This window comes from Pseudomonas sp. TH34 (assembly GCF_016650865.1).
GTDB lineage: Bacteria > Pseudomonadota > Gammaproteobacteria > Pseudomonadales > Pseudomonadaceae > Aquipseudomonas > Aquipseudomonas yamanorum.
Map to the genome: position 1 here is coordinate 339,883 of NZ_JAEKFB010000020.1, position 54,648 is coordinate 394,530.

57 protein-coding genes and 1 tRNA gene (2 of these 58 cut by a window edge) are annotated in these 54,648 nt (G+C 60.3%); 25 read left to right on the forward strand and 33 right to left on the reverse strand.

Going from position 1 to position 54,648, the window contains the following annotated elements:
• From JFU58_RS14990 to JFU58_RS15015, 6 genes are all read left to right on the forward strand, one after another.
• Window positions 1-351 carry the end of an SDR family NAD(P)-dependent oxidoreductase gene (locus JFU58_RS14990; protein WP_201141036.1) on the forward strand. It extends 411 nt beyond the left edge of the window, so the window shows 351 of its 762 coding nt (coding positions 412-762); its start codon lies beyond the left edge, outside the window; it ends in the stop codon at window positions 349-351.
• 161 nt (window positions 352-512) lie between these two features.
• Window positions 513-1,262 (forward strand): SDR family NAD(P)-dependent oxidoreductase, encoded by a 750-nt coding sequence (locus JFU58_RS14995; RefSeq protein WP_008438505.1) that lies wholly within the window; start codon window positions 513-515, stop codon window positions 1,260-1,262.
• A 13-nt stretch (window positions 1,263-1,275) separates the two neighbouring features.
• Window positions 1,276-1,575, forward strand: coding sequence for a hypothetical protein (locus JFU58_RS15000; RefSeq protein WP_201141038.1), 300 nt, complete (start codon window positions 1,276-1,278; stop codon window positions 1,573-1,575).
• On the forward strand, window positions 1,572-2,546 hold the full coding sequence (locus JFU58_RS15005; protein WP_201141040.1) for a CobW family GTP-binding protein: 975 nt from the start codon (window positions 1,572-1,574) through the stop codon (window positions 2,544-2,546). Before JFU58_RS15000 ends, JFU58_RS15005 begins: the two co-directional genes overlap by 4 nt.
• Window positions 2,543-3,715, forward strand: coding sequence for an ABC transporter substrate-binding protein (locus JFU58_RS15010; protein ID WP_201141042.1), 1,173 nt, complete (start codon window positions 2,543-2,545; stop codon window positions 3,713-3,715). Before JFU58_RS15005 ends, JFU58_RS15010 begins: the two co-directional genes overlap by 4 nt.
• A 203-nt stretch (window positions 3,716-3,918) precedes the next feature.
• On the forward strand, window positions 3,919-6,255 hold the full coding sequence (locus JFU58_RS15015) for a putative bifunctional diguanylate cyclase/phosphodiesterase (RefSeq protein WP_201141043.1): 2,337 nt from the start codon (window positions 3,919-3,921) through the stop codon (window positions 6,253-6,255).
• 61 nt (window positions 6,256-6,316) lie between these two features.
• Here JFU58_RS15015 and JFU58_RS15020 read toward each other — a convergent pair whose 3' ends face one another.
• The gene (locus JFU58_RS15020) at window positions 6,317-8,734 is read right to left on the reverse strand and encodes a glucose/quinate/shikimate family membrane-bound PQQ-dependent dehydrogenase (RefSeq protein WP_201141044.1); all 2,418 of its coding nucleotides are present in this window, start codon (window positions 8,732-8,734) and stop codon (window positions 6,317-6,319) included.
• Between the two features lie 101 nt (window positions 8,735-8,835).
• The gene (locus tag JFU58_RS15025) at window positions 8,836-10,173 is read right to left on the reverse strand and encodes a carbohydrate porin (protein ID WP_177070791.1); all 1,338 of its coding nucleotides are present in this window, start codon (window positions 10,171-10,173) and stop codon (window positions 8,836-8,838) included.
• A gap of 551 nt (window positions 10,174-10,724) precedes the next feature.
• Here JFU58_RS15025 and JFU58_RS15030 point away from each other — a divergent pair.
• A complete protein-coding gene (locus JFU58_RS15030; protein ID WP_201141045.1) occupies window positions 10,725-11,108 on the forward strand; it encodes a DUF1640 domain-containing protein in 384 nt (127 codons plus the stop codon).
• Between the two features lie 44 nt (window positions 11,109-11,152).
• On the opposite strand, the gene JFU58_RS15035 is transcribed toward JFU58_RS15030, so the two are convergent.
• Entirely contained in the window at window positions 11,153-12,403 is a 1,251-nt protein-coding gene (locus JFU58_RS15035; RefSeq protein ID WP_201141046.1) for a 2-aminoadipate transaminase, read from the reverse strand.
• 89 nt (window positions 12,404-12,492) lie between these two features.
• Window positions 12,493-13,359, reverse strand: a complete 867-nt coding sequence (locus JFU58_RS15040) for a LysR substrate-binding domain-containing protein (protein WP_207198318.1) — start codon at window positions 13,357-13,359, stop codon at window positions 12,493-12,495.
• A gap of 194 nt (window positions 13,360-13,553) precedes the next feature.
• On the opposite strand from JFU58_RS15040, the gene JFU58_RS15045 reads away from it, so the two are divergent.
• Window positions 13,554-14,582, forward strand: a complete 1,029-nt coding sequence (locus JFU58_RS15045; RefSeq protein ID WP_201141047.1) for an amino acid ABC transporter substrate-binding protein — start codon at window positions 13,554-13,556, stop codon at window positions 14,580-14,582.
• 5 nt (window positions 14,583-14,587) lie between these two features.
• Here the strand turns inward: JFU58_RS15045 and JFU58_RS15050 are convergent, their stop codons facing one another.
• The 5 genes from JFU58_RS15050 to JFU58_RS15070 form a co-directional block, all read right to left on the reverse strand.
• Window positions 14,588-15,601 (reverse strand): sensor domain-containing diguanylate cyclase, encoded by a 1,014-nt coding sequence (locus JFU58_RS15050; protein WP_201141049.1) that lies wholly within the window; start codon window positions 15,599-15,601, stop codon window positions 14,588-14,590.
• 139 nt (window positions 15,602-15,740) lie between these two features.
• On the reverse strand, window positions 15,741-17,660 hold the full coding sequence (locus JFU58_RS15055; RefSeq protein WP_201141050.1) for an alkaline phosphatase D family protein: 1,920 nt from the start codon (window positions 17,658-17,660) through the stop codon (window positions 15,741-15,743).
• Between the two features lie 113 nt (window positions 17,661-17,773).
• Window positions 17,774-17,980, reverse strand: coding sequence for a hypothetical protein (locus tag JFU58_RS15060; RefSeq protein WP_177025463.1), 207 nt, complete (start codon window positions 17,978-17,980; stop codon window positions 17,774-17,776).
• 112 nt (window positions 17,981-18,092) lie between these two features.
• A complete protein-coding gene (locus tag JFU58_RS15065; RefSeq protein WP_201141051.1) occupies window positions 18,093-18,371 on the reverse strand; it encodes a hypothetical protein in 279 nt (92 codons plus the stop codon).
• Window positions 18,361-19,149 carry an MlaA family lipoprotein gene (locus JFU58_RS15070; RefSeq protein ID WP_201141053.1) on the reverse strand — a complete coding sequence of 263 codons (789 nt, stop codon included), beginning with the start codon at window positions 19,147-19,149 and terminating at the stop codon, window positions 18,361-18,363. Before JFU58_RS15070 ends, JFU58_RS15065 begins: the two co-directional genes overlap by 11 nt.
• Before the next feature lie 164 nt (window positions 19,150-19,313).
• On the opposite strand from JFU58_RS15070, the gene JFU58_RS15075 reads away from it, so the two are divergent.
• Complete coding sequence (locus JFU58_RS15075) at window positions 19,314-20,024, forward strand: response regulator (RefSeq protein WP_201141055.1); 711 nt, start codon at window positions 19,314-19,316, stop codon at window positions 20,022-20,024.
• Window positions 20,021-21,340, forward strand: coding sequence for a sensor histidine kinase (locus JFU58_RS15080; protein WP_063033025.1), 1,320 nt, complete (start codon window positions 20,021-20,023; stop codon window positions 21,338-21,340). Before JFU58_RS15075 ends, JFU58_RS15080 begins: the two co-directional genes overlap by 4 nt.
• A 358-nt stretch (window positions 21,341-21,698) precedes the next feature.
• On the opposite strand, the gene JFU58_RS15085 is transcribed toward JFU58_RS15080, so the two are convergent.
• The 4 genes from JFU58_RS15085 to JFU58_RS15100 all read right to left on the reverse strand — a co-directional run bounded on the left by JFU58_RS15085 (window position 21,699) and on the right by JFU58_RS15100 (window position 25,879).
• Window positions 21,699-23,927: an ATP-binding protein gene (locus JFU58_RS15085; RefSeq protein ID WP_201141057.1), complete on the reverse strand. Its 2,229-nt coding sequence runs from the start codon at window positions 23,925-23,927 to the stop codon at window positions 21,699-21,701.
• Entirely contained in the window at window positions 23,924-24,538 is a 615-nt protein-coding gene (locus JFU58_RS15090; protein ID WP_201141059.1) for a biliverdin-producing heme oxygenase, read from the reverse strand. Before JFU58_RS15090 ends, JFU58_RS15085 begins: the two co-directional genes overlap by 4 nt.
• Window positions 24,539-24,639: 101 nt before the next feature.
• Entirely contained in the window at window positions 24,640-25,017 is a 378-nt protein-coding gene (locus JFU58_RS15095; RefSeq protein ID WP_063033022.1) for a response regulator, read from the reverse strand.
• Between the two features lie 142 nt (window positions 25,018-25,159).
• Window positions 25,160-25,879 carry an SDR family NAD(P)-dependent oxidoreductase gene (locus JFU58_RS15100; protein ID WP_063033021.1) on the reverse strand — a complete coding sequence of 240 codons (720 nt, stop codon included), beginning with the start codon at window positions 25,877-25,879 and terminating at the stop codon, window positions 25,160-25,162.
• Window positions 25,880-26,003: 124 nt separating this feature from the next.
• On the opposite strand from JFU58_RS15100, the gene JFU58_RS15105 reads away from it, so the two are divergent.
• The 3 genes from JFU58_RS15105 to JFU58_RS15115 are packed head-to-tail and all read left to right on the forward strand — an operon-like array spanning window position 26,004 to window position 27,413.
• Complete coding sequence (locus tag JFU58_RS15105; RefSeq protein ID WP_201141061.1) at window positions 26,004-26,525, forward strand: GNAT family N-acetyltransferase; 522 nt, start codon at window positions 26,004-26,006, stop codon at window positions 26,523-26,525.
• Window positions 26,526-26,552: 27 nt separating this feature from the next.
• The gene (locus JFU58_RS15110) at window positions 26,553-26,936 is read left to right on the forward strand and encodes a c-type cytochrome (RefSeq protein ID WP_003210355.1); all 384 of its coding nucleotides are present in this window, start codon (window positions 26,553-26,555) and stop codon (window positions 26,934-26,936) included.
• Between the two features lie 30 nt (window positions 26,937-26,966).
• A complete protein-coding gene (locus JFU58_RS15115; RefSeq protein ID WP_063033019.1) occupies window positions 26,967-27,413 on the forward strand; it encodes an NUDIX hydrolase in 447 nt (148 codons plus the stop codon).
• On the opposite strand, the gene JFU58_RS15120 is transcribed toward JFU58_RS15115, so the two are convergent.
• Window positions 27,377-28,321, reverse strand: a complete 945-nt coding sequence (locus JFU58_RS15120) for an AraC family transcriptional regulator (protein WP_201141064.1) — start codon at window positions 28,319-28,321, stop codon at window positions 27,377-27,379. The two genes, JFU58_RS15115 and JFU58_RS15120, sit on opposite strands and share 37 nt — an antisense overlap.
• A gap of 97 nt (window positions 28,322-28,418) precedes the next feature.
• Here JFU58_RS15120 and JFU58_RS15125 point away from each other — a divergent pair, with 97 nt between their 5' ends.
• Window positions 28,419-29,384, forward strand: a complete 966-nt coding sequence (locus tag JFU58_RS15125; RefSeq protein WP_063033017.1) for an oxidoreductase — start codon at window positions 28,419-28,421, stop codon at window positions 29,382-29,384.
• Between the two features lie 39 nt (window positions 29,385-29,423).
• Here the strand turns inward: JFU58_RS15125 and phnX are convergent, their stop codons facing one another.
• The 11 genes from phnX to JFU58_RS15180 all read right to left on the reverse strand — a co-directional run bounded on the left by phnX (window position 29,424) and on the right by JFU58_RS15180 (window position 39,859).
• Complete coding sequence (gene phnX, locus JFU58_RS15130) at window positions 29,424-30,251, reverse strand: phosphonoacetaldehyde hydrolase (RefSeq protein ID WP_063033016.1); 828 nt, start codon at window positions 30,249-30,251, stop codon at window positions 29,424-29,426.
• A gap of 88 nt (window positions 30,252-30,339) precedes the next feature.
• On the reverse strand, window positions 30,340-31,212 hold the full coding sequence (locus JFU58_RS15135; protein ID WP_201141066.1) for a LysR substrate-binding domain-containing protein: 873 nt from the start codon (window positions 31,210-31,212) through the stop codon (window positions 30,340-30,342).
• Between the two features lie 36 nt (window positions 31,213-31,248).
• A complete protein-coding gene (locus JFU58_RS15140; RefSeq protein ID WP_201141068.1) occupies window positions 31,249-32,544 on the reverse strand; it encodes an MFS transporter in 1,296 nt (431 codons plus the stop codon).
• A gap of 93 nt (window positions 32,545-32,637) precedes the next feature.
• On the reverse strand, window positions 32,638-33,729 hold the full coding sequence (gene psrA, locus JFU58_RS15145; RefSeq protein ID WP_201141070.1) for an iron-containing alcohol dehydrogenase PsrA: 1,092 nt from the start codon (window positions 33,727-33,729) through the stop codon (window positions 32,638-32,640).
• Window positions 33,730-33,865: 136 nt separating this feature from the next.
• On the reverse strand, window positions 33,866-34,360 hold the full coding sequence (locus JFU58_RS15150; protein ID WP_063033013.1) for a hypothetical protein: 495 nt from the start codon (window positions 34,358-34,360) through the stop codon (window positions 33,866-33,868).
• A gap of 25 nt (window positions 34,361-34,385) precedes the next feature.
• Window positions 34,386-34,862: an ImmA/IrrE family metallo-endopeptidase gene (locus JFU58_RS15155; RefSeq protein ID WP_063033012.1), complete on the reverse strand. Its 477-nt coding sequence runs from the start codon at window positions 34,860-34,862 to the stop codon at window positions 34,386-34,388.
• A 276-nt stretch (window positions 34,863-35,138) separates the two neighbouring features.
• Window positions 35,139-37,157, reverse strand: coding sequence for an LTA synthase family protein (locus JFU58_RS15160; protein ID WP_201141071.1), 2,019 nt, complete (start codon window positions 37,155-37,157; stop codon window positions 35,139-35,141).
• The gene (locus JFU58_RS15165; protein WP_201141072.1) at window positions 37,157-37,756 is read right to left on the reverse strand and encodes a hypothetical protein; all 600 of its coding nucleotides are present in this window, start codon (window positions 37,754-37,756) and stop codon (window positions 37,157-37,159) included. The genes JFU58_RS15160 and JFU58_RS15165 overlap by 1 nt, the downstream gene beginning before the upstream one ends.
• Window positions 37,756-39,024 (reverse strand): sialidase family protein, encoded by a 1,269-nt coding sequence (locus JFU58_RS15170; RefSeq protein ID WP_201141073.1) that lies wholly within the window; start codon window positions 39,022-39,024, stop codon window positions 37,756-37,758. The genes JFU58_RS15165 and JFU58_RS15170 overlap by 1 nt, the downstream gene beginning before the upstream one ends.
• 23 nt (window positions 39,025-39,047) lie before the next feature.
• Window positions 39,048-39,593 carry a cytochrome b/b6 domain-containing protein gene (locus JFU58_RS15175; RefSeq protein WP_201141074.1) on the reverse strand — a complete coding sequence of 182 codons (546 nt, stop codon included), beginning with the start codon at window positions 39,591-39,593 and terminating at the stop codon, window positions 39,048-39,050.
• Window positions 39,593-39,859 carry a PepSY domain-containing protein gene (locus JFU58_RS15180; protein WP_017476120.1) on the reverse strand — a complete coding sequence of 89 codons (267 nt, stop codon included), beginning with the start codon at window positions 39,857-39,859 and terminating at the stop codon, window positions 39,593-39,595. The genes JFU58_RS15175 and JFU58_RS15180 overlap by 1 nt, the downstream gene beginning before the upstream one ends.
• Before the next feature lie 147 nt (window positions 39,860-40,006).
• On the opposite strand from JFU58_RS15180, the gene JFU58_RS15185 reads away from it, so the two are divergent.
• Entirely contained in the window at window positions 40,007-40,669 is a 663-nt protein-coding gene (locus JFU58_RS15185) for a response regulator (protein ID WP_201141075.1), read from the forward strand.
• Window positions 40,666-42,039 (forward strand): ATP-binding protein, encoded by a 1,374-nt coding sequence (locus JFU58_RS15190; protein ID WP_201141076.1) that lies wholly within the window; start codon window positions 40,666-40,668, stop codon window positions 42,037-42,039. Before JFU58_RS15185 ends, JFU58_RS15190 begins: the two co-directional genes overlap by 4 nt.
• 38 nt (window positions 42,040-42,077) lie before the next feature.
• Here JFU58_RS15190 and JFU58_RS15195 read toward each other — a convergent pair whose 3' ends face one another.
• From JFU58_RS15195 to JFU58_RS15215, 5 genes are all read right to left on the reverse strand, one after another.
• The gene (locus JFU58_RS15195; RefSeq protein ID WP_063033005.1) at window positions 42,078-42,701 is read right to left on the reverse strand and encodes a DUF3916 domain-containing protein; all 624 of its coding nucleotides are present in this window, start codon (window positions 42,699-42,701) and stop codon (window positions 42,078-42,080) included.
• Window positions 42,702-42,756: 55 nt separating this feature from the next.
• Complete coding sequence (locus JFU58_RS15200; RefSeq protein ID WP_063033004.1) at window positions 42,757-43,011, reverse strand: colicin E3-like toxin immunity protein; 255 nt, start codon at window positions 43,009-43,011, stop codon at window positions 42,757-42,759.
• A 6-nt stretch (window positions 43,012-43,017) separates the two neighbouring features.
• Window positions 43,018-44,172: a colicin E3/pyocin S6 family cytotoxin gene (locus JFU58_RS15205; RefSeq protein WP_201141077.1), complete on the reverse strand. Its 1,155-nt coding sequence runs from the start codon at window positions 44,170-44,172 to the stop codon at window positions 43,018-43,020.
• Between the two features lie 125 nt (window positions 44,173-44,297).
• Complete coding sequence (locus JFU58_RS15210; RefSeq protein WP_063033002.1) at window positions 44,298-44,618, reverse strand: DUF6966 domain-containing protein; 321 nt, start codon at window positions 44,616-44,618, stop codon at window positions 44,298-44,300.
• A gap of 37 nt (window positions 44,619-44,655) precedes the next feature.
• Window positions 44,656-45,024, reverse strand: coding sequence for a PH domain-containing protein (locus JFU58_RS15215; protein WP_093201401.1), 369 nt, complete (start codon window positions 45,022-45,024; stop codon window positions 44,656-44,658).
• 158 nt (window positions 45,025-45,182) lie between these two features.
• On the opposite strand from JFU58_RS15215, the gene JFU58_RS15220 reads away from it, so the two are divergent.
• Entirely contained in the window at window positions 45,183-45,818 is a 636-nt protein-coding gene (locus JFU58_RS15220) for a LysE family translocator (protein ID WP_017476127.1), read from the forward strand.
• An 8-nt stretch (window positions 45,819-45,826) separates the two neighbouring features.
• On the opposite strand, the gene JFU58_RS15225 is transcribed toward JFU58_RS15220, so the two are convergent.
• Together JFU58_RS15225 and JFU58_RS15230 are read right to left on the reverse strand one after the other, a co-directional pair.
• Complete coding sequence (locus JFU58_RS15225) at window positions 45,827-46,156, reverse strand: hypothetical protein (protein WP_201141079.1); 330 nt, start codon at window positions 46,154-46,156, stop codon at window positions 45,827-45,829.
• Window positions 46,157-46,250: 94 nt separating this feature from the next.
• A tRNA-Leu gene (locus JFU58_RS15230) sits at window positions 46,251-46,335 on the reverse strand.
• 108 nt (window positions 46,336-46,443) lie between these two features.
• Here JFU58_RS15230 and queA point away from each other — a divergent pair.
• From queA to JFU58_RS15260, 6 genes are all read left to right on the forward strand, one after another.
• Window positions 46,444-47,493, forward strand: coding sequence for a tRNA preQ1(34) S-adenosylmethionine ribosyltransferase-isomerase QueA (gene queA, locus JFU58_RS15235; RefSeq protein WP_201141080.1), 1,050 nt, complete (start codon window positions 46,444-46,446; stop codon window positions 47,491-47,493).
• A gap of 5 nt (window positions 47,494-47,498) precedes the next feature.
• Window positions 47,499-48,614 carry a tRNA guanosine(34) transglycosylase Tgt gene (gene tgt / locus JFU58_RS15240; RefSeq protein ID WP_003210314.1) on the forward strand — a complete coding sequence of 372 codons (1,116 nt, stop codon included), beginning with the start codon at window positions 47,499-47,501 and terminating at the stop codon, window positions 48,612-48,614.
• Window positions 48,615-48,657: 43 nt separating this feature from the next.
• Complete coding sequence (gene yajC, locus JFU58_RS15245) at window positions 48,658-48,996, forward strand: preprotein translocase subunit YajC (RefSeq protein WP_003175975.1); 339 nt, start codon at window positions 48,658-48,660, stop codon at window positions 48,994-48,996.
• Between the two features lie 62 nt (window positions 48,997-49,058).
• A complete protein-coding gene (gene secD / locus JFU58_RS15250) occupies window positions 49,059-50,927 on the forward strand; it encodes a protein translocase subunit SecD (protein WP_093201382.1) in 1,869 nt (622 codons plus the stop codon).
• Between the two features lie 9 nt (window positions 50,928-50,936).
• Complete coding sequence (gene secF / locus JFU58_RS15255) at window positions 50,937-51,851, forward strand: protein translocase subunit SecF (protein ID WP_003210311.1); 915 nt, start codon at window positions 50,937-50,939, stop codon at window positions 51,849-51,851.
• A 123-nt stretch (window positions 51,852-51,974) separates the two neighbouring features.
• Window positions 51,975-52,523, forward strand: a complete 549-nt coding sequence (locus tag JFU58_RS15260; RefSeq protein WP_003210309.1) for a glycine zipper 2TM domain-containing protein — start codon at window positions 51,975-51,977, stop codon at window positions 52,521-52,523.
• A gap of 51 nt (window positions 52,524-52,574) precedes the next feature.
• Here JFU58_RS15260 and suhB read toward each other — a convergent pair whose 3' ends face one another.
• Window positions 52,575-53,390, reverse strand: a complete 816-nt coding sequence (gene suhB, locus JFU58_RS15265) for a type III secretion system regulator SuhB (RefSeq protein ID WP_003175971.1) — start codon at window positions 53,388-53,390, stop codon at window positions 52,575-52,577.
• Window positions 53,391-53,535: 145 nt separating this feature from the next.
• On the opposite strand from suhB, the gene trmJ reads away from it, so the two are divergent.
• Together trmJ and cysE are read left to right on the forward strand one after the other, a co-directional pair.
• A complete protein-coding gene (trmJ, locus tag JFU58_RS15270) occupies window positions 53,536-54,306 on the forward strand; it encodes a tRNA (cytosine(32)/uridine(32)-2'-O)-methyltransferase TrmJ (RefSeq protein ID WP_003210307.1) in 771 nt (256 codons plus the stop codon).
• 2 nt (window positions 54,307-54,308) lie between these two features.
• Window positions 54,309-54,648 carry the beginning of a serine O-acetyltransferase gene (gene cysE / locus JFU58_RS15275; protein ID WP_201141081.1) on the forward strand. 446 nt of this gene lie beyond the right edge of the window, so 340 of the gene's 786 nt are visible here — the first part of the coding sequence; it begins with the start codon at window positions 54,309-54,311; the stop codon falls past the right edge of the window.

Genomic DNA, 54,648 nt, shown 5'->3' on the forward strand with positions numbered 1-54,648 from the left:
TCGTCGATTGCCGGTGGTGTGTATGGCTGGCAGGAGCACGCGCACTATGCGGCGGCCAAGGCAGGTGTGCCGGGGTTGTGTCGGTCGCTGGCGGTGGAATTGGCGTCGTTGGGGATTCGTTGCAATGCGGTGATTCCGGGGTTGATCGAGACGCCGCAGTCGCTGGACGCGAAGAACTCCCTCGGGCCGGAAGGGCTGGCGAAAGCGGCGCGGGCGATTCCGCTGGGCCGGGTAGGGCGTGCGGATGAAGTCGCGTCTCTGGTGCGGTTTTTGACCAGTGAAGAATCGAGCTACCTGACCGGGCAGAGCATCGTGATTGATGGTGGCTTGACCGTGCGCTGGCCGGACTAACCCCCAGTTTTAAGCCGGACTCGCTCCAAATGTGGGAGCGGGCTTGCTCGCGAAAGCGGAGTGCCAGCCAATACATGTGGAACTGATCCACCGCATTCGCGAGCAAGCCCGCCCCCACATTTTTGACCGTGTTCGCCGTTTGATTATTTCAGGAGTTCACCATGCCCCAACTCGCTAACCGCCGCGCCGTGATCACCGGTGCCGGCAGCGGCATCGGCGCCGCCATCGCCCGCGCCTACGCCGTCGAAGGTGCGCGCCTGCTACTGGCCGACCGCGACGCCGCCACCCTCGCCGAAACCGCCATCACTTGCCGTAACCTCGGCGCCGAAGTCCTCGAATGCGTGGCCGACGTCGGCACCGTCGACGGCGCCCAGGCCAGCGTCGATGCCTGCGTCACCCACTACGGTGGCATCGATATCCTGGTCAACAACGCCGGCATGCTGACCCAGGCCCGGTGCGTCGACCTCACCCTCGACATGTGGAACGACATGCTGCGGGTCGACCTCACCAGCGTGTTCGTCGCCAGCCAGCGCGCCTTGCCCCACATGATCGCCCAGCGCTGGGGCCGGATCATCAATGTCGCCTCGCAACTGGGGATCAAGGGCGGTGCCGAGTTGACGCACTATGCAGCGGCAAAGGCCGGCGTGATCGGCTTCACTAAATCCCTGGCCCTGGAAGTGGCCAAGGACAACGTCCTGGTCAACGCTATCGCGCCCGGGCCGATTGAGACGCCGTTGGTAGGCGGCATCAGCGACACCTGGAAACGCGCCAAGGCCGCCGAGCTGCCGCTGGGCCGTTTCGGCTTGGCGGACGAAGTGGCGCCCACCGCTGTGTTATTGGCCAGCGAGCCGGGCGGCAATCTGTTCGTCGGCCAGACCCTGGGCCCGAACTCCGGCGATGTCATGCCATGAGCGGGCACTAAGCATGTGTGGACTTTGCGGCCTGCTGGGCGAAGACCTGCACTGGAGCGATCCCCTGGGCGATGAGTTGCCGCGCCGCCGCGAACGCCTGCACCGCATCGCGGCGATCAACCAGGTGCTGGCGGTGTTCCGGCTCAAGGTCGAAGACTTCCAGGGCGCGTCCTATCTGCTGCTGGGCGCCACCGGCAAACAGGAGCTGGCCAGCGGCCTGGATCAGCTGTGGCGGGCGGCAGAGACCATGCTCGGTCGGCCGTTGGACCCGTTGGACCCGCGACTGCTGGATCATCTGGAGCAACAGCCATGAGCATCGCCCTCAACGTCATCACCGGCTTCCTCGGCAGCGGCAAGACCACCTTGCTCAAGCGCCTGCTGCAAGGTGAAAGCCTCGGCGACACGGCGTTGCTGATCAATGAATTCGGCGACGTCGGCATTGACCATCTGCTGGTGGAAGAAGTGGCCCCGGACACGGTGCTGCTGCCCAGCGGCTGCGTCTGCTGTTCGATTCGCGGCGAGTTGAAAGACGCCTTGCTCGGCCTGTTGCAGCGTCGTGAGCGGGGCGAGATTCCGGCCTTCAAACGGGTGATCCTGGAAACCACCGGCCTGGCCGACCCGGCGCCGATTCTCGCCACCTTGAATAACGACGTGCAACTGCGCGGGCGCTTTCATATCGGGCTGGTGGTGACGCTGGTGGACGCCAGCCACGCCGCCTTGCAAGAGCGCCTGCACCCGGAATGGCTGGCGCAAGTGGCCGCCGCCGATCGCCTGCTGTTGAGCAAGACCGACCTCATCGAAGACTGCAGCCCGTTGCGCGCGCACTTGCAGGCACTGAACGCCGGTACGCCGATCCTCAATACCTGTGACATCGACAGCGGCGATCAACTGCTGCTGGGCGAAGGCCTGCGCAGCGCCGAACCCGCTGCCGAAGTCAGCCGCTGGAAACTCCATCAAACCACCGCCGCCAATCACGGCGCCGCACAAGTCTGCTGCCTGACCTTCGATCAGCCGCTGGATTGGGTCGGTTTCGGGGTCTGGTTATCGATGCTGTTAAGATGCCACGGCGAACGTATTCTTCGCGTCAAAGGACTGCTCAACGTGAACGCCAGTAACGCTCCCATCGTCATTCATGGCGTGCAGCATTGCCTGCATGCCCCGGTTCACCTGCCTGCCTGGCCGGGGACCGATCGGCAATCACGCCTGGTGTTTATCCTGCGCGGTCTCGACCCGGCATTGCTGCGTCGCTCCTTTGAAGTGTTCTCCAGAAGGTTCGCCGCATGATCACGCTTCGCGTCCTCGGTACCTCGGTGACCTTGCTCGAATGCCTGCGTGTGCGAGCTGAAAAAGAGCTGGGCATTCGCCTGGTGTACCAGGTACACGATGTGGAGCAGGCCCAGCGCATCGCGGTGATGCAGCCGGACAGCTACGACCTCTACGACCAGTGGTTTCACAACGTCGATTTCGTGTGGCCGGCCCGGGCGATCCAGCCGATCGACACCCGGCGCATTGCGCTGTGGCACGAGATCAACGACCTGCCCAAGCGCGGACGTTTGTCCGCCAACGACCGCCTGGGCAGCGGCAGTGTGCCCAGCGAGCGCCTCTTCGTGCAGCACGATGGCAGCCTCGGCAGCACCGTGACCGAACGCATCAGCATGTTGCCCCTGACCCACAACGCCGACAGTTTCGCCTACCGCCCCGAGCGCTTGCCCGAAGGGTTCAACCGCGCCAATGAGAGCTGGGGCTGGCTGCTCGACCCGGCCTGGGGCGCACGCACCGCGCTGCAGAGTGATGCCGCCATCGGTGCCCTCGACGCGGCGCTGGCCGTGCAAGGCGCGGGGCTCGCGAGCTTCAAGGACATCGGCAACATGAGCATCGAAGAGATCGATGTGCTGGCGGATATCCTTGTACGCAAGCAGAAGGAAGGGCACTTCGCGGCGTTCTGGTCGGATGACGAAGAGGCGGCGCAATTGATGCTCAGCCCGAGCATCGACATCCAGAGTTTGTGGTCACCGACCCTGATGCGCCTGCACCGGGCCGGGGTCAAATACCGCTTGGCGGTACCCCGTGAAGGTTATCGCGCCTGGTTCGGCGGGTTGTCGTTGTCGCGCCATGCCAAGGGCCGGGTGCTGGATGCGGCCTATGCTTACCTCAACTGGTGGCTGTCCGGCTGGCCAGGTGCGGTGATGGCGCGCCAGGGTTATTACATCGGCAACCCGGCCCGCAGCCGTGATCACCTGAGCAGCGCCGAGTGGGATTACTGGTACGCCGGCCTGCCCGCGCGGGAAGAGCTGTTGGGCAGCGATGGCTTGCCGTTGATTGATGTGGGCGAAGTGCGCGACGGGGGCTCCTATGAGCAGCGCATGGGGCACATCGCGGTGTGGAACTCGGTGATGGACGAGCACAACTACCTGGTGCGGCGCTGGGGGGATTTCATGCGGGCGCGTGGCTGAGGCAGAGGCTTGTCGCCAATTTAATGACACCCAAGTTCCCGTATTTATTGGATGCACTTCTTCCTTTGCGCAGCTAGTCTGGATAGTTCGAATGTCCTTTTAAAAAGGACGTTTATTTGACGCCGGTTCAGCTGTCGCGAGGGACGCGTATGACGAAGGGACATTTCGGCTGGAGGGGACAGGCGCTGCCAGAGGGCAACAAAATGAGGTGGCGCCATACATTTCAAACCCGGATCGCCGGGGTGCTGGCGCTGCTGTTACTGGTGGTGGTGGCTGCGGTGTACTTCGCCGTGAAGACCGCGACCAATAGCGCCGTGGAAAACCAGGCCCAGGTGCAATTGGAAACGGGCAGCCAGGTGTTCGAGCGCTTGCTCGACCTGCGTGGCCGGCGTCTGCAATACGGTTTGAACTGGCTCACGGCAGACCTGCCCTTCCGCCAGTCTGTCGCCGAGGGCGAGCCCGCCGAGATTCTCGCTGCCCTGCGCCGGCATGGCACCGGCCTGACGTCCAGTGAAGTGTTTGTGCTGGGCCTCGACGGCAGGGTGATGGTCAGCACGTTACAGGCGTTGACCCCCGGGCAGGCCTTTCCCTACAACGACGCCTTGCGCCAGGCCCGGCGCAGCGGCCTGCAAATGTTGATCGTGGCCCTGGATGGCCGGCCTTTTCTGCTGGTGCAGCAGGAAGTCGTCGACCCCACACCGATTGCCCTTGTTGTCATGGGCTTGCCTATGGACGAAATCTTTGCCAGTGAATTGCGCTCCATGAGCAACCTGGAAGTGTCGTTCCTCAGTGTGCAGCACGGCCAGCCTGGCGAATTGTTCAGCACTCAGCCCGAGGCATTCCAGACATCAATTACCAGCGACTTGCAGGCTCCGTACATCAATCCTGAGGCGCAACTGAACCTGTTTCACGGCCAGCGTTATCTCAGCCAGGTGTTGCCTTTGGGCAACACCGCAGAGGGCGGTGAGGTGCGGGTGCTGCTGCAAAGTCCTCTGGACCACGCCCTTGAATCCTTCGCGCCGCTGGATCGGCAATTTCTCGCGATCGCCCTGGTGGTGCTGCTGGTGTCGTTGGCGGGCGCTTTGTTTTTGGCGCGGAGAGTTTCGCGTCCACTCAATGCGCTGGTGCAGGCGGCCGAGCGTATCGGTGCCGGCGACTACCGGACGCCGGTGCGGGTGCGCAGCCATGATGAGTTCGGCCTGTTGGCCGAGGCCTTCAACGCCATGCAAACCGGGATCGCGGTGCGCGAGCGGCAACTGGCCCACAACGCGCTGCACGACCCGCTTACCGGCCTGCCCAACCGGGCGCTGGCCATGGAACGCCTCGGCAGTGCCATCAGCGCCGGTCGGCCCGTGGTGTTGCTGTATCTGGGGATTGAGAACTACCGCGTGATTAACGAAGGCTACGGCCCGGAAGGCGTGGAAGAAATGCTCCGCGAAGCCAGCCGCTGCCTGCTGTCGAGCCTCTCGGCCAGTGACACCGCTGCGCGCATCACCGGCAGCGAGTTTTTGCTGTTGCTGGAAAACACCGAGATTGACCGCGTCGTGGCCCTGGCTGACCGCTTGTATGGGCTGCTGACCGAGCCCCAGCGCATTGGCGGTGATGAACTGCGCCATGAAGTGAGCATCGGCATCGCCGCGTACCCGGCCGACGGCCAGCAGGTTGAAGAGCTGATCAGCCGCGCCGCCATTGCCCGTCACGATGCGGCAGCGTTCCCGGGTTATTTACAGATTTACCAACAGGACCGCGACCTCGCTCACCAACGGCAGATCAGCCTGATCCGTGACCTGCGCCGGGCGCCGGCGGAGGGCGAGTTGTACCTGTGTTATCAGCCTAAGCTCGACTTGCACCATGGGCATGTGAGCCAGGCCGAAGCACTGTTGCGCTGGCAACATCCGACCCTCGGGCTGGTATCGCCCGCCGAGTTCATTCCCTTGGCCGAGCGCACCGGCAGCATGGGCAACCTTACCCACTGGGTGATCGAAGAAGCCATTCGTCAATTGGCCGAGTGGGAGGTGCGCGGGTTGCAGGTGCAGTTGTCGGTCAACATCTCGGTGGATGACCTGGCCGATGACAGCCTGGCCCTGCGGGTGACCGAGCTGTTGGCGCACTACGGCGTATCGGCCCGACGATTGATCTTCGAAATCACCGAAAGCGCGATCATGCACAACCCGGTTCAGGCCCTCAGCGTGCTGGAGCAACTGCGCGGTTGTGGCATCAGCCTGTCGGTGGACGACTTCGGCACCGGCTATTCATCCCTGGCGCAACTGCAACGCCTGCCGGTGCAGGAGCTGAAGATCGATCAGTCATTCATACGCAATCTCGACAGTACCTCCGGCGACGGCGTGATCGTGCGCTCGACCATCGAAATGAGTCACAACCTGGGGCTCAAGGTGGTGGCTGAAGGCGTGGAGTTCGAGCCCAGCCTCAAGCTGCTCAAGCTCTGGAAATGCGACACGGCCCAAGGCTATTTGATCAGCCGGCCATTGAACGCCATGGCTTTCGAAATGTGGATGCGCCGCGAACGTGTGCCGGTGTGAAACGCACAAAAAAAGGCGGCTACCCATAAGGTAGCCGCCTTGTTATTACCACCGGTGTTACTTAATCCGGCAGTTTAAACGCCATCACATAGTCGCCCTGCTTGGTGCCCAGGGAACCATGACCGCCGGCCATGACCAGCACGTACTGCTTGCCGTCCTTGCCGGTGTAGGTCATCGGTGTGGTTTGCGCGCCTGCTGGCAGGCGGCCTTCCCACAGTTGCTTGCCGTTTTTCACGTCATAGGCACGCAGGTACTGGTCAAGGGTACCGCTGAGGAAGGACACGCCACCGGCAGTGGTGAAGGTCCCGCCCAGGCTTGGTACGCCCATGGTCAGTGGAATCGGGACCGGCGAGCTGTCACGCACGGTGCCGTTCTTGTGCATCCAGATGGTCTGGTGGTTGGTCAGGTCGACCGCGGCCACATAACCCCACGCCGGCGCCTGGCACGGCAGGCCCAGTGGCGACAGCATGGCTTCGAGGATCACGCCGTACGGCGCGCCTTTGTTCGGCTGCACGCCTTCGGTTTCGCTGACCCGTGGGCCTTGCTTGGCGATGTCGGCGGCCGGGATCAGTTTCGATTTGAACGCCATGTAGCTCGGGTTCACGAAGGCAATCTGGCGCACCGGGTCGACGGAAATGCCGCCCCAGTCGAACACGCCAAAGTTACCCGGGTAAACGATCGAGCCTTGCAGCGATGGCGGGGTGAACGGACCGTCGTAGCGCATGGATTTGAAGTCAATCCGGCACAGCATCTGGTCGAACGGCGTCACGCCCCACATGTCACGCTCCTTGAGGGGCGGTGGCATGAAGTTCAGGTCGGATTTCGGTTGGGTCGGTGCGGTGTGATCGCCGGCCACTGCGCCTTGCGGTACAGGGATTTCATTGATCGGCACCACGGGCTGACCGTTGGTGCGGTCCAGGGTGTAGATGCTGCCTTGCTTGGTCGACGCCATTACCGCTTTTTTCACGCCGTCAGCGGTCTTGATGTCGATCAGCGAAGGCTGGCCGCCCACGTCCATGTCCCACAGATCATGGTGAGTGAACTGGAAGGTCCATTTCACGTGGCCGCTATCGATGTCCAGGGCAGTCAGGCCGGCGCTGTACTTCTCGGAATCCGGAGTCCGGTCGCCGCCGTACTGGTCGGGCATCTGGTTACCCATCGGCAGGTAGAGCATGCCGAGTTTTTCGTCCACCGCGAACATCGACCACATGTTTGGCGAGTTGCGGGTGTAGGTCTTGCCCTCGGCCAACGGGGTAGTGTCGTCCGGGTTGCCGCTGTCCCAGTTCCACACCAGCTTGCCGGTGTGCACGTCGAACGCGCGGATCACGCCGCTAGGCTCGTCGGTGGAGACGTTGTCGGTCACGTGACCGCCGATCACTACCAGGTTCTTGGTAACAGCCGGTGGCGAGGTGGAGTAGTAACCGCCTGGGGCGAAGGTGCCGATGTTGGCACGCAGGTCGACCTGGCCCTTGTCACCGAAGTCTTCGCACATCTTGCCGGTGTCGGCGTTCAGGGCGATCAGACGGGTGTCGGCGGTAGGTACGAAGATGCGTTTCGGGCAAGCATTCGGCGCGGCGGCCGGGCTGGCGCTGCCAGTCGGGCTCTGCTCGGAGGCATACACGGCATCATCGTGATACGACACGCCACGGCAGGTCATGTGCGCCCAACCTTTGAAGTTTGCAGCGCCTTCGGTGCTGATCTTCGGGTCGAAACGCCAGATTTCCTTGCCGGTGTCTGGATCCAGGGCAATGACCTGGCTGTGAGGCGTGCACACGTAGAGCATGCCGTTGACTTTCAGCGGGGTGTTTTCCGCGGTGGTTTCACCGGGATCGCCTGGGCCAGGGATGTCGCCAGTACGGAACGTCCAGGCTGGCACCAGCTTGTGGGCGTTTTCCGGGGTGATCTGCGCGAGTGGCGAGTAACGATCACCGAAGGCCGAGCGGCCATAGGAGTTCCAGTCACCATCGGCCTGAGCTGGCGCGGCGCTGGCCATGCCTGGCACCGCATCGCGGTCCAGTTGGCCTTTCTTGACCATGGCACCCGGGTCGGTGAATTGGCTGGCCAAGGCGGCGGCACCGGCCAGTACGACGGCGACGCTCAGGGCGCCAGTGCCTAGCGGCGAGGCTTGGCCACGCAGCAATGGACGGCGGAACCACGGGAGCAGCATGACGATGCCGAGGGCGAACAGCAGGGCCAGGCGCGGCACCAACTGCCACCAGTCCAGGCCGACTTCCCACAGCGCCCAGACGGTGCTGGCAAACAGCACCAGTGCGTACAAGCCCAGCGCTGCGCGGCGTGTTGCCAGCAGCAACAGACCGGTGACGGTGATGCCGAGACCGGCCAGCAGGTAATACAGCGACCCGCCGAGCATGCTCAGCTTGATCCCCCCGGCCAACAAGGCCAGGCCCATTATCAGCAGCAAGATCCCCAGCAGCCTGGGCAGCAGGCGACTTGGACTTGAAGCACCATCAGTGCTCATAGTGTGGTTCTCCGTTACGTTTTGAATTGGTTGCGCACAGTTCACTGTAGATGACGTTCCGGCGCAGGCATGGTTCAGGGCAAATTAGGTTTATTCAGAAATCAGAAGGAACTTTGCAGCTTGATCCCGCCAATCAGCGCGTCATCCACCTGGGCAACGGCCCCGGGGTGACGGATGTATTGCAGGTTCGGGCGTATCGTCAGCCAGTTGGTGACGTGCACGCCGTAATAGAGTTCGGCGCTGTATTCGGTGTGTTGCAGGGGCAGGTAGGCCGGGTCATCGAAGTCGAAGACGGCGCGGGCCTGGTTGGTCGCCTCGGCGTTTTTGCGATAGGCCGGGTTGACGTGCACCCGGGCGACGGCAAAGCCGATATCGTCCTTGGCGCGCGCATCGAACAGGCCCTTGTAGACCACTCCCGCCTGCACGTAGTTATCCACAGCGTTGGTTTTCTTGTCGTGCATTGTGCCGTTGGCGAACACGCTCAAGCCTCGCGAATGGTCGCTGGCCAGGCTGGTGACTTGCTGCTGAACCCCCAGCCACACCCCGTGTTTGCTGGAGGCGCTGCGATAGGCTTCGCCGCTGAGGGCTGCCGGCTGGTCGTTGCGGTCTTTATAGACGTCGCTGGCTTTGGCGCTGCTGTAGTAGTAACCGGCGCGGTATTCGCCGGGCAGACCGTTCAGGGTGGGCGTCCACACCAGTTCCACCGGGAGCAGGGTTCCTTGGGTGCCGCTGCCACTGAGCTTGAAGCCATTGCCGCGATCCAGGTTGGACGGATTCTGTTCATAGGCGCCGACCTGAGCGTACAACTCAGGCGTCAGGTGATACTTGATCCGCAACGCCCACTGGCTCACCGGCCAGTTGTACCAGATGCTGCCCACCCAGTTGCCGACCTGGGAGCCGCAGAACGCGAGGTTCTGGAAGTCGCAGGGGAAGCTGTTGAAGTCTTCGCCTTCGCCAAAACGCCCGGCCTTGATGTCGAGTTTCTGGTCGAAGAACTTCTGCTGATACCACATCTGTGTCAGGCGCCAGGTCTGGCCACGGCCCCAGACTTCCTGGGACGAGGTGAACCCGCCCACACGCTGATCGTTAACGCGGTCGTTAGTGATGTTGTTGCCGCTGCGCTCGGTCACCGTCAACTGGAACTCCGCGTCATGCCAGCCGAGGATCTTCTGCAAATCCAGGTGCGTACCCAGGCCGAACTGATCGCTGTAGCGCGCGGTGCGGTCGTGGTCTGAGCCGCCGTGCAGGTTACTGCCCATCTCGCCGGTGTAGTCGAACTTGAAGTCGTAGCCTTGTTGAGACAGCGCTGTCCGAGTGCCGCCGAAATCACCCAGCATCCAGGGTGATTCAGCGTCAAAGGCAGGGGCGGCCTGGGCACAGGTGGCCAGACCGAATGGCAGCAGCACAGCGCACAGGCGCAGGTTTGGGAAAGCAGGCATAGGCAAAATGGGGTCTTAATATTTTATGGTTTTGAAACGCCAACAGCGGCCTGGCGCGTTCGCACAAAGGCGTTGAACACGGGCGGACGATGTTTTATGGAGTGATGAAACGTTTCACTTTGTTACTGACAAGGATAAAGCGCTGGCGAGGGGAGAGAAAGGGCTAAACGGAAGATGGATTCTTTCGGATTTGGTAATAGTGGGTTGGGGCGTCGGATTTGGTAGCAAACTGTTCATTGGTTTGCGTTTGAAGGCGTGGTTTTCTGCGTCACCAAAATGGATGGAGGGGCGAGATGGACGGCGACGACATGGTGGGTGAGGCAGAGGACGTAACGGCCCGGGAATTAGTCATTATTCTTGCCAGTATCACAGTGCAATTGCGAGACTCGGCTCCGGCATCATCAGCCTGGCCGGCGTGCTCAGACGTAGTGAAGACGCCGATGTAAAACAGGCAGCAGATGAAGCATGGGCGAAGCTGAATGAGTTTATCGACTGCATGGAGGGTGTAGCTGATGGATTGAATGCTTTGACCCAGAAGAAGGAGGCCGGAAATGGCGAATGACCTCAAGGATAATGTGAGCTATCTTCGCCAGCAGTACCGTCAAGGTTCGTCATCAGGCTGCGACCGCAAAGGCGGCGCAGGCGGTGGGGGCAACGGAGGAGAAAACGATTTGGAAAAGGGTATTTCGCAAGTTGAGGCAAGGCTGGAGCGCGTCGAAACGAAGCTGGATGGCATGCAAGAGCACATGACTACCAAGTCCGATCTGATGCAGACCAAAATCGACCTGCTTGAAGCGACCTCTAGATTGGATCTTTCAATCGCCAATTTCAGAACGGATATGCAATCGTTGGAAACCCGGCTGTTGAAATGGTTTGTCGGAACGGCTGGAGCCTTGTCTGCCATCGCATTTGGCGTCGCCCGACTCGTTCACTGACGCTTTCCGTTCGAAGCCCGGCTCCCTGCCGGGCTTTCTGGCTTTTAAGCCAACTTCGCCAAACACCCCTCAAGAATATCCAGCCCTTCCTCCAGCACCGCCGCCTCGATCGTCAACGGCGCCAGCAGCCGGATAATGTGCCGTGATTTACCGCTGGGCATCAGCAGCAAACCCGCGTCGCGGGCCAGGGCCAGCAGTTGGGTCAGTTGTTGTGGTGCCGGGCTGCCGTCGGCATTGGCCAGTTCGATACCACGCATGGCGCCCACACCGCTCAAGCGGCCGAGGTACGGCGAGAGCTTTTTCGAATGCCATGATTCATAGCGGCTGACGATGGCTTCCTCCTGCTGCGTGCCCCAACTTTTCAGGTGTTCATCAGTCATTTCACCCAGGGTCGCCAACGCCGCCGCGCAAGCAATCGGGTTGCCGGAATAGGTGCCGCCCAGGCCGCCTTTGGGCAGGTTGTCGAGCAACGTTTTGCGACCGACTACTGCGCCGAGCGGCACACCGCCGGCGATGCTTTTGCCCAGCAGAATCAGGTCCGGCTCGATCCCCAGGCGTGAGAACGCGAAGCGCTGGCCGGTACGGCCGAAGCCGGACTGAATTTCATCGGCAATCAACAGGATATTTTTCTCGTCGCAAAAGCGGCGCAGGGCCTGGGCGAATTCCATGTCCAGGGTCAGGAACCCCCCTTCGCCCTGCACCGGCTCGATGATGAAACAGGCCACGTCGTCGACGTCGATTTCCACGCTGAACAGGCGGTCCATTGCCTTCAGCGCTTCGCCGCAGGTCACGCCGTTGTCGCGGCTGGGGAAGGGCAGGTGGAACACCGGCCCCGGCAGTACGCCGACTTTTTGTTTGTACGGCGCGACCTTGCCATTGAGGTTCAAGGTGGCCAGGGTGCGTCCGTGAAACGCCCCGTCAAAGGCAATGACCGCGGTGCGACCCGTCGCGCCGCGGACGATTTTCAAGGCGTTTTCCGCCGCTTCCGCGCCACTGTTGGTGAGCATTCCACTGACCGGGTAGTCCACCGGAATGAACGCGGTGAGGCGGTCCATCAGTTCGATGTAGGGCGCGTGAGGCGCGGCGTTAAAGGCGTAGTGGGTGAGTTTGGTCGCCTGCTCGCGAATCGCCTCGACCACACGCGGATGGCAATGACCCAGGTTGAGCACGCCGATGCCGCCGACAAAGTCGATGTAGCGCTTGCCCGTGGTGTCCCAGACTTCGGCGTTCTTGCCGTGGCTGAGGCTGATGGGGTGGACGATGGAAATCGACTGGCTGATGGTTTCGCGGCTCATGGATCCGGGACTCAAGAATGGGATGCGTCCTTTTATCTAAGCCGTGAGCCGCCTTGTCCCGCAAACGAAATAAAGTCGCCGGGTCATTATTAAAAGTCGGGATGTGCTGTGAGGTACTCCACCATCCAGCTCAAAAAGGCCTTCACTTTCGGAATCTCCCCGGCATGTTCGGCATGGGCGATAAAGTGCGCGCCGGCGCTGGGCATCGTGTAATCCCAGGGGATCATCAGGCTGCCGTTCGCCAATTCCTCGGCCACCAGATACTGCGGCACCAACGCCACACCGTACCCCGATTGGGCTGCGCGAATGCACATGTAGAACGTGTCGAAGCGCGGCCCGTGGTAGCTGTTTTGCGAGTGCAGGCCTTGTTCCAGAAACCACTCGTGCCAGGCTTCCGGACGCGAGGTGCATTGCAGCAACGTGTGACGGGACGAGGCGTCGCTGCCAGCGGCAACAAACCCGGGGGCGCAGACCGGCACCACGGCTTCGCGAAACAGCTCGATGCAGGTCGCTCCCGGCCACGATCCCTGGCCGAAGAAAAACGCGATATCCGCCTTGGCCTGCAACACGTCGAACGGCTCCAGTTCGTTGCGCACGTCCAGGTGGATATTGGGATGGCGCGCGGCAAAATCCTTGAGCTTGGGCACCAGCCAGCGGTCACCGAAGGTCGGCTGTGTGGCAATGCGCAGCACTTCGGTTTCGCCACCGTAGGTCAGGATGTAGCGGCTGGAAATATCCACCTGGTTGAGGATCTTGCGTACTTCCTCCAGGTACAGCGAGCCTGCCGGCGACAGGTACAAACGCTGGCGCACCCGCTGGAACAGCGGGTGGCAGAGCATCTCTTCCAGCTGCGCCACTTGCTTGCTCACCGCACTCTGGGTCAGGTGCAGCTCTTCGGCGGCGCGGGTGAAGCTCAAGTGGCGGGCGGCGGCTTCGAAGCACTGCAGGGCAGTCATCGAAGGGGTCAAGCGTTTCGAAATCACGGTATCGCAGATCCTTTCAAATAGCCGAGTTCATTCCAAATCGGAAGGAGCCTTTGCCTAAACGTCGTTTGTGGCCAAGGTGTAAAGCCGTTGATACTGACCGGCAACACTATAAACGGCGCGGGTTTTTGGCGCCGAATAATAAAGACCGACAGGGAGCGCCTTGCATGAAGAACATCAAATCCACGTTGGCGGCATTCACCGCCGCCGCAGTATTGGGCTTGGCCGGCAGCGCGCACGCGGGGGCGACCCTGGATGCGATCCAGAAGAAGGGGTTTATCCAGTGTGGGGTCAGCGATGGGTTGCCGGGTTTCGGCGTGCCGGACGCCAACGGCAAGATGACCGGCATTGATGTGGATGTGTGCCACGCCGTCGCCGCCGCGCTGTTTGGTGATGCGTCGAAAGTGAAGTTCAGCCAGTTGACCGCCAAGGAGCGCTTCACTGCGTTGCAGTCGGGCGAGATCGATCTGATTTCCCGCAACACCACCTGGACCAGTTCCCGCGACGCCGGCATGGGCATGGTGTTCACCGGCGTGACCTACTACGACGGCATCGGGTTCCTGGTGAACACCAAGCTCGGCGTGAAGAGCGCCAAGGACCTGGACGGCGCGACCATCTGCATCCAGGCCGGCACCACCACCGAGCTGAACGTCTCGGACTACTTCCGCTCCAACGGCCTGAAGTACACGCCGATCACCTTCGACACCGCCGACGAAAGCGCCAAGGGCCTCGAAGCCGGCCGTTGCGACGTGCTGACCACTGACCAGTCGGGCCTGTATGCCCAGCGAATCAAGATGGCTCACCCGGATGAGTTCGTGGTGTTGCCGGAAGTGATTTCCAAGGAACCGCTGGGCCCGTTGGTGCGCAAGGGCGATGACGAGTGGTTCAGCATCGTCAAGTGGACCCTGTTCGCCATGCTCAATGCCGAGGAAATGGGCATCACCTCGCAGAACGTCGAAGAGCAAGCCAAGTCCAGCAAGAACCCGGACGTTGCCCGCCTGCTGGGGGCCGACGGTGACTACGGCAAGGACCTGAAACTGCGCAAGGATTGGGTGGTGCAGATCGTCAAGCAAGTGGGCAATTATAGCGAAGTGTTCGAGCGCAACATCGGCCAGGGCAGTGTGCTGAAGATCAAGCGTGGCCTGAATGCGCTGTGGAGCAATGGCGGCATCCAGTACGCGCCGCCGGTTCGCTGAAGGTTTTACTCAGACACGGTGTCCTTGCCCGCCGCCTTGGAGCGATACAACGCCTGATCGGCCCTGGCCATCAGGCTTGTGGGTGATTCACCAATGCTTCGCTCCACCACGCCCAGGCTCAGCGTTACCTTGAAGTTGCCCACGGCGGGCAGCTCCTTGAGCGCACCGCGCATCTGCTCGGCCAATTTCCGCGCGGTTTCCAACGTGCTTTTGGGCACGATCACCATGAACTCATCACCGCCCCAGCGGGCCAGCAAGTCGCCGTGGCGCAAGCAGGCTTCCAGACGTTGCACCACATGCACCAGGGTTTCATCACCGACGGCATGGCCGTGTTGGTCGTTGATCGGCTTGAAGTCATCAATGTCCATGGCAATCAGCGACAGCGGCAGGCGAAAGCGTTGGGCGCGATCGCATTCTTCCAGCAAGACCCGCTCCAGCCGGTAACGATTGGCCACGCGGGTCAACGCGTCACGTTCGGCCAGGGAGCGATTCTCATCCAGTTGCAACTGCAGTTGTTGATTGACCCGCGACAGCTCGCGGGTGCGTTCGGCCACCAGGGCTTCCAGGGATTGATTGCGTCGTTCCAGCTGTTCAATGGACTGTTTGCGTGCCTGAATGCTGCGGTGGGCACCAACCATGCGCGCCACCGAACCGTCGTCGTTACGTGCGATCACGTAGCCACGGTCTTCGATCCACAGGTAGGAGCCGTCTTTCTTGCGGCAGCGGTATTCGGCTTGATAGTGAGTGGTGCGACGGTTGATGTAGTTATCGAACAGCACCATCACCTGAGGGTAGTCATCCGGATGAATCACGTTTTCCCAGGTGAATACGCTGTTTTCCAGGGAGTGATGGGCGTACCCGAGCATTTCGTACCAGCCGGGGTTGCGGTAGACGAAACCGGTGTTGGCGTTCCAGTCCCAGATCCCGTCGCTGACCAGCTCCATGATGGCGTGCAGCATGTCGGCGTTGAGGTCGGTAAAGTCGCTCCTTGAGGGTTCTTGGCCGGATGTATCGTCCATTGCGCGCTCCTTGCGTGGGCTGGCTCTCATGGCCAGTTACTGTTGACGCCGATACTCCGTGGCTGGCGGTACTGTACAACGGCGCTTTGGCGCTTAGAAAGGGGTGCTTTGGTCTAGCTGGGGCTGTGGCCTAGGGCCACTATTTATTGAGCGTCAGCCTTTGATTGGGCGCCACCATCCTCGTTCTGGGCGCCCCACTGGCATTGTGCTGATAGATCGCCTCAGGCTGCCCTTGCTGGTTAAAAAACACCTGGCCGATCCCGGCAGAGTTCCACAGCCGCTCGCCCGCCTCGGCGTGTTCCGGAATATGCGGCACAACCTGCATGGGCCTGCGTCGTGTCAGCCAGTTCAGCGGTGAGCGAGGCGAGTAGAGCCAGCGATTGAGGCGGTCGAACCATTCCAGCAGCCGCGGTGGGAATTCGTTCTTGATGCCGCTGCTGGTGATCTGCCAGATCTTCGGGCCCGCATTGCGGTGGCGGATCAGTACTTCGTAGACGAACGAGTAGTGCACGTCTCCGGACAGGATCACGTAGTTGCCCGGGGTGCGGGAATGGCGAAAGATGTTGAGGATCACCTGCGCTGCACCGCGATGGGCCATCCAGTTTTCCGCGTCCACCAGCAGCGGGTAGCCGCACCAACTGAAGGCCTTCTGCACGGTCTCGATCAGCTTGACGCCAAAGATGGGCGCGGGTGAAACGATGATCGCCGAAGGGTGATCCAGCAGTTCCTGTTGCAGTTCGCTTAAAGCTTCCCAGTCAAGCAGACCCGACGGTTGCTTGAGGTTGAACTCACTGCGCCAGCGCCGGGTGCGAGTGTCGAGTACTACCAGCGCAGGCGTGGTGGGCAGCACGTAGTGCCATTGCTGGAACGTTAACAGTTCGTCTACCAGCTCATCCTGAGCGACCGCATCCAGGTAGTTGCCATGGGCTTGGGCGGTCAGGGCCAGGGTTTTGCCTAGCACTGTGTCAAACGCATCCGGGTTATTGCCCCAGCCCTGGCATAGCATGTAAGCCAGCAGCGCGTTGCCGATGATGCGCTTGGAGAACGGGTGGCCGTAGGCCGTTTCTTCCCATTGGGCGCTGAGGTTCCAGTCGTCGGTGATGTCGTGATCATCGAAGATCATCAGGCACGAAAGGTGGGCGAATACCCTGGCCACGCCACCCAGGCCGTCCCGAAACTTGTCGATCTGCACTTGCTCGTGGGCATAGCGTACGTGCCCTTCGGCGCGCAGTTGAGGCGCTTGCGGGTTGATCAGGCCCCACGGCACGGGCGACCAGGCGAGCAAGTACATTGCCATGACTTCGGCGAAGGTCACCAGGTGGTTATCGGCGCTGCTGCTGGTGAAAATCGGCTTCTTCACGCCGCCAAAAAAACGCTCACGCAAGGTCTCGTTGCTCTCCAGGGCGGGCAACAGATCGGCTCGATGGTAGTAGCTGGCGGCATGCTCATAGAGTGCTGCGCTGTTGTCGACGACGGCACCGTCGAGGTGTTCGTCGAACAGGCCGAGGCGTGTGATCAGCGCATGAATGGCTCGCAGCATTGGCCCTGCGACATCGTCGGCATAGACCTGGTCGCCACTCATCATCAACAGGGCCGGGCGTTCTTCGACAGTGGTCGACTCGGCCAGCAGCCGGTCGACACACAGCAAACCTTCATCGGCGCGGTGGTGAGGCTTACGGCATGAGCCGTGTACCAATTGGTGGATATGGCTGTGCAGGACGAAGTTGGGGCCTGAGGCACCCGGGTAGAGCAGGTGGGGCGCCCACTCTGCGATGCCGGCCCCGTTTACCAGCAGGTCGTAGCCGATGCTCACGTCCTGGGGCAGTGCCTCGGCCAGCGGCACGTCGATCAGGTGGATAAAGGCCTGGCGCCCGACGGGCACGACCTGGCAGCGGCTGGCGTCCAGTTCGATATCCAGCGTCTCGCCTTGGGCGACTTGCAGTCTCAGGGTCAATGCCAGGGCACGACTTCCTACCAGCCACATCACGAGGCGCTGGGGCTCCAGGCGTCGTAGCAGCGGGCCAGCAAGTACGGCAGGAAGGTGGGCGGGTTGTAGCATGAAGGCCACGGCTCATTACAGGTTGGGGGCAAAGGGTAACGCAATGGATGTCAGTGTTTTGTCAAGGCATGAACCCAGTGAGAGGGCAGCGCTGCTGCCCTCCAGTTGGAGAGTCAGGGCAGGCGGCCGCCGCCGAGGTTGTCCAGACCGCCGGAGTTTTTACGACCCCGGTCGCTGGACGAGGCGCCGTTGTAGTCAAGGGTATCCCTCGCTTCGGCGAACGGTTCAAGGCTTCGCTTGTTTCGTACCGGCGCAGGTTGTTCAGTGGGGACCGAGGGGGTGGGCAATTGTGCAAAGGAGCTGTTCATAGCATCGATCATGGCGATGTTCCTTTTTAAAAGAGAGGCTGTCTGCATTGATAGCCAGCGCTATCAAGGAGAGCGAGAAATTACGCATCCCCTGGTTGCCTCGCTATAAACGTCTCGCGTCAAATTATGACGTTGTCAGGTCCACCTTCTTATGGGGTTCATGGGTCGTGACGAATGCTTCTCCCGACGTCATCAGCCAGCGCATTACATCGGCCAGTGCCACGCTGTGTTGGCGCTCGACCCATCGCACACCCTGCGGGCTGTACTGTTCAACATAGCGACTGAGGATCAGCCGACTCTGGTCGCCAGAGAGATGCAAGCGCGTTTCCCGGCAGAGCAGGGCGTTGGCGCCGCGTCTGCGGACCTGATGTTGCAGAATCAGGGAGCTTGAATCAGAAATCATCGCCCGCTCCCTTTGCGCAATCATCGGCCCGGGGCGACGTCGCCCCCTGCTTGCCCTCCAGCACAAAGGCCGCGCGGTGTTCGGCCACCACGTTACGCAAAGCGCTGTAGTAGTCCGGCAACTTTTGCAGGCTGTCGGTCAGCGGCAGCAACGACGCGCGCGTATCCACCGTACCGCCTACCAGGCTGATGGTGTCCAGGGTTTGTACGGTATCGCTGTCGCCCAGCGGCGCCACCAGGAAGTTCAAGACCTTGCCCGCCGCATCGCGGCTGTTGCCGGTGCCCAGCAAAGGCAGTTCCACGATCGGGCCGTTGCCAATCCCCCACACGCCAAAGGTCTGGCCGAAGTCAGCGGTGTGACGGGGAATGCCCAGCGAGTCCGACACATCAAACAACCCGACGATTCCCACGGTGGTGTTCACCGCAAAGCGTCCCAGCGTGTTGACCGAGCGCCGAGGGTTGCCTTGCAGCAGGTCGTTGATAAATACCTTGGGCTCGCTGAAGTTGCTGGCGAAGTTATGCACACCCTGCTGGATAAAATCCGGCAGGTATCGGTAGCCGCGGGCTACAGGCGCCAGGGCATAGTCGTCCACCGCGCGGTTGAAGGCGAAGACGCCCCGGTTGACCGGCTCGGCAGGGTCATACACCGGGTAGGAAACCTGTGCGCAGCGTGTGGTACTCGCCATGTTGGCCGGGCTTGCGCAGCCCGTCAGGTAAGACACGGTCAGCAACAGCACGGCCTGGCGAGCCAGGTGCTGGGGGTACGTCAGCGAGCGCATAAGCACAGTCTCCGGAAAAAGGAGGCCGATGCTGGCATTCGAGGCTTGCGCAAAGATGTCTGCTTTATTGCGCCGTTGACGCTTTATTGCACGATTGAAATATATGACGAGCCGCCTCGAATGGTTTTAGATGGCGCATCCACAAGACCAAGTGATGCCCACCGGTGAGCCATCTTTTAATCGTGGACGATGACCTTGAGGTCCTCGCCCTGCTGAAGAAATTTTTTCTGCAACATGGCTACACGGTCGAGACCGCCGCCAATGGCGCCGAGCTGTGGGCGGCCATGGAGCGCATGCCTGCCGACCTGATCATCCTCGACCTGATGCTGCCGGGGGATAACGGCCTGTTGCTGTGCCAGCGCCTGCGCCAGCAATACGCAACACCAGTGATCATGCTGACAGCCATGGGCGAGTTGAGTGATCGCGTGGTGGGCCTGGAAATGGGCGCCGATGACTACCTGAGCAAACCTTTCGATGCCCGTGAATTACTTGCCCGGGTGCGCGCTGTACTGCGTCGGGCGGGTGAAAACCGACCGACGTTGGGCGACGTGTCGCGCCCGCTGATTCGTTTCGCCGGCTGGCAACTGGACCTGACGCGCCGTGAGTTGCGCTCGCCGGACCAGGTGATGATCCCGTTGTCGTCCGGAGAGTTCGACCTGCTGCTGGTGTTCGTCGAACACCCGCAGCGTGTGCTCACCCGCGAGCAATTGCTGAACCTGGCGCGGGGCCATAGCCACGACGCGTTCGACCGCAGCATCGACGTGCAGGTCAGCCGCCTGCGACGCAAGCTGGAGTTCGACACCAAGCGCCCGGCGATGATTCGTACCGTGCGTAACGGTGGTTACCAGTTCACCGTCGCGGTGACCCGCTCATGAGCCGCTTCAAACCCCGGGACACCGTGGCCCGCTGGATTGCCCTGACCATCCTGATTGCGATGCTCACGGCGCTGGCCTTCAACGCCTTGTTCGTGCAACTGGCCGGCGTTTGGGCCAGGCCGCCGTTGAGTGAAACGGGCCTGTTGGAAAAGGTCGCGGTGATCGTACGGATGATTGAAGCCGCGGAGCCTTCCCAGCGCCCACCACTGACACAGGCGGTGGGTGACGACAGTTTCAACGTGAGTTGGTCGGCCACCCGCGCAGGTATTGATGTGCCGATTCTGGAAGACCCGGTTTTTCATTCCGATCAGCTGTTTAAACAGCTACTCAAGGGGCCGGAACGGCGAATGGAGGTCTATGAGCCATCTGATTGGCCAGGCCCCGGCGGGCACTATGTGCTGATGGTGCAGCTGGTTGACCAATCGTGGCTGGTATTCAGCGCGCCGTCCCGCAGTTGGGGCCTGGCGGAAGGCCCGCGCAGCCTGGTGGTGCTGATGCTGGTGCTGATTTCCACCGCGTTGGTCACGCTGATTGCCACCCGGCGTCTGGCCCGGCCATTACAGCATTTCACCCAGGGCGTGCGCCGTTTCGGCGCCGACTTTCGTGCGCCGCCCGTTGAGCCGGTCGGCCCCCACGAAATTCGCCAGGCGATCCTCGCGTTCAACGGCATGCAGGCGCAGTTGCAGCACTTCATCCAGGACCGCACCCAGATGCTCGCCGCGATTTCCCATGACCTGCGGGCGCCGCTGACCCGCCTGCGCCTGCGGGGTGAATTTATCGAGGATGCCGACCAGCAGCACCGCCTGTTCCGGGATGTCGACGAGATGCAGGCGATGATCAACACCGCGCTGGAATTCTTTCGCGACGATGCGCGTCTGGAACAGGCTACCCAACTTGACCTCGCTGAGTTGCTGCAAACGCTGATTGACGATTACCGCGACCAGTCCATCGACATCACCTTCAATGGCCCGCCACGGCTGGTGTATTTCGGTCGCCCGCTGGGGCTCAAGCGAGTGATGACCAACCTGATGGACAATGCGATCCACTACGGGCGGGCGCCGGAAATCGAACTGCAACAGAGTCCGGGCGTGGTGACGATACGGGTACTGGACCGTGGCCCGGGCATCCCGCAGGAGCAGCATGAGCAGGTGTTCCTGCCGTTCTTTCGGCTGGAAGGCTCACGCAATAAAAGTACCGGCGGGGTCGGTTTGGGGCTCTCCACGGCACGGGCGATTGTCCTGGAACACGGTGGAACGCTGACGTTGGAGAATCGCCCGTGTGGCGGGTTGGCCGCCGTGGTGGTGTTGCCGGTTTAGGAAGGCTTAAACCCTCACGGCAAATTGCCTTTTCCCAGATCAGTCAGATTACCGCTATTCGACTGAAAACTTTGCTGGTTGGAGCTGCTACGCGAGTGCTCATCGTTTGGTTTGGGGGCCGGCTGAACAGGTTGGACGGGTTGAGTGGCTTGAGGCGAATGAGTGGGTTGATTGAAGGATTGGATATGGAAAGCGCTGCCAATGATTGGAAAGGACATAGATGTTGGCTCTCATTAGAAAGGACGTGAAGTGCGCATTCACCTCCCTTTGAGTGCGTCCTGATCAGTGGCTTTGGCCCGGTCCAGCGTTCCGGGCCTCTGGGTTTCCATTTGCTTCGCCGTCTCGATGAGGCGCAGTTTCAAGCCGGCTTGGGCACCGTAAACCGAAACTCACTGCCCCGCCCCAACTCACTTTCAGCCTCGATCCGCCCGCCGTGGGCCTGCACGATGCCTTGGGTGATGTACAGCCCGAGGCCGCTGCCGGTGGGATTGTTTTCGGTTTGGGTCCAGTAGCGATCAAACACATGAGGCAACTGATCAGGGGCGATCCCTTCGCCGGAGTCACGCACCGAAAACACAATCTCTTCGCCATTGCTCAACGCACTGATGCCGATATTGCCCTGGCGCGGGGTGAACTTGATGGCGTTGCCGATCAGGTTCGACAGCACCTGGAACAGCCGCTCCGGGTCGGCATTGATTTGCAGCCCGGGTTCGGCATTGAAGGACAGGTCGATGCCCTTTTCCATCGCCAGGGGCGCGAGCAGTGAATAGGCCTCTTCGAACATCTGGCTCACGTCCAGCGCCACCGGCTTGACGGTGTAGCGCCCGGCTTCGATCTTCGAGGTGTCGAGCAAATCTTCCAGCAGCACATTCATGCGCCCGGCGGCTTGTTGCATGGTGTCGATGGCCGAGGAAATCCGTCGCGAGGTGTGTGGGCCATCGGAACTGAAGGCCTTTTGCATCATGCCGCAGAGCATCGAGATCACCGTCATCGGGTTGCGCAGGTCGTGGGAAACCACCGCCACCAGCTCATCCCGAGCGCGCACGGCCTGTTGTTCACGCAGCACCTGGCGGGCCAGGTCATTTTCCAGGGCAGAGCGGCGCAGGTCGTTCGCGGCGAAGCGGTCGCCGTGGCTCCATTTGGTGGAAATGCCGGCCATCTCCACCTTCCAGATTTCAAACGAAGTACGCGGGCGAAGGTGCAGGCCCGCGTCGGTGCTTTCCAGGTCCAGGGGTTTGTTCGGGTCGCCGCTCCAGTTGATGTTTTCCTTCACCTCGGGGCGAAACCACAACACACCGTTGTCCACCGGCTTGGGCAAACTCATGGCCAGCACACCGCTGGCGACGTGCTGATATTCAGCTGCCGGCGGGTACACCGAGGAAAGGTTATGGCTGGCAAACACCGGCTGCCCGGTTTCTTGCAGCCACTTGTGCAGGGCGCGAATCTGCGCAGGTTCCGGGCAGCTGCCGTAGCGGTGCAGTTGCTTGTCTTCGATGATTGCCACACCGCCTGCGAGGGCCAGGTCCATCAGCAATTGCGGACACTGTGCCAGGCCTTCGAAGACGTTTGCGGGTGAGGCCTGCATGGCCTGGCTGAGCAAGGCCAGGGCTTCGACTTTTTCTTCGCGCTGGCGGCTGAGGTCCAGGGCCTCCATGGCACTGATTTGCAACGACAGCACTTGGCCGATGGTCTGGCACGCGGTGCGCAAGTCATTGGGCACCAGCAGCGGCTGGCGGTTGCCGCAACTGATCAGGCCCCAGAGTTTGTCGCCGGACATCAGGGAAATGCTCATGGACGACAGCACCCCCATGTTTTTCATGTACTGGCAGTGAATCGGCGACACGCTGCGCAGGGTAGCGAAGCTCAGGTCCAGTGGCTGGCCGGTGTCCGGGCGCAACCGGGGCACCAGCGGCACAGCCTCATAGTCGGCATTGGGGATGATCCGCAACCAGTTGGTGCGGTACAGCTCCCGAGCTTGTTCGGGGATGTCGGAGGCCGGGAAGAACAGGCCGTTGAAGAGCTCCATGGACGGGGCCGACGCTTCGGCGATCACCTGGCCGTGGCCTTCTTCTTCGAAGCGATAAATCAGCACGCGGTCGTAGCCGGTCATGGCCTGGATTTCGTTGACGCTGATTTCATACAAGGCTTGCAGGGTTTTCGCCGCCTGCAGGCGTTGCAGCATCTTGCCCAGGTTGCTGGTCCGGCCATTGAGCGCCCGCGGCTGGAAATCCTTGAGCCGTGGCTCGAACTCCAGCACCAGCACATCCTGATGGCGGTGCAGCAACCCTTCGAACTCCGAGCCGTTGAGGGTCATATGCAGCGGCGGGGCATCAAAAAAGCTGTTTTGCGTGACCATGGCCTGGACGGCTTCGGCATGTTCAATGCCGATCAATGTGTGCAGCGGCTGGCCCAGCAGGGATTCCGGTGAGTGGTTGAACAGTTCGGCTACGTTGGCGCTGACCTGCACGATATGCAGGTCCGGCTCGGACAGGGTCAGCAGTGCACCGTGGGGCTGGATGGCCCCCGGGAAGCGGATGGGTTCGTCTGCACAGTTGGCAAGCAGTTCTTCAAAATCTTCGGGTTTCATAGCAGTACCTCCTGGCTGTCGAGCCATTGCTCAAAGCAGCTAAATGTCGAGCGGGCCGCGTTCACGGCGCGCAGTTTGGCGTGCGCGTCGAGGGGCACATGGCTCAGGTAATTGAGAAAGTCTTTCCAGCGCCGGCCGGTTTCAGCGCCATACACATTGAGAAACGCGCCGCCATTGTCGGCATCCAGTCCCAGGCGCCCGGCCATTTCCCGGCGCAGGATCTGCCCACCCAGAGTGGCGCCTTCCACCACGTAAAGCGCGCCCAGGCAGGCGGCGGGTGTGTCCAGGGGTGGCAGCGATGAGCAGTGGGGGAGCGCCGCGATGGCTTGGTCGTCCAGGCCCAGAGCGTGGAGATCCCCCAACAAGGTTGGCGTCTTCAGACGCAGCACCTGATCAAATCCCGCAGGGATCAAACCGCTGTCGTTCAGCGTTGCTTCCAGAGGTTTGTAGAACCCGTAGTAGGCCTGGAGCAGGCGTCGGTAGCCGTCGTGATCCAGCTGCGGAGAGAAAAACGGCAAGCGCTTTTCCAGGGCGACGTGCAGTAACGCAGTACCCGAGCGCAGGGCTTCAAGTACAGGTGGCGCACCAACGTCATGGGCCTGTGAATGCATTCAGTAAACTCGAACTGGGGGCCTGCTGGCCATGTAGGGTTGCCTGATAACTGACCGCAGGAACTGCCGCGAAGTTCGGGTTAGCTGATATCGCGATGCTATCAATGCATGGGCGGGGCCTGTACCAGGGCCGACTGCACGCAATCGAGCAGGCGCTGGGTGGTCCATGGCTTGGGCAGGAACCGCACGGTGCTGCCCAATTGCGAAGCCATTGCGGTGTTGCCCGAAGTCAGTACCACGGGCAGCGTCGGCCAGCGATGGGCGACTACCTTGCTCAAATCGTAGCCATTGAGCAAGCCGGGCATCTGGATATCGCTGACAATCAAGTCTACCGGATCACTGGCCCGCTCCAGAAAAATCATTCCTTCGTCTGCGGAAGGGAACGAGGTCACCACCGCGCCGAAATCCTCCAGTACATCCACCATCAACGAGCGAATGATTTCGTCGTCTTCCAGCACCAATATCGATGGCTGAGCCATGATCCTTACTCCACCATCCGGGTTAAGTAAGGTGGAGTGGGGCGCCGTTGATTAGGTTCGATTGGATGTGTTTTATGCGATGGGTGGTCATTTGGTTGTCTTGGCGTTGCGTCAGGGCAGGGCGCTCCACTTGCGAAACCTGCTAGAAGCGTTCATCCAGCAGCGCCGGCAACGTCAGCTCCTTGACGAAACTGGCGCCGGACAGGCTCAAGACCATACGCACCACCTGCACCACGTCATGCACCGGAACCAATTGGCCCTCACCGCGCTGTTCGGCCTGGGTGCGTGAGGTGCTCAAGGAATCTTCGGTATTCAGATAGCCCAGGTTCAGGCAAGTGACGCCCAGGCGCTGCTGGCGATAGCCTTCACGCAGCGCATCGGCGATGCCGCGCAAGGCGAATTTCGAGGCGCCGAACGCCACTTCGGGCCGGCCGCTCTGAGGCAGTCCCGAGGTCGAGCCTGTGAGGATGATGCGCGGCTGGGAGCTCTTCAATAACACCGGCAGCAGCCGCTTGATCAACAGCAGCGGTGCGGTGATGTTACAACTGACGATGGCTTCCAATTGCGTGTCCTCGTCGGTGAGAAAGCTATAGGCCGGATCAAACGCCCGCTCCTCCCAGATGCCCAGGTTATAGATCAGTGTGTCCAGCCCGCCTGCCGCCACAGCCTGTTCGATGACGTGCGCCGCGTGGCCAGGCACGCCAAGGTCTGCTTCCACCCAGCGCACCTCGGCGCCAGTGCTGCACATCAAGGGATCAGGGCGGCTGCGGGACACCCCGATCAGCGTATCCCCAACCCCGCCCAGCCCTTCCATCAAGGCCCTGCCCAATCCTTTGCTTGCACCGACCACCATGGTTTTCATCGCTTGTCTCCTGAACCGCTGTGCCGAGAGGAGCGGGCATGCAAGCAGAGTGGTGGGGTGATATCAATTGAGTGGCTGTTTCCAGATGTTAATCTCAGGTGTTTCAACGATCCCGGGTTGCCTCATGCTCACTGTTATCCGACTTGCCGCCGCGCCCGACGCAGTGTTTTTACCTGCAATAGAGCGCAGTGCGGCCCAGTCCTTTCGTGCGATCGAATCCTTGGGCTGGCTGGCCGATGCCGAGGTCATGAGTGTTGAACGTCATCTGCAGTTGATCGCGTTGGGTACGTGTTGGGTGGCGATGGATGCTGCTGGCCAGGTCCAGGGTTTTCTCAGTGCACAGATGTTTGATGACGACCTGCACATCCATGAGCTGTCGGTGGCGCAGGTCATGCAGGGCCGTGGCGCAGGGCGGCAATTGCTTGAGGCCGTGATGAATGAGGCTCGCTCGCGCCGGTTGCGGGCAGTCACCTTGACCACATTTTTCGACGTGCCCTGGAACAGCCCGTTTTATCAGCGGCTGGGATTTGAGCAAGCACATTCGCTGGCGCCGGATCATCGTTTGGCAGAGGCTCTGCGTGAGGAGTATCGTCACGGTTTTGCGCCGGGCAGTCGCTGTGCCATGTCATGGCAGGTCCCCAGCTGAACCGGCACATCGGATGGAAAGTTACCTATGAAGTACGTCGTATTATTCAGCCTCGCCCTGATTGCCGGTCTCGTGAGCCTACCGGCAGCGGCGGCGGGAGATGCCGAAGCCGGTGGAAAGCTGTTCAGCAAAACCTGCGGCGGTTGCCATAGCGTCGGCGAAAATGCACGGGGCGGTTTCGGGCCGCAACTCAACGGCATCATTGGTCGACCGGCTGGCACCACCACTGACTATCAGTATTCAGATGCGATGAAAAATTCAGGCGTGGTCTGGACGCGGGACAAGCTGGCCGCCTATATCGAGGCGCCGAAAAAGGTGGTGAGCGGCACCCGGATGATTTTCTGGGGGATCAGTGATCAGGAGAAGATCGACAATTTGCTGGCGTACCTTGCGACATTTCAGGCGCAATAAACACCGATCCCAAGACAAGGATTTCACCCCATGGTTGCACCGCGTATCCGGGCGCTTGCCCTTTGTATCTTTCACCGCAACGGTCGAATTCTGGTTCACGAATTCCAGGATGCGGTGAAACAGCAGACAGTCTTTCGCCCCATCGGTGGCGGCATCGAATTCGGTGAACACAGCGCCGAGGCCATCGTGCGAGAAGTCCAGGAGGAACTGGCGCAGCCGATTCACAGCCTGCGCCTGCTCGGCACGCTTGAAAGTATCTTCACCTACGACGGCAACCCCGGGCACGAGATCGTCCAGGTCTACGATGGCCAATTTGAGGACCAGAGCCTGTACGAGCAACCGTACCTCGACGGTGCCGAAAGCAATGGTTTTGCGTTCAAGGTGAGTTGGAAGGACAGCTCAAGCTTTACTGCGCAGTCGCCACTGGTGCCGGAAGGGCTTTACGCGCTGCTCAAAGGCGCCGCACTACTGGATTGACGGCACGCATCCCGATAATGCCTCGGGGCCTTTCCTGTTACTCGCTTGAAGGCATTGCTGAACGCGCTTTCAGACCCGTACCCCAACGACAGCGCTAACACGCCCACTGACAGATTCCCCTCGCGCAACGCTCGTTGCGCAAGGCGCATGCGCCACTCGGTCAGGTACGCCAGCGGTGGCACCCCGGCAACGCTCTTGAAGTATTGCGAAAAGGTAGTGCGCGACATCGCAGCCGCCGCAGCCAATTCTTCCAGCGTCCAGGCACTCCCCGGCTCGCTGTGCATCAAGCGCAGCGCGGGGGCCAGGCGCTTGTCGCTGACCGTGCGCAGCCAGCCTTCGGGTAATACGCCCGAGGTCTCTGCGTAGGCCCGCAGGATCTGGATAAACATCAACTGCGCCAGTTGCGCCGATGCCAGACTCGCCCCGAGCAAATTGGCTTGCCCCTCATGTGCCAGCTGGCCGAGTAGCCATTGCACGATCGCCGCCTGCGGCGCCGTGGCCCGCACGTGGATCAGAGGAGGCAGTGCGTTGGCCAGCAGTCCGCCACTTTCCGGATCCAGTTGCACGTAGCCGCCGATTTGCACACAGCCCTGGCCGTCGCCGATTTGCGGGAAGCGACCGGCGTCAGCGAATAATTGCCGCGCTTCCAAAGGCGTGACCGACACATCGCCCGCAAGCACAAACGCGCGTTGTGCACACAGCAGGAACACATCGCCCGCCTCAATCAACACCGGCGCAGCCTCGCCATCCAGGCATAGCCAGCACTGCCCCTTCACCATCCCGAAAAACTTGATCTTGTCCGGCGCCGGAAAACGCAGGGCCCAGGCGCCGCCCGCGCTGAAGCCGCCGGTCATCACCGACTGAGCATTCACGAAGGTGAGAATCTCGGAAAACGGGTCGCTGTGCATATCCGTACTTTTACGCAGGTAAACGGGATGTTCGAGTATTCAGAGTACGGCTTTCCGGGCGTAGCGTGTTAACCACACGTCTAATGGAGGCTCTGTCATGCCCACAGCACAAAAACCGATCCATAGCGGCTATGGAGCGGCAACCACCGCTGCCGAAATAATCCGAGGCGTTGATCTCTCGGGCAAGGTGGCGATTGTCACGGGTGGCTACTCCGGCATTGGCTTGGTCACCGCCCGTACCCTGGCCGCCGCTGGCGCACACGTGATCGTCCCGGCGCGTGACTTGGTCAAGGCACGCGCCGCACTCAAACCTTATCCACAGCTGCAACTTGAACCCCTCGACCTGATGGACGCCCACTCCATCGAGCAGTTTGCCGAGCGCTTTCTGGCGACTGGCCGCCCGCTGCACCTGCTGATCAACAACGCGGGCATCATGGCGCCGCCGCTGAGTCGTAACGCCCAAGGCTACGAGTCCCAGTTCGCCACCAACCATCTCGGGCATTTCTTGCTTACCCAGCGCCTGTGGCCGGCCTTGCAACGCGCCGAAGGCGCGCGGGTGGTGGCGCTGTCCTCACGGGGACACGTGCACGGTGCCGTCGACTTTGACGACTGGAACTTCGAGCGCCAAACCTACGATCCATGGAAGGCTTACGGTCAGTCCAAGACCGCCAATGCACTGTTCGCCGTGCATTTGGACACCCTCGGTGCGGCCAGCGGGGTGAGGGCGTTTGCGGTTCATCCTGGCGGAATCATTACCGACCTGGTGCGGCATATGAAGGCTGAAATCCTGCAGGCTTCGGGCTATGTAGACGAGCACGGGAAACCGGTGATCGACCCTGAGCGGAACATGAAAACCCCGGAGCAAGGCGCGGCCACCAGTGTGTGGTGTGCGGTGAGCGGGCAGTTGGCGGGAATGGGTGGGGTTTATTGTGAAAACTGTGATGTGGCGGTTGCGATGAGTGCGGAATCGGAAGAACACCTGGGTGTCAGGCCGTGGGCAGTGGATGCGGGGTTGGCACAGCGGTTGTGGACACTCAGCGAACAGCTTGTCGCAGGACGGTAGGCCGCGGTGTGGGGTCAGCGCGCTGACCCCATCGGCCCATCAAGAACCCTGCGGTGTCTCCCCGCGCGCCAAACGCGCATTGATGTCCTCGATCACCGTCGGCAGTTCGACGATGGTGTCGATCAGGTAATGCGGCCGAGAGCCCTCGAACATCTGTGTAATACGCGCGCGCTCCAGCGCCAGCTCAGCAGCGGGCAGTGCCTTGTATTGCTCATAGGTCAAACCCAGTGCATTGCCCGAACAGGTCAACGCCACCGTCCACATGCCTGCGCTGCGGCCTTCCAGAATCCCCGGCCAAGTGTCGTCGACCTTCACGCACGCGGCCACATCACTGATGCCCAAGGCAATCACGTTGGCCAACGCCTGCGCCGGATGCGGGCGCCCGTTGGGCACCTCGTCGGTCGCCACCACATGGTCGGCGACGTAGCCATTCTGCCGCGCCAGCTCGACCACCTTGGCCATCACCACCGCCGGGTACCCGGAGCAGGAGCCGATCTTCAAACCCTGTTCGCGCAGGTTTTTGATCGCCTCAAGAGCCCCGGGAATAACCGCCGAATGCAGCGCAATTTTCTCGATCTGCAACGGCATGAAGCGTTCATACAGTGCGGTGACATCCTCATCGGTTGGCAAGCGATCAAACACCGCCCGATAACGCTCGGCAATCTGCGGCTGGTTGCACAAGGTTCGGATGTGATCCCACTTGCCCATGCCCATCGGGCCGCGCGCTTCCTCCAGGGAAACGGCGACGCCGAACTCGCCGAACGCCTCGACAAAAATCTGCGTGGGGGCGAAGGAACCGAAGTCGACGACGGTGCCGGCCCAGTCCAGGACCACGGCTTGCAGCTTGGAAGGTTGTTGGTAGTGCATGGCAAGTCTCCATTTTCAGATGTGAGCAGGCCGTCCCTCTGTCGAAGAAGAGGTAAGCGCCTGGTGAGGGTTTAAACGGGTAAGGCGATCAGGTCACCGGGATCGGGCTGGCCTCGAATAGCTCGGCGATCATCGGTCGGTTGCGTCGGATCCCCAGGCAACACAGGTGGTAGTCGATGAAAAACGGGTGGTCGACGAAGGTGATGGGTGTGGTGCCCGGGGTTTCGGCGTATTCCACAGCGGACACAAAACCGATGCCGATGCCTTTGGAGATTGCGTGCACGATGGCTTCGCGACTGTTCAACTGCATCACGCAGTTCACGGCGACGCCCTGGCGCTTGCAGCTTTCTTCCACCAGTTGCCGGGTGCGGGAGCTTTTCTCGCGCATCACCCACTTTTCGCGGCTGATCTGTTCCACGTGCACCTCTTTCTGTTGGGCCCATGGATGGTCATCGCGTACCACTGCAATGATCGGATAGCGCCGGTAAAGCTGGGTATCGAAGCGCTGGTCGAACTCCGAAAGGGCCAGGATCGCCACGTCGATATCGAAGTTGAAGAGCCGGTCCAGGGTTTCCTTTTCCGGGGAAAACGAGGTTTCCAGTTCGATGTCCGGGTGGCGCTGCATCAGCTCGTAGGTCAGGTTCATCGCGATCGGCGGCGACACCGCGCCCAGGCGCAGCAGCCCGGTCTTGCGCTGCTTGAAACTCTGCAACAGTTGCATGGCTTCATCCTCCTGGCCGAACAGCCCCTGGGTGATCCCATAGAGAGCGTGCCCGGCCGCACTCATCTCGATAAACCGCCCGCGACGGTGGAACAGCTCCACCGAGAACTGCTTCTCCAGCCCATTGACCTGCTCGCTGACGGTCGGCTGGCCGACGCTCAGGTACTCGGCGGCGAGGGTGAAACTGCCGGTCTTCGCCACCGCATGAAACGAGCGCAGCCACTTGTGGTACTGGTACATAAAGAGTCCTGTTCCTGAGGTCCGCCGGGCCGGTCATCAACGTCGGATAAACAACGCTACCGCCGCGCTGCACAGGCAGGCCGAGGTCACGACGATGAAGATCAGTGAGGTGTTGCCGGTACTGTCGAGCATACTGCCGATCAGCGGTTCCGCCAGGCCGGCGAACAGATAGGATGAGAAGTTCATCACGCCCGTGGCCGTACCCGCACGCTTGGCACCCACCAGGTCCGGGCACAACGCCCAGAAACTCGACGCCGGACCGTATACAAAGAACCCGCAGAGGAACAACGCCACCAGGCCGATTGCGCTGTGGGGCGGCAAACTCCACATCCACAGGCTGGTGGCGGCGCCGAGGAACATGTAGAGCATGATCGCCAGGTAGCGTTTGGAGCCGAACAGCTTGTCCGAGACCCAGCCGTTGCTCAGGGCGCCGATGGCCATGCCCACCGGCAGGGCCACGGTGATCCACTTGGGGTCGATCATGCTGTCGCCGCTTTTCCAGTTGGCCCCGAGGAAGTGCACCGGCACCCAGACGATCAGGCCGTAGCGGGCGGCGTTCTGGAAACCCAGGGAGATCGCGGCGATGATCAGCCGCGGATTCTTCAGCACCGCCTTGTAGCGCTGCGCCGAGGATTCGACTTCGCCGTTGGCCACTTCATGATTCTTGTCTTCGGCATTCGCCACGCCGGTATCGGCCAGGGGCTCGAATCCCATGTCTTGAGGCCGCTCGCGGGCCACCAGGTAGAAAATGATGCCGCCCGCCAACATCAACAGCACCGGCAGGCGGAAGATCCAGCGCCACTCCAGTTGGAACACTTCCAGCACCACGATGGAGGTTATGTACGACAGCACAGAGGCGCATCCGGCGGCGAATACATAAAAGCCATACACCTTGCCGCGCTCGCCGGCGCTCCACCAATTGGAAATCAGCCGGCTGCCGGGCGCCCAACCGAGGGCCTGGAAGTAACCGTTGATGCCCCACGGCAGGATCAACCCGGCAAAGCCGCTGGCGAAACTGGTGACCCAGTTGGCCCCGCAGGACAGCACCGCGCCGAGGGTCATGATGCGGCGCCCGCCGAACTTGTCGGCGAGGTTGCCGTTGATGGCCTGGCCAATCGCGTAGGCCCAGAGCATCGCGGCCGAGGCCCAGCCGAGGGTTTCCTTGGTCAGGCCGAACTCGGCCTGGATCCCGGGGATGGCAAAACCAAAGGTCTGGCGGCCGGTGTAGAAAAACAGATAACAAAACATCGCTGCCAGCAGCATGCGCCACTGGGCAACGCGGAACGATGAAGTACGGACGGCAGGAACAGGCAGCACGTGTGCACGATTCATGATGTTTTCCTTATTGTTATTCGCCCCGGCGACCGCAGCCGCCGGGGGGCACTCTTGATAGGTGCAACAGGAAACGACCGAATTACGATGAGTCTAGGCCGCTTGCGCGCCGATGAAGTTCTTGCCGCGTGCGCCTTGCAGGGCGAAGCGGATCATCGCCTCGGCCTCGCTGGCATTCACGCCGTAGTCGGCAAACTCGGTCTTCACGTCCAGGCTGTGGAGGAAGTCGCGCAACTGCGCCTGGGCCTGGTGCAGGTCGGTGCCGAATATGCGTTGCAGGGTGCGGTCACGCGCGGCGTCATGCCCCCATGCCAGGCCCAGCACCAGCGGCAAGGTGAAGGAACAGGCGATGCCGTGGGGCAAGCCGTGGTGCAAGGTCATTTCGTAGGAGATGGAATGGGCGAGGGCGGTCTTGGTATTGGAAAAGGCCAGGCCGGCTTTCAATGCCGCCAGCGCCATCCGTGAGCGCAGCTCCTGGTTGCCGAGGTCGCGCTGCAGGCGGGGCAGGCATTCCAGGATGTCTTCGATGGCGGAGATGGCGAAGGTGTCCGAGATCGGATTGGCGTTGATATTCCAGATCGATTCCAGCGCATGGGACAAGGCATCCAGCCCGGTGGACACCGTGACTCCGGCCGGCACCGTCAACATCAACTGCGGGTCAATGATCGCCACTTTCGGCCAGGTACAGTCCAGGTGCAGCGAATACTTCTTGAGGCTCGCGGAATCCCAGATCGTCGCCCATGGTGTGACTTCACTGCCGGTGCCGGCGGTGGTCGGTGCGGCAATCAGTTGCTTGTGACGGGCCGGCACGAAAGGTTTTCCGGCGGCCAGTAACGCCAGCAACTCGTCGAAATCCCCCGATTCGGTGCCGACGATCAAGGCCTTGGCCGTATCAATGGCGCTGCCCCCGCCGACGGCGACCACCACCTGGCAGTCACCGGCCTGCTGCCAGAAGCGCTCGTAGGTGTCGCGTAGTTGAGCCACGTCGGGGTTGGGCTGCACGTCTTCGATCACGTACACCAGGCGGTCACCCAGCAGGGCCTGGATGCGGTCTACCAAACCGAGCTCGCGGGCTTCGGGGAAGGTGACAAGGGCGACGCTCTGGCCTTCGGTGAGGGTGGCGAGTGCTTGCAGGCAGCCCCAGCCGAAGCGGGTGTCTACCGGGTTGTGGAAGCGGGCAGTCATGGCGGGTTCCTGGTTTTTGTTATTGGAAGTGCCGCCATAGTCGGGGAGGGTGAGGTGGACCTCAAATCGATAGATTGGGGGGATGGATTGGCTGGGCCGATATGAAAAAAGGCTCAACGGAGACTGAAGTGCGGAGTTAACTTCCGTTGCCACTCTTGGGAGAAAGTTTATCCTTTACTACATCAGCTATGACATCGACTACTTTGTGGCCGATTTTGATCGCCTCTTCCGGCCACATGAGCGCTGCAGGTTTATTGGTTTCAGCGGGTTCATTCGATAATTTGACGAGTATGAAGATAGATCCCATTGGCATGACTGCCAATAGCCATAACACCATATGGTCTACATGCCGGTAAGGGTGGTTGTTAGCCCAATACAAGTAGTAAAGAAACGCTATAAATAACAGGCATGAAACAAAGGCTACTGAGCGAAACAACAGTTTTCGATGAAGGATTCTGGTTTCACCTTCCTTGAGCAGTTTTTCATTCCAGTCGGCTTGCGCCTTGTTTCTTTCAACAGGGTCGCCCGATGGCGGGACAAGGGAGCGCTTCATGGCCTCGTCAGGGTTGTCTTCTGACCCGCCCATATCTTCGCCTTTCTTTTGCGCATTGCTGGCGTTGCTTGGATTCATCGCGCCTCCTTGGCTGTTGTTTAGATTAGTAGTCTGAGAGGTAACCGAGGTTGATCAATCTATATCTCATTGCGGCCTCAGAAACCCCAAGCTCACGCGACATGGCCCCGACATCCCGGTTGTAGCGCGGGATGATCCAGTCGACCACTTCTTTTGGCATGAGCAGTTCGGCAGCGAATGCGTTGGCCTCCTGCTCTTTATAATGATCAGCATGAGTCGAGTAATTTGCGGAGTTATCCCGCATCGACCTACCATGGTTGAGCACCATATGACCCAACTCATGGGCAATCGTGAACCGTTGGCGCACCCACGCATCATCGGGGTTGAAGCGGATCGTGGGCCTTCCGTTTTCATAATCGAAACGTCCGCTCAGGTCGCTCCAGATCATGTCAGGGTCCGCAAAGACGTCGGCCCCCATACTTATCGCTAACGCTGAAGGGTCCACCGGGATCTGGCGATTCCAGTAGCGAGCCAGGATAGCCTGGGCTTGGCGAACTGGCATAAGCGACCTCCTCCTTACTGGTTGCCCCCTATGTCAGGGGGCGAGAATGATACAGAACACTGTGGGTAAATACAGGAATAGCGGGTGCGGGACCTCTATATAGGCATCGCGAAATCGAAAAGAAAATTGAGTGATGCTATGGCCCCGATGGGTTTCCAAGCAACGCTGGCTGCACACCACGACAAAGTAGTACCTCCTGCTGAACCCTGAAAGCGTGGCACTTTAGCCGGTGTATTGCAAAGAGTGTGGTTTACAGTGGCCTGGCTGCTGGTGGCTTCAACGAACGTTCCGGAACAACATCAACCGCGCACTCTCATGCAGCCCCCGAGTCAGTCCCTGCAGGCGCTGAAACTCTTCCGGGTATTCCTGGGCTACATCTTCCCTCGGTGTTTGCGACGCCAGGTCATGCAGGGTCGGCGAGCTGCCGTCGTGTTCCATTTGCAGCAGGAAGTCTTTAGTCACGCCACCGATCAGCGGGAACGTGCCCTCGCGCAATACCAGCGGCACCACGCGCTCGCCTTCCGGCGCAGGCTGCTGGATATCTCGCCCCATCGCGCCATTGCGGAACGGAATGCCCGCCATGCCGGCGACGGTCGGTAGCAGGTCCGCCAGGCCGACGGCTTCTTCGATCACCCGGGGTTGCAGGCCGGGGGCGTGGATCATCATCGGCACGTTGTTGCTTTCCAGGCCAAGCTGCTCGAATGCCGGCGCCATGTGCGGAATCTGGCTGATGCGGGTGTTGTGGTCGCCGAAGAACACGAAGATGGTGTTGTCGTAGTAACCGCCGGCCTTGGCGATTTCTATCAGGCGGCCGATGTTGAAGTCCAGCAGGCGTACGGCGTTGTATTGCTCGACGCTGCGACTGCCCGCGGCCTGGACTTGCTCCACGGTCAGGTCGTGCACCTTGAAGCCATCGTTGGTCTTGGGGATGGTGAATGGGCGGTGGTTGCCGGAGGTTTGCAGGTAGGCGAAGAACGGCTGGTCCTTGGGGATGGCGCGCAGCAGTTCGTCGCCTTCCTTGAACAGGTCCAGGTCGGAAACGCCCCACACATCCACCCGTGGCGAGCGCCAGTGGCTTTCGTCATAGAGCTTCACGCCGTCGATGCTCTGGCGGATCAGCGCGTTGATATTCGCCCAGCCGGCATTGCCGCCGATCATGTAGAGCTTCTGATAATCCTCGAACGCGTTGATCAAGGTGTGTTGCCGGGTGATCAGCGGGTTGCGGGTTGCCGTCTCCTGGCGGGTGACGTCGGGTACGCCGGTGATGCTCGCCCACACGGTTTTGGCGGTGCCGGTGACGGGCACGTAGAAGTGTTTGAAGAACCAGCTTTCCTTCGCCAGTTTGTCGAGGTTCGGCGTGGGGTTCAGCGGGTTACCGTAGGCGCCCACAGCGCTGGTGCCGAGGGATTCGAGCATCACGAAAATCACGTTCGGCGGGCGTTCGCCCTTGAGCCGATAAGGTTGCACGGCTTGTTCGCGGGCGAAGCTCAATTGCTCGGGATCGGGTTGGTTGACCCCCAGATAATTCGCAACTTCCGGGTAATGCTCGCGCACCCGCGCCTCATCGAATTGAGACTGGCCGACCTTGAGGGTGTCGTACAGAAACAGCAACGGATTGAGGCCTACGGCAGCGATCTGGTTGTTGCCGGAAAAGAACGCATCGCTCCAGCGCAGGGGCACCGGGTTTTCGAGGTTGAGGTTGGCGACGCGGCCGAGCAGGGCCAGCAACACCGCGATCACGCCAACGGTGGCCACGGATGCAATGGTCAACTTGCCGATGGGTTTGCGTTCATCATCCAGGGTGATGCGTTCAAGACGAACCAGGGCATAGGTCCACAGGCCGACTGCGGTAAGCCAGCTAAAGGTTATCCACAGCACCGGGTAGGTTTCCCACACCATCTGCTGGGAAATCTGCGCGTCTTCCAGATAACGCAGCACCGTGGCATTGATGCGCACGCCGAGGTAGGCGTAGTGGCCGAAGTCGATGATGTACACCAGCCCGACGATGGCCAGCGCCAGCAGCAGGTAACCCCGTGCCAACCAGCGCAGGGCGGGGACGGTCAGCAGGTTCCAGCGTGGCAGCCAGGCGAGCAGGGCGAGGGGCAGCAGGATCAGCACCGCCAGGCGCAGGTCGAAACGCAGGCCTATCCCGAAGGTTTCCAGCAGTGCAGGTTCCCTGAGGTCGACTCCGGAAAATCCCAATACAAACACCAGCCGCAGTGCGGCCAGCAACGCAAATACCAAACCGATCGCGCCCACGCCGTAGCGCAGGCGGCGCGAGTACAACCATCCCATCATTGACCTCTGTGCAGTTTTAAAAGAGGGCGCCAGGCAGCCATCGCCAGCATCCACAACCCGGCCACCAGGCAGTAGCCCGTCAGCAGTGGGTCGATCAGATAGTCCCAGTAGTTTTCCGAGGCCTTGAGCCGCAGCGCAAACGCCAGGGTGCCCGCCGCGAGCATCAACACCGACAACGTATTACGCAGCCAGAGCATCAACAGCGCCGCCACGCCGATCAGCACAATCATCGGCCGAGGGTTGAAACCCCAGCGGTAGGGATCGAAATAGGTCAGGCCCATCGTCGCGGGGTACAGCACCAGGCTCAGGGCGCCAAACAGCAGCAACACCTGGACCTTCTGCGGGCGCTGGAGCGGTTGCACCACACCCAAACGGCACAGGCTGACCCATGCCAACAACACCAGGGTGCTGATGGCCAGGTCGTCGGTGAAGCTGCGCACATACGCCGCCAGCGGCAGCTCGTTGACCGGGATAAAACTCACCACCACCAACACCGGCAGCAACCACGGCCGCCAGGGCGCCATTACGCGTAGCAGGCTGAGCAGTACAAAACCCAACAGCACAAAGCTCAAATGGGCTTGCCATACAGAAACCATCACAGGCGCTCCGACAGCCAGGCTTCATTGAAGCTGACATGTTTGATAAAGGTGTTATTCCACGAGTACACCAGGTGGTACATGCCGTCCGGGCTACGGCTGAAGTACGGGTACTCGTATTCGAAATCGCAGCCACGGGGCTTGCACACCCGGTAATCCAGGCTGCTGAGGAAACGTTGCTCCAGCGGCAGGCGCAGGGCACCGCTGGAGGCGCGGAAGCCTTCACCGATAATTTCCTTGTAGGCTTCGGGGGAGAACGGTTGGCCCAATGGGTCGGGGGATTGGTCCAGTTCCACCACGGTGCGCCACTGGTTGAGCTTGGCATCGGTGCCGTACAGGCTCAGCTTGAAGCGACCGTCCTGCAGGTCGTTGAGGGCCACCAGCAAGCCGTCGCCTTCAGTGCTGACGGCTGCCAACGAGGAGTTGGGGTTGGACGGCTCCAGTGGGTAGGGCTCGCTCCAGGTTTGGCCCGCGTCTTCGGTGCGGCTGGCGAGGATCTTGTGATGGGTCTCGCCGGCGTAACGCAGCATGGCGATGGCGCGCTGGCCGTCCTGGGGGACGATGGTCGGTTGCAGCGAATTCTTCCCTCGGCTGATCCGGAATTTGTCGACCACCGCACCGTCGGGGCTTAAGTACAGGTACTCGGCGAATTTGCCCATGAACTCGTGGTACACCGGCAGGCCGATGGAACCGTCGGCGTGGAATACCGGCGCGGCGCGCACCAGCGTGCTGATGTTGAAAAACGGTGAAGTGACCAATTGCCGAGGTGCAGACCAGTGGGTGCCGAGATCGTCCGAGACCATCACGTTGATCGCACTGGTGGCCCAGCCGCCTACCGACACCGAGACGTAGAACATCCACAGGCGATTGTCCGGCGCCAGGGCGATCACCGGGTTGCCCAGCTTGCGGATGTAGCGGTGAGTGCCGTCGCGGGTGCTTTCCCGAGTGGCGAGTACTTGCTCCGGGCCCCATTCGGCGCTTTTGGCGTCAAAGCGCGCGGTGCGCACCTGCACATCGGCGGCACCTTCGCGGGAGCCGGCAAACCACACGGCCATCAGGTCGCCGCCGGGCAGCGCAGTGACCGAGGAGGAATGCACAAAGTCATTGAGCTGCGAAGAGACAAAGCGGCTGCTGTATTGCGGGGCGGCCGCTGTTGGCGAGGTGTCCTTGGGGCCTTGGGCAAACGGCGCCAGCACGTGGGGCGGATGGCTTTGCCAGGCGGCGAAAAATACCACCAGCAGACTGCAGATTATTAAAAGCGGGCGCATAGAGAACCTGTCGGGGAAAAGGATTACTGCGCACGGTCATCCGGCAGGCGCCTCCTGCGGCCGGTGAGCATGGATAAAGGCAGGTTGTCCCGCACCTGGATACTTTCAAACACCGCCGCCAGCACATGCACGCCCACCAGGCCGGCCAGTACATTGGCGGCGGTTTCGTGCAACAGCAGCGGCCAATCGGCGCCCCACAGGGCGTCGACTTCCTGCATCAAAAAGCCGCTGACACCGAGGGTCAGCAGCGCCAGCAACATCAGGATCATCACCAGCGCGCCGATGGGCGAATGGCCCAGGCGATGCTGTGGTCGGCGGTTGAGCAGCGAACGTACGTGGCCCTTGAGCCGTTCCAGCGTTGGCCAGAAGTCCGACCAGCGCGCGCTGCGCGGTCCGAAAAATCCCCACACCAACCGCACCAGCAACCAGGCCATGGCGTAATAACCCAGCCATACATGCCAGTCGTCGCCTGCTTCGTTGAAGAAGTAATTGACTACAAAGACGCCGGCGATGGAGAGGTGAAACACCCTCACCACCGGGTCCCAGAGGCGCAGGGAGGTTGCTGGCATCAGCCCTTGATCTCAGTCTTCACGGCCTTGCCGGTGACTGGATCGTGGTAGATCTCGACCTTGCGCTTGTCCTTGTCAAAGCCGTAGATCTCGTAGCAGTTGCCATCGGTGACCTTGAATTTGCTGATCTCGTAGCCCTGGGCTTTCAGTTGCTCCTGAAAAACCTTCTGGTCCTGCCATTGCGAGCGCTCGGCAGTGGTGCATTGCGGGCCGGCGATGGCCATGGGGCTGGCGATAATCAGCGACAGCAAGAGAATTTTACGCATGGAAACGCTCTCAGCAGATGTGGGAGATTTCACTGTGCAAAACCAACCTTAGCGAAAGCTTAGTTGGCAACGGCCCGTAACATCTTTCCCAAAATGGCGCCGGCCGTTACGCGGCATCATGCGGCCGTTTCCTACAGAGAATCAGCTATGCGCCTGCTCCTTGTCGAAGATGATCGCGCCCTTGGCCAAGGGATCCGTGTAGCCCTGGGCGCCGAAGGCTACACCCTGGACTGGCTGCAGGATGGCGTCAGCGCCTTGCACGCGCTGCGCACCGAAAGCTTCGACTTGCTGCTGCTCGACCTTGGCCTGCCACGCCTCGACGGCCTGACCCTCCTGCAAACCCTGCGCGCCGAGCAATACGACCTGCCGGTGCTGATCCTCACCGCCCGCGACGGCACCGCCGAACGCATTGCCGGCCTGGATGCCGGCGCTGACGACTACCTGGTCAAACCCTTCGATGTCGAAGAGTTCAAGGCCCGCGTGCGCGCCCTGTTGCGCCGCAGCCTGGGCCGGGCGCAGCCGTTGCTGGAGCATGCGGGCGTCAGCCTGGACCCGGCGACCCAACAGGTCAGCTATCAAGGCGAGGACGTTGTGGTCACGCCAATGGAATACCAACTGCTGCATCAACTGATGGTGCGCCCCGGCAAAGTCGTCACCCGCGAACGCCTGTCCCGCGCGCTGTACGGCTGGCAGGACCGCGTCGAAAGCAACACCCTCGAAGTCCTTATCCACAACCTGCGCAAAAAACTCTCCACCGAGCTGATCCGCACCGTGCGCGGCGTTGGCTACGTGGTGGAACTCAAGCCATGAACTCGGTCCGCGCGCGCATCCTCATCCCGGTGCTGGTGCTGATCCTGCTGGGCGATGGCCTGATCAGCTGGCTCGTCCTGCGGGACAGCCACCACGAAATCGAAGAAGTCTACGACGCCCAACTCGCCCAGAGTGCCCGCTTGCTGCAAGGCGTACTGCGCCAGCGCGACCCCGGCGATGCCGACTGGGAACGCCTCTACCAGGCCTTCGATCAAGCCATGAGCCGCGTCGGCGAAGACGGCGCGGCGCACCCTTATGAAACCCGCCTGACCTTCCAGGTATGGCGCACCGACGGCCAACTGCTGGTGCGCTCCACCGACGCCCCGATCCTCAACGCACCGCCCACCACCCTCGGGCCGCACGACCTGATGGAAAACGGCAACGACTGGTGCGCGTTCATGCTCGCCGACATGCAACAAGGTCTGTTGATCTGGGTGGGTGAGCGCGACGACATTCGCCAGGATGTGATCCAGCGCATCATTCGCCACACCCTCTGGCCGATCCTGATTGGCGTGCCGCTGCTGGCGGTGTTGATCTGGCTGACCATCGGCTGGGGCCTCAAACCCCTGCGCGCCATGGCCCAGGCAATTCGCGGTCGGGATAGCGAGACATTGCGACCGCTGCAACTTGAACCGTTGCCGGCAGACCTGGAACCGATGCAAACCGCGCTGAACCGCCTGCTGGTGCAGGTGGATGAGTTGCTGGAGCGCGAGCGACGGTTTATTGCGGATGCGGCCCATGAGTTGCGCACGCCGTTGGCGATATTGCGCATTCATGCGCAGAACGCCCAGAGCGCGGGTGCCGCGGAGGAGCGGCGAGAGGCGTTGGACTTTCTGGTCAATGGCGTGGACCGGGCGACGCGCATTGGCAGCCAACTGCTGACCATGGCGCGGATCGAGCCACAGCTGAACAACACCGTTCGCGTTCGTGTGCCTCTGACGGAATTGGTACGCGAAGAACTTGCGGAGCTGACGCCCCTGGCGATGGAGAAGGGCGTTGAACTGGTGCTGGAAGGGGATGAGGAATGTTGGATTGAAACGGACCCGGTGGCGTTGGCGATTGCGCTGCAGAATCTGGTGACCAATGCACTGAATTTCTCGCCGGCGGGGAGTGAAGTGCGGGTGGTGGTACGGGGTTCGGATTCGGGAGTGGTGCAGTTGTGTGTGGAGGATGCAGGGCCGGGGATTGATGAAGGGGAGATTGAGCGGTTGTTTGAGCGGTTTTATAGTCGCGGGAATGCGAATGGGGCGGGGTTGGGGTTGGCGATTGTGCAGATGATCGTGGGGAAGATTGGGGGGCGGTTGGAGTTGTATAACCGGGAGGTGGGTGGGGTGTGTGCGCGGTTGAGTTTTACCGAGGGAGCGGTTTGAAACAGGGCATCCTTAGAAGCACAGCTGTTACGGCAAGACTATTTTGTCGTGCTGAATAAATGCGGATGCTCTGCCTGGAATGCTTTGAAAGTCTTGTATTTCCAGCGATCGCCGCCCGGATCTTCATCCGATGAACTGACCTCGCCGAAATACCAATGCTCTGACTCGAACTGTTCTCCTTCCGCATCTTCGTGGATGAAGTGAAAACCCACCTCGTGGAGCCCAGGTGGGAGGATCAAGCCCCATTCATTCGCAAGGCTTCTGCCCGTTATCCGGGTTTGGCAAAAGTAGTCGTAGTCGAAGGGCAGGGTGGCGCCGAGGTACCGGTTTTTGTCGATGTAGACGCAGACTTCGCTTGAGAACATGTCAGGCACCAGAATGGCTGCTACGACCCAGCATTCGGGGGTGTCATCGGGTCGGGCCTGAATCAGGTGAGCGGCGGCGTTGATCAATTGTTGGGCGCAGTGTGCCTGGATCGCCGGGGTGGTTTGCTTGCCTTCTACCAGGGTTTCAATGACGGGGATTTTGAAGTTTTCAAATCCTCGACTCATCGGGAAGTCTTCTAAAAACCAGCCTTCGAAACTGTCTGCCCATCGCCTGATTGCGCGCAGGCGCCTGGGGATGTTGCGGAGTTTTTTGTCTGAAAGTGCAAGACGACGCATAGGGTATGAATACTCTTGGTTTGCTTCTGTTTGTGAGGCCCGGGCTTATTTTTGATCAGCAGGACTTTCTATAATCGAGTGCGAGAAAGTAGTCACTTTCCGACGAAATAATTTTGTGGCTGAAGAGCGGCTGTATAGTTAATAGCCATTCTTCACGCAGCTGGAACATTCCGTTGTTAATGTCGTCTTCAACGGACAGTCCGAGCGAGTCGACAACGGTATAGTCCTCGCCCAAGTCTGCGGAGCGCTCTATTCCTAAACCAAGCTCTGTCGACTTATCGAACCATTCCAGTCTTAATTTCAGTCCCATATGCCCTCACAAAAATTTTTTGATATTTCGTTTTTTCTTAGGCTTTTTCAGCCGTTCACCAGTTATGTGGTTGAACGCCCCCAAGTGACTCCCATCGCTTGCTCTATACGCCTCTAGTTCGCCGTGCTGCGAGTCCCACTCGTAAATTATCCGTCCTTTGTCATCAATCCAGCGCTCTCTAAGCCCCGCCCCACCTTGCTTTGGGGTCTTGGGTTTTGCTTTGCTCAGGTTTAGGAAACCGGTGATTTCGTCTGTGCCGGGAGCGGAATGGTATTTGTGATCGCCCGCCTTAACGCTGACTACCACATAGAGTGGCCGAATCTCCGACTCCACCGGGAACACCAGAATAAAATCCCGATACTCCGGCGGATAAATCGGATTCACCAAAATCTGCTTGGCCGCCTCAGTCGGCGGATAAATCCACATCATTGGTGCTTGCGGTGCAGCCTCCAATGCCGGAATACCAAGGGTGTCACCAGGATCAATGGCTGGCGTCCAAATCAGCTCTACACCCTCGCCGAGATCCGCCACGAACTGACTGTCACGACTCTGAAACTGCACCACATCGATCATCTGCCAATCGGCATTTTTGCCGGTATAAAACCCATACCCCTTGAGCGTCCCGTCGGCTTGTTGCTCGATGTGCAAACGCATCCGCGAGCGAGCTTTTTGCAGGTGACGAAGCTGCTCTTCGCTATAAAGCGCACTGTCGCCAAGCTCCGACGGCCATGCCAGCGCCACCAGCCCTGCAAGCAAACCCCCAGCGGCGGTACCGACCGCCGCAGCCGCTGACTCCAATGCCGCTGTGCGCAGTACAAGCTGGCCAAGCCCCATGGGCAGGGCGCTACCGCTGATTTTTCGGAGGGATACACCGCCGTGGCTATCCACCTCCCGTCCGCCTAACAGCGTGAAGTGGCCGTAGTCCTTGATCAGCTCAAGCGGCACATAACCGGTGGGGTTGTTGTAGCTGATGATCCCGTCGGGCAGATGGCACGACTTGGCGAACACATGGCCTGGAATCTTCGTGGGTTCAGGCGTGGGCGCGGGAGGCGCCTCATACAAATCAATGAACGGTGAATACGGAATCTGCTTAGGCTGCGGCGTCAGAATTCGCCGTTTCAGCTGCTCTTCTTCGGTAATTGGATACGCGCGCTCTGTCATGACGACTCACTTCCTTGTGCAAGGAAGCGAGCCTATGAGAGCGGAGAAGAACCTGAAATTCTCGTTGTTCGATGGTATGCGTGGGAAAAGTCACTTTATCAATCGCTACATTGAGCCAAGCGCGCTTACTCTCCCTGATCGCGCTGTATCTCCGCGCCCAACTGCGAGGCTTTATTACGTAACTCCTCCAACCGGTCGTTCAACTCTTTGTATCCTGGCTTCCAGGAAAAGACGCCGTCTACGCTGCTTTGGCCAAGAATGAGGTCATTGAACGAGCCCATCCCACCGTATGCGGAGCGTAGATAGGTGATTCCGGAGTAATCGGATGCCTGCAACAAGGTTTTGGCCTTACGCATCCATCGGCTCCAGTGGTTGTCCCCGTCGCTTTCCAGCAGGATGGCAAGTTCCTCAAGAACATCAATTAGCTCTGCGGTTTTCGGACCCATAGTGGGAAATCCTTAAAAACGGAGGTTTCGTAACGGGTCAAAGCACATGCCTGGAAATCACCCTCGATATCTCAACAATCGACGTCTTCCCCGTAAACTCAAACTTCACTTTCCCTACCGCTGAAAAGTAAATCTCCAGCTCCGAATCCAGATCAAACGTACCGGACGTTTCCACCGAATATGCGACGATGTTTTTGTACGGGAGGGACGTGAAGTCCTTCTTGCTGCCGGTAATCCCTTGCACGTTCACCGCGATGATGCGCTTGGTGGTGAACACCACCCCATCGCGCATGGCCTTGTAGGAGTCGATCACCTGCTCATCATCCAGCAGCAGGGACGAAACGCGTTCGGCGTATTCGTCGTTTTGTTTGAGTTTGAAGAAGCCTTTGTTGTTGAAGTCGATCATGTGCCTTTCCTTGGGTAAGCGGTGCGGTAAACGCACGCGCCGGTGTATGACGTTTTGCTCGCGGATCTGTATCTAACGGGCTCCTTTTTATCGCCCTACCATGACGCCCAACAATTCGCCGATCACTACAAAGTTTTACGTCATCAAGGAGCCACACCATGCCCGAACTCTCCAGCCTGCTTGCCTACGGCCTGATCTCTCTCGGCATGGTGCTGACGCCTGGCCCGAACATGATTTACCTCATATCGCGGTCGATCTGCCAGGGCCGAATGGCCGGGCTGATTTCCCTGGGCGGCGTTGCGTTGGGGTTTGTCGTCTATATGTTCTGCGCGGCATTGGGGATCACGGCGCTGGTGATGGCCGTTCCCTATGCCTACGACGCGCTGCGACTCGGCGGGGCGTTGTATCTGGTGTACCTGGCCTGGCAGGCGGTCAAGCCGGGTGGCCGATCGCCGTTCCAGGTGCGGGACTTGCCCAAGGACAGCCCTCGCAAGCTGTTCATGATGGGCTTTGTCACCAACCTGCTGAATCCCAAAGTGGCGGTGATGTATTTGTCGTTGCTGCCTCAGTTTATCGACCCTAACGGGCATGCCAGTGTGCTATCGCAATCTCTGGTACTGGGCTTTACACAGATCATGATCAGCGTGAGCGTCAACGCGCTGATCGCCGTTATGGCAGGCTCGATCGCAGGATTTTTCATCCGTAAACCCGTCTGGCAAACCGTGCAGCGTTGGTTGATGGGCTCGGTGCTGATGGGTCTGGCTGTGCGCATGGCGGTAGAAGGGCGGCGGTAACTCAGGCGTTACAGGATGGCTTTCAGATAATCCTTGAGTGCGTTGAGCGGGGCATTGAGTTCTTCGAGTGTCGTCGCTTGGCGCACATCCACCGCGAGCCGTTGCAGCTCGCGGCCCATCACGGTGTTTGCACCGCCCAGGGATTCGAGGGCCAGCGCCAGGCACTCGTCGATCTTTTGCAGGATGGCGTTGAGGTCGCCCTTGCGAACCAGCAAGCCAAACACTTCCCGCTCATAGCCGTCCATGACCAGGTCATCCCGCAGAATCGGGCTCGCGCCTTCGGTCTCATGCACCAGCTTGAGCGCAAAAAGCGCAACAGCTTCCAGCGTCAGTTCCATGGTCAAGGTTCCTCTTCTCTCGCGTTCGCCCGCCCATCATCACTTTCCTGCAGGCGAAAAAAAAGACCTTGAATTTCAAGGTCTTTTTTTAAGATGGTGCCCCGAGGGAGACTCGAACTCCCACTCCTTTCGAAAACGGATTTTGAATCCGCCGCGTCTACCAATTCCGCCATCAGGGCTCAATGGCGGCGAAGTATAGAGATGAGATTACCGTTGGTCAATCACGTTTCATGGTCAATTTTCACTATTTCCGCTAGACTTCCCGGCCCTGCTAGACGAACCCCATCATGCGCGTTGCTGACTTTACTTTTGAGCTCCCTGATTCGCTGATCGCTCGCCACCCTTTGGCCGAGCGTCGCGCCAGTCGACTGCTGACCCTGGACGGGGTCAGCGGTGCCCTCGCACACCGTCAATTCACTGATTTGCTTGAGCATTTACGCCCGGGCGACTTGATGGTTTTCAACAATACCCGGGTGATTCCGGCACGGCTGTTTGGCCAGAAAGCGTCCGGTGGCAAGCTGGAAATTCTGGTGGAGCGGGTGCTGGACAGCCATCGCGTGCTGGCCCATGTGCGCTCCAGCAAGTCGCCGAAACCGGGTTCGAAGATCCTTATCGATGGCGGTGGCGAAGCAGAAATGCTGGCCCGTCACGATGCGTTGTTCGAGCTGGGTTTTGCCGAGGAAGTGTTGCCGCTGTTGGAGCGTGTCGGCCACATGCCGCTGCCTCCTTATATAGACCGCCCCGACGAAGACTCGGACCGCGAGCGTTATCAGACGGTGTACTCCCAGTGCCTGGGCGCCGTGGCTGCACCGACTGCGGGGCTGCATTTCGACCAGCCGCTGCTGGATGCGATCGCTGCCAAAGGCGTTGAAACTGCCTATGTGACCCTGCACGTGGGGGCCGGCACGTTTCAGCCGGTGCGTGTGGATAACATCGAAGACCACCATATGCACAGCGAGTGGCTGGAAGTCAGCCAGGACGTCGTGGATGCGGTTGGCGCGTGCAAGGCGCGCGGCGGGCGGGTGGTGGCGGTCGGTACGACCAGCGTGCGCTCGCTGGAAAGCGCGGCGCGCGATGGCGTGCTCAAGCCGTTCAGTGGCGACACAGACATCTTTATCTACCCGGGCCGGCCGTTTCATGTGGTCGATGCCCTGGTGACCAATTTCCATTTGCCGGAATCCACGCTGTTGATGCTGGTGTCGGCATTTGCCGGTTATCCCGAGACCATGGCCGCTTATCAAGCCGCCATCGATAACGGATACCGTTTTTTCAGCTACGGTGATGCGATGTTTATCACCCGTAATCCGGCGCCGCGCGGCCCAGAGGAACAATCATGAGTCGTATGTCGTTTGAATTGCTGGCCACGGATGGTAAAGCTCGCCGCGGCCGTTTGACTTTCCCTCGCGGTACCGTCGAGACCCCGGCCTTTATGCCGGTCGGTACCTACGGCACGGTAAAGGGCATGCTGCCACGGGACATCGTCGCCACCGGCGCCGAGATCATCCTCGGCAACACCTTCCACCTGTGGCTGCGCCCGGGCACCGAAGTGATCAAGAAGCATGGCGACCTGCATGACTTCATGAAGTGGCAGGGCCCGATCCTCACTGACTCGGGTGGGTTCCAGGTGTTCAGCTTGGGCGCCATGCGCAAGATCAAGGAGGAGGGCGTGACCTTCGCCTCCCCGGTGGACGGCGCCAAAGTGTTCATGGGCCCGGAAGAGTCGATGCAGGTGCAACGTGACCTGGGCTCCGACATCGTGATGATTTTCGACGAGTGCACGCCGTACCCGGCCGATGAAGACGTCGCGCGGATTTCCATGGAACTGTCGCTGCGTTGGGCTCAGCGCTCGAAAAATGCCCATGGCGATAACACCGCTGCCCTGTTCGGTATCGTGCAGGGCGGCATGCATGAAAGCTTGCGCAAGCGCTCGCTCGAAGGCCTGGATAAGATCGGCTTCGACGGCCTGGCCATTGGCGGCCTGTCGGTGGGCGAGCCCAAGCACGAGATGATCAAGGTGCTGGATTACCTGCCGGGCCTGATGCCGGCTGACAAACCTCGTTACCTTATGGGCGTTGGCAAACCGGAGGATCTCGTAGAGGGTGTGCGCCGCGGTGTGGACATGTTCGATTGCGTGATGCCAACCCGTAATGCCCGCAATGGGCATCTGTTCATCGATACAGGCGTGCTGAAGATCCGTAACGCGTTCCATCGCCATGATGAATCGCCGCTGGATCCTACCTGTGACTGCTACACCTGCCAGAACTTCTCGCGCGCTTATCTGCACCATCTGGACAAGTGTGGGGAAATGCTGGGTAGCATGTTGAATACCATCCACAATTTGCGTCACTACCAAGTCCTGATGGCTGGTTTGCGCGAGGCTATTCAACAGGGTACATTGGCCGCCTTCGTCGATGCCTTCTATGCCAAGCGCGGGCTGCCTGTGCCGCCCTTGGACTGAGTTTTCCGACCCTAAGATTCACTATTTGCAACTGGAGTGCTAAATGAGCTTTTTTATCTCTAATGCCATGGCTGATGCCGCTGCACCGGCCGCTGCCGGTCCTATGGGCGGTGGTTTTGAGTGGATTTTCCTGGTCGGCTTCCTGGTCATCTTCTACCTGATGATCTGGCGTCCACAGGCCAAGCGCGCCAAAGAGCAGAAGAACCTGCTGGGCAGCTTGCAGAAAGGCGACGAAGTCGTGACCACTGGCGGCATCGCCGGCAAGATCACTAAAGTGTCCGACGCTTTCGTGGTTCTGGAAGTCTCCGACACCGTAGAAATGAAGTTCCAGAAGGGCGCCATCGCCGCCACGCTGCCAAAAGGCACGCTCAAAGCGATCTAAGTAACAACCTTTACCAATCGACGGGGCGCGCAAGGCGCCCCGCGTTATAAGCGGGCGGCGTGATGCTGAACAAATACCCTCTGTGGAAATACGTACTGATCCTGGCGGTGCTGGCGATCGGTTTTATTTATTCCGCTCCCAATCTCTATCCTGATGACCCGGCGATCCAGATCACGGGTGCCAGCACTGCGTTGCAGGTCAATCAGGCTGATCTGGACCGCACGAGCAAAGCGCTCACCGACGCGGGCATCCAGGTTAAAGCGGCAACCTTGGCAGCTGACGGCAAGGGCGGTTTGTTGCGCCTGACCAAGCAAGAAGACCAATTGCCGGCCAAAGACGTTGTGCGCAAGATCATGGGTGATGACTACGTCGTCGCACTGAACCTGGCACAGACCACACCAAAATGGCTGCGCGCGATTGGCGCGCACCCGATGAAGCTGGGTCTGGACTTGTCCGGTGGTGTGCACTTCCTGCTGGAAGTGGACATGGACAAGGCCCTCGACGCTCGCCTGAAAGTCTATGAAGGCGATGTGAAGAGCCTGCTGCGTAAAGAGCGCCTGCGTTATCGCAGCCTGCCGCAGCTCAACGGCGCCATCCAGCTGGGCTTTGCTGACGAAGCAACCCGCGAACAGGCCCGTGCACTGATTCGCAAGAACTTCAACGATTTCGACATTGTTCCGGCCGACCTCAATGGTCAGGCGGTACTGCGTCTGGCGATGACCCCGGCCAAGCTGGCGGAAATCCGTGAATACTCCATCAAGCAGAACTTGACCACGGTACGTAACCGCGTCAACGAGCTGGGTGTGGCCGAGCCGATCGTTCAGCGCCAGGGTGCCAACCGCATCGTGGTTGAACTGCCGGGCGTGCAGGACACTGCTGAAGCCAAGCGTATCCTGGGAAAGACAGCCAACTTGGAATTCCGCCTGGCCGCTGAGCCGGGTGCTACCCGCGCGACTGCTGAAGAGTTCGAGTTCCGTGAAGGCAATCGTCCACCTGCACTGATCGAGCGTGGCTTGATCATCACCGGTGACCAGGTTACCGACGCCAAGGCCGGTTTCGGCGAACACGGCACGCCTGAAGTGAACATCCGCCTGGATGGCCACGGTGGCGAACTGATGAGCCGCGCAACCCGCAGCAACGTCGGTCGCAGCATGGCGGTGATCTTCATCGAGCAGCGTCCTGTCACCACCTACACCAAGCAAGTGGTCGACGGCGTAGAGAAAGACGTACCGGTACAGACCTTTAAAGAAGAGAAGAAGATCATCAGCCTGGCGACCATCCAGTCGCCGCTGGGTGCTCAATTCCGCATCACTGGCCTGAACGGCCAGGGTGAGTCGTCCGAACTGGCGCTGCTGCTGCGTGCCGGTGGCCTGGCGGCCCCGATGTACTTCGCTGAAGAACGTACCATCGGCCCGAGTCTGGGTGCTGACAACATTACCAAGGGTATCGACGCTGCACTGTGGGGCATGCTGTTCGTCTCCCTGTTCATCATCGCCATCTACCGCTTCTTCGGCGTCATCGCTACCGTCGCACTGGCGGGTAACATGGTGATGCTGCTGGCCCTGATGTCGCTGCTGGGTGCAACGCTGACCCTGCCAGGTATCGCCGGTATCGTACTCACCATGGGTATGGCGGTAGACGCCAACGTACTGATCTTCTCGCGGATTCGTGAAGAGATTGCTGCGGGCATGACCGTACAACGGGCAATCAACGAAGGCTTCGGCCGGGCATTTACCGCGATTCTCGACTCCAACCTGACCACTCTGTTGGTCGGCGGGATTCTCTTTGCCATGGGCACCGGCCCGGTCAAAGGTTTTGCGGTGACCATGTCCCTCGGTATCTTTACCTCGATGTTCACGGCCATCATGGTGACCCGCGCAATGGTCAACCTGATCTTTGGCGGACGTGACTTCAAGAAGTTGTGGATTTAAGGGGCTGCCATGTTACGTACAATCAACTTCATGGGCGTTCGCAACGTTGCGTTCGGCTTCACCATGCTCCTTACCGTTCTGGCATTGTTCAGCTGGTTCCATAAGGGCCTGAACTACGGTCTGGACTTCACCGGCGGTACGCTCATCGAGCTGACCTACGAGAAGCCGGCCGACGTTAGCCTGGTGCGCAACGAGCTGGTCAAGGCCGGCTATCACGAAGCCATCGTCCAGAGCTTTGGTGCAACCACTGACCTGCTGGTGCGTATGCCGGGGGAAGACCCGCAACTGGGTCACCAGGTAGCTGAGGCCTTGCAGAAGGTCGGCGGCGACAACCCGGCCTCGGTCAAGCGCGTCGAATTCGTGGGCCCGCAAGTGGGTGAAGAGCTGCGCGACCAGGGCGGCCTCGGCATGCTGATGGCGCTGGTCGGCATCATGATCTACCTGGCTTTCCGCTTTCAGTGGAAGTTCGGTGTCGGCGCCATTGTGTCGCTGATCCACGACGTGATCGTGACCGTGGGCATCCTGGCCTACTTCCAGATCACCTTCGACCTGACTGTATTGGCGGCGGTGCTGGCGATCATTGGTTACTCCCTCAACGACACCATCGTGGTATTCGACCGGGTTCGTGAGAACTTCCGGGTGCTGCGCAAGGCGACGTTGATCGAGAACATCAACATCTCCACCACCCAGACCCTGTTGCGCACCATGGCAACCTCGATCTCCACCTTGCTGGCAATTGCCGCACTGATGGTGTTCGGTGGCGATAACCTGTGGGGCTTCTCGCTGTCGCTGTTCATCGGCGTACTGGCGGGTACCTACTCGTCGATCTACATCGCCAACGTGGTACTGATCTGGCTGAACCTCAACAGCGAAGACCTGATCCCTCCTGCCAGCACCGGCAAGGAGGTCGACGACCGCCCTTGATGGGTGTTTGTTGATCTGCTGTTACAAATAAGGCGCGAGTATTGAACTCGCGCCTTTTTTTTTGCTCCAAGGCTGGGTATAGCGCGGATCGTTCGGTCCGTTTGTGATGGTCAGGAGGTTCACGTGAACAAGTCGTTACTGGTTGGTGCGGTATTGGGTGCTGTCGGTGTGACTGCCGGGGGTGCTGTTGCCACCTACAGCCTGGTAAAAAGCGGCCCTGAGTATGCGCAAGTGCTGGCGGTGCAGCCGGTGAAAACCCAGATTAAAACCCCGCGTGAAGTCTGCAAGGACGTTGCCGTAACCCGGCAGAAGCCTGTGCAGGATCAGCACCAGATCGTCGGTACGGTGGTTGGTGCGCTGGCGGGCGGCCTGTTGGGTAATCAGGTCGGCGGCGGCAATGGCAAGAAGCTGGCCACGGTGGCCGGTGCGGTTGGTGGCGGTTATGCCGGTAACAAGGTTCAGGAAGGCATGCAGAACCGCGATACCTACACCACTACGCAAACCCGTTGTAACACTGTTAACGACATCAGCGACAAGGTTGTCGGGTACGACGTGCGTTACACCCTGGACGGCAAGGAAGGCTCTGTGCGCATGGATCGTGATCCAGGCAATCAGATCCCGGTCGACAAGGAAGGGCGCCTGGTTATCGGTCAGAACCAGCCGCAGCAGTAATTCCAGATATAAAAAAAGCACCCCGAGGGGTGCTTTTTTGTGCTCGCTCGCTTAGCGCTTCAGCGAAGCCGGCAGGTGCGGCTGGATCGCCGTCAGTACTGCCTTGAAGCATTTGGTGTTGCCGGCAACCACGTGGCCCTTCTCCAGGAAGTCGTGACCGCCGGTGAAGTCGCTCACCAAACCGCCCGCTTCTTGAATCAGCAGAGCACCTGCAGCCATGTCCCACTCGGACAGGCCCGACTCCCAGAACGCATCAAAACGACCGGCAGCGACATAAGCCAGGTCCAGGCTGGCTGCACCGGCGCGACGGATGCCGGCGGTCTGGCCAACCAGGGCGCGGAACATGCCCAAGTAGTTTTCCAGGTTGTCCATCTGGTCATCACGGAACGGGAAGCCGGTACCCAGCAGGGCGCCGTCCAGGCTGGTGCGACCGCTGACACGCAGGCGACGACCGTTCAACTGGGCGCCACGGCCACGGCTGGCGGTGAATTCTTCCTGGCGAACCGGGTCCAGAACAACGGCGTGCTCCAGGCGGCCACGGTATTTGCAGGCAATGCTCACGGCAAAGTGCGGGATGCCGCGCAGGAAGTTGGTGGTGCCATCCAGTGGGTCGATGATCCACAGGTAGTCTTCGCCTTCGCCGCTACCTTTGTGCAAACCGGTTTCTTCACCGAGGATGCCGTGGGTAGGGTAGGCCTTGCGCAGCGCGTCGATGATTTTCTGCTCGGCGGCGCGATCCACCTCGGATACGTAATCCTTGGCGTCTTTTTCGTCGACCTTGATGGTATCCAGGCGCTCGATGGAGCGGAAGATCAATTCACTGGCGCTGCGGGCGGCGCGCAGCGCGATATTCAGCATGGGCTGCATGGATGTGTCACCTAAGGTTGTTAAAGAAAGCCGAGCATTCTAGCAGAAACTTTCTTCAGGTGAAGGACGACGTTACCTTTCATGGCATAACCTTAGGCTGTTCTGTAAGATTTGCTCCCCTTTCCCGTGTCCGAGAGCGCCTCCCTTGCTGCAAAACATCCGTGTCGTCCTCGTCAATACCAGTCATCCCGGCAATATCGGCGGCGTGGCGCGAGCCATGAAGAACATGGGGCTGACGCGCCTGGTGCTGGTGGAGCCGCGTGTGTTCCCGCACCACGAGGCCGATGCTCGCGCGTCCGGTGCCAATGACATCCTCGAAAAAGCCCAGGTCGTCGCCACGCTGGAAGACGCCCTGGTCGGCTGTAACCTGGTGCTTGGCACCAGCGCTCGCGACCGTCGCATCCCCTGGCCGCTGCTGGATCCTCGCGAATGCGGGACCAAAGTCGTGGAAGAAGCCGCCGGCGGCGCTGAAATCGCCTTGGTATTTGGCCGTGAAGACTCCGGCCTGACCAATGAAGAGCTGCAGCGATGTCATTATCACGTGCACATTCCATCGGACCCTGAGTTCAGTTCGCTGAACCTTGGGGCAGCGGTGCAGGTGTTGAGTTATGAAGTGCGCATGGCCTGGCTGGCCGCTGAAGGCCAGCCAAGCAAGGTAGAGAAGGACGAGGTTGCATCGACCAAGAGTGGCGAGTTGGCCACCATGGACGAGCTGGAGCGGTTCTATGAGCACCTGGAGCAAACCCTGGTGGCCATCGAATTCCTCGATCCGGAAAAGCCACGGCACTTGATGGCGCGCCTGCGTCGGTTGTACGGACGCAGCTCGGTCAGCCGGGCGGAAATGAATATATTGCGTGGCATCCTCACGGAAACCCAGAAAGCGGCCCGTGGCGAGCTTCTTAAGCGGAAGGATTAAAAATGTTCGAGCGTTTGCGAGAAGATATCCAGAGTGTTTTCCACCGTGACCCGGCGGCGCGCAACGCCTTTGAAGTGCTGACCTGCTACCCGGGCATGCACGCGATCTGGATCCACCGCCTGTCTGGTGCCTTGTGGAATATGGGGTGGAAATGGCTGGCGCGGCTGGTCTCCAACTTTGGTCGCTGGTTGACCGGGATCGAGATTCATCCGGGCGCCAAGGTTGGTCGCCGCTTCTTTATCGACCACGGCATGGGCATCGTTATTGGTGAAACTGCCGAGATTGGTGATGACGTAACCCTGTATCAGGGCGTGACCCTGGGCGGCACCACCTGGAACAAAG

Excerpts from the sequence above, each read along its gene's own strand:
- JFU58_RS15155 (WP_063033012.1), bottom strand. The coding sequence starts at position 34,862 with ATGCCAGTTCGCCAAGCCCAGGCTATCCTGGCTCGCTACTGGAATCGC.
- JFU58_RS15005 (WP_201141040.1), top strand. The coding sequence starts at position 1,572 with ATGAGCATCGCCCTCAACGTCATCACCGGCTTCCTCGGCAGCGGCAAG.
- JFU58_RS15125 (WP_063033017.1), top strand. The coding sequence starts at position 28,419 with ATGCCCACAGCACAAAAACCGATCCATAGCGGCTATGGAGCGGCAACC.
- JFU58_RS15180 (WP_017476120.1), bottom strand. The coding sequence starts at position 39,859 with ATGCGTAAAATTCTCTTGCTGTCGCTGATTATCGCCAGCCCCATGGCC.
- secF (WP_003210311.1), top strand. The coding sequence starts at position 50,937 with ATGTTACGTACAATCAACTTCATGGGCGTTCGCAACGTTGCGTTCGGC.
- JFU58_RS15030 (WP_201141045.1), top strand. The coding sequence starts at position 10,725 with ATGGCGAATGACCTCAAGGATAATGTGAGCTATCTTCGCCAGCAGTAC.
- JFU58_RS15070 (WP_201141053.1), bottom strand. The coding sequence starts at position 19,149 with ATGCGCTCGCTGACGTACCCCCAGCACCTGGCTCGCCAGGCCGTGCTG.
- JFU58_RS15105 (WP_201141061.1), top strand. The coding sequence starts at position 26,004 with ATGCTCACTGTTATCCGACTTGCCGCCGCGCCCGACGCAGTGTTTTTA.
- JFU58_RS15060 (WP_177025463.1), bottom strand. The coding sequence starts at position 17,980 with ATGATCGATGCTATGAACAGCTCCTTTGCACAATTGCCCACCCCCTCG.
- JFU58_RS14995 (WP_008438505.1), top strand. The coding sequence starts at position 513 with ATGCCCCAACTCGCTAACCGCCGCGCCGTGATCACCGGTGCCGGCAGC.
- JFU58_RS15095 (WP_063033022.1), bottom strand. The coding sequence starts at position 25,017 with ATGGCTCAGCCATCGATATTGGTGCTGGAAGACGACGAAATCATTCGC.
- psrA (WP_201141070.1), bottom strand. The coding sequence starts at position 33,729 with ATGACTGCCCGCTTCCACAACCCGGTAGACACCCGCTTCGGCTGGGGC.
- suhB (WP_003175971.1), bottom strand. The coding sequence starts at position 53,390 with ATGCAGCCCATGCTGAATATCGCGCTGCGCGCCGCCCGCAGCGCCAGT.
- JFU58_RS15010 (WP_201141042.1), top strand. The coding sequence starts at position 2,543 with ATGATCACGCTTCGCGTCCTCGGTACCTCGGTGACCTTGCTCGAATGC.
- JFU58_RS15150 (WP_063033013.1), bottom strand. The coding sequence starts at position 34,360 with ATGAATCCAAGCAACGCCAGCAATGCGCAAAAGAAAGGCGAAGATATG.
- JFU58_RS15040 (WP_207198318.1), bottom strand. The coding sequence starts at position 13,359 with ATGACTGCCCTGCAGTGCTTCGAAGCCGCCGCCCGCCACTTGAGCTTC.
- JFU58_RS15225 (WP_201141079.1), bottom strand. The coding sequence starts at position 46,156 with ATGGAACTGACGCTGGAAGCTGTTGCGCTTTTTGCGCTCAAGCTGGTG.
- JFU58_RS15090 (WP_201141059.1), bottom strand. The coding sequence starts at position 24,538 with ATGCATTCACAGGCCCATGACGTTGGTGCGCCACCTGTACTTGAAGCC.
- JFU58_RS15015 (WP_201141043.1), top strand. The coding sequence starts at position 3,919 with ATGAGGTGGCGCCATACATTTCAAACCCGGATCGCCGGGGTGCTGGCG.
- JFU58_RS15200 (WP_063033004.1), bottom strand. The coding sequence starts at position 43,011 with ATGGGACTGAAATTAAGACTGGAATGGTTCGATAAGTCGACAGAGCTT.
- tgt (WP_003210314.1), top strand. The coding sequence starts at position 47,499 with ATGTCGTTTGAATTGCTGGCCACGGATGGTAAAGCTCGCCGCGGCCGT.
- JFU58_RS15210 (WP_063033002.1), bottom strand. The coding sequence starts at position 44,618 with ATGGGTCCGAAAACCGCAGAGCTAATTGATGTTCTTGAGGAACTTGCC.
- JFU58_RS15035 (WP_201141046.1), bottom strand. The coding sequence starts at position 12,403 with ATGAGCCGCGAAACCATCAGCCAGTCGATTTCCATCGTCCACCCCATC.
- JFU58_RS15120 (WP_201141064.1), bottom strand. The coding sequence starts at position 28,321 with ATGCACAGCGACCCGTTTTCCGAGATTCTCACCTTCGTGAATGCTCAG.
- JFU58_RS15115 (WP_063033019.1), top strand. The coding sequence starts at position 26,967 with ATGGTTGCACCGCGTATCCGGGCGCTTGCCCTTTGTATCTTTCACCGC.
- JFU58_RS15190 (WP_201141076.1), top strand. The coding sequence starts at position 40,666 with ATGAACTCGGTCCGCGCGCGCATCCTCATCCCGGTGCTGGTGCTGATC.
- JFU58_RS15065 (WP_201141051.1), bottom strand. The coding sequence starts at position 18,371 with ATGATTTCTGATTCAAGCTCCCTGATTCTGCAACATCAGGTCCGCAGA.
- JFU58_RS15050 (WP_201141049.1), bottom strand. The coding sequence starts at position 15,601 with ATGGACGATACATCCGGCCAAGAACCCTCAAGGAGCGACTTTACCGAC.
- queA (WP_201141080.1), top strand. The coding sequence starts at position 46,444 with ATGCGCGTTGCTGACTTTACTTTTGAGCTCCCTGATTCGCTGATCGCT.
- JFU58_RS15215 (WP_093201401.1), bottom strand. The coding sequence starts at position 45,024 with ATGATCGACTTCAACAACAAAGGCTTCTTCAAACTCAAACAAAACGAC.
- JFU58_RS15000 (WP_201141038.1), top strand. The coding sequence starts at position 1,276 with ATGTGTGGACTTTGCGGCCTGCTGGGCGAAGACCTGCACTGGAGCGAT.
- JFU58_RS15025 (WP_177070791.1), bottom strand. The coding sequence starts at position 10,173 with ATGCCTGCTTTCCCAAACCTGCGCCTGTGCGCTGTGCTGCTGCCATTC.
- secD (WP_093201382.1), top strand. The coding sequence starts at position 49,059 with ATGCTGAACAAATACCCTCTGTGGAAATACGTACTGATCCTGGCGGTG.
- JFU58_RS15055 (WP_201141050.1), bottom strand. The coding sequence starts at position 17,660 with ATGCTACAACCCGCCCACCTTCCTGCCGTACTTGCTGGCCCGCTGCTA.
- JFU58_RS15020 (WP_201141044.1), bottom strand. The coding sequence starts at position 8,734 with ATGAGCACTGATGGTGCTTCAAGTCCAAGTCGCCTGCTGCCCAGGCTG.
- JFU58_RS15160 (WP_201141071.1), bottom strand. The coding sequence starts at position 37,157 with ATGGGATGGTTGTACTCGCGCCGCCTGCGCTACGGCGTGGGCGCGATC.
- JFU58_RS15185 (WP_201141075.1), top strand. The coding sequence starts at position 40,007 with ATGCGCCTGCTCCTTGTCGAAGATGATCGCGCCCTTGGCCAAGGGATC.
- JFU58_RS15175 (WP_201141074.1), bottom strand. The coding sequence starts at position 39,593 with ATGCCAGCAACCTCCCTGCGCCTCTGGGACCCGGTGGTGAGGGTGTTT.
- JFU58_RS15045 (WP_201141047.1), top strand. The coding sequence starts at position 13,554 with ATGAAGAACATCAAATCCACGTTGGCGGCATTCACCGCCGCCGCAGTA.
- JFU58_RS15110 (WP_003210355.1), top strand. The coding sequence starts at position 26,553 with ATGAAGTACGTCGTATTATTCAGCCTCGCCCTGATTGCCGGTCTCGTG.
- phnX (WP_063033016.1), bottom strand. The coding sequence starts at position 30,251 with ATGCACTACCAACAACCTTCCAAGCTGCAAGCCGTGGTCCTGGACTGG.
- JFU58_RS15140 (WP_201141068.1), bottom strand. The coding sequence starts at position 32,544 with ATGAATCGTGCACACGTGCTGCCTGTTCCTGCCGTCCGTACTTCATCG.
- JFU58_RS15080 (WP_063033025.1), top strand. The coding sequence starts at position 20,021 with ATGAGCCGCTTCAAACCCCGGGACACCGTGGCCCGCTGGATTGCCCTG.
- yajC (WP_003175975.1), top strand. The coding sequence starts at position 48,658 with ATGAGCTTTTTTATCTCTAATGCCATGGCTGATGCCGCTGCACCGGCC.
- JFU58_RS15165 (WP_201141072.1), bottom strand. The coding sequence starts at position 37,756 with ATGGTTTCTGTATGGCAAGCCCATTTGAGCTTTGTGCTGTTGGGTTTT.
- JFU58_RS15100 (WP_063033021.1), bottom strand. The coding sequence starts at position 25,879 with ATGAAAACCATGGTGGTCGGTGCAAGCAAAGGATTGGGCAGGGCCTTG.
- JFU58_RS15135 (WP_201141066.1), bottom strand. The coding sequence starts at position 31,212 with ATGTACCAGTACCACAAGTGGCTGCGCTCGTTTCATGCGGTGGCGAAG.
- JFU58_RS15220 (WP_017476127.1), top strand. The coding sequence starts at position 45,183 with ATGCCCGAACTCTCCAGCCTGCTTGCCTACGGCCTGATCTCTCTCGGC.
- JFU58_RS15205 (WP_201141077.1), bottom strand. The coding sequence starts at position 44,172 with ATGACAGAGCGCGCGTATCCAATTACCGAAGAAGAGCAGCTGAAACGG.
- JFU58_RS15170 (WP_201141073.1), bottom strand. The coding sequence starts at position 39,024 with ATGCGCCCGCTTTTAATAATCTGCAGTCTGCTGGTGGTATTTTTCGCC.
- JFU58_RS15085 (WP_201141057.1), bottom strand. The coding sequence starts at position 23,927 with ATGAAACCCGAAGATTTTGAAGAACTGCTTGCCAACTGTGCAGACGAA.
- JFU58_RS15195 (WP_063033005.1), bottom strand. The coding sequence starts at position 42,701 with ATGCGTCGTCTTGCACTTTCAGACAAAAAACTCCGCAACATCCCCAGG.